The following is a 56,745-nucleotide window of genomic DNA, read 5'->3' as shown; positions in this document are numbered from 1 at the left end:
CGCGATCAATATCTCCAACGTGGGCAGGGCCGTTCCGGTCTTCGCCGTCCTCGCGCTGTTCATGGTCTCGCCCCTGCGGAACTCGGGCTCGGTGCCGACCGTCATCGCGCTGGTGCTCTTCGCCGTACCGCCCCTGCTGACCAACGCGTACGTCGGGATGCGGGGAGTGGACAGCGCGGTCGTGGAGGCCGCCAGGGGAATGGGCATGTCGGGCCGGCAGGTCTTCGTGCGGGTCGAACTGCCCCTCGCCTACTCGATGATCATGACCGGCCTCAGGTCCGCGGCGGTGCAGGTGGTGGCCACCGCCACCATCGCGGCCATGGTGGGCCAGGGCGGTCTCGGCCGGATCATCACCGCCGGGTTCAACACGTACAACACCCCGCAGGTGGTCGCCGGCGCGCTCCTCGTCGCGCTGCTCGCGCTGCTCGTCGAGGGCGCACTGGTGGCGCTGAACCGGCTGATCGACCCGGCTGCCGCCCCGGCGGCGGCCTCCGGTGGGACCGGCCCTCGCAGGACCGGCGGCGGCCTGGTGAAGACGGAGACCGTCACGACCGCGCTCACCGGGCCCGCGCTCACCAAGACCGCTTCCGGTACCGCCCCCACAGACACCACCCCCCGCAAAACCGTGTGAACGACCTCAGATCTTTGGCCTCTTTGGATGGTGAACGTTATGAGCAGGACCTCGCGCATCGCGGGTGTGGTACTCGGCGTGGTGGCTCTGGGCGGCTCGCTCGCCGCGTGCGGCGGAGACAGCCTGGAGAAGGACAAGGGCGGCTCCGACGCGGCCGCCGGCTCGTCCGCGGGCTCCGGCAAGAAGGGCGCGCTCGTCGTGGGCGCCGCGGCCTTCACCGAGTCCAAGGTGCTCGCCGAGCTGTATTCCCAGGTTCTGAGCGAAGCCGGATACATCACGTCGGTGACCACGGTGGAGAACCGCGAACTGTACGAACCCTCCCTGGAAAAGGGCGAGATCGACGTCGTTCCCGAATACGCGGCCACGATCACGGAATTCCTCAACGCCAAGGTGAACGGCGCCGACGCGGCGCTCAAGAAGCCGCTCGCGAGCAGTGACGTCGACGCCACGGTCACCGAGCTGAAGAAGCTCGCGGAGCCGCGCGGACTCAAGGTGCTTCCGGCCGGCAAGGCGGTCGACCAGAATGCCTTCGCGGTCACCAAGGCATTCGCCCGGAAGAACGGCCTCAAGTCCCTTTCCGACCTGGGCAAGTCGAAGCTCAAGGTGAAGCTCGCCGCGGGCGACGAATGCACCGTACGGCCGTTCTGCGCGCCCGGTCTGAAGAAGACGTACGGCATCGACGTGACGGGCATCGACCCCAAGGGCGTCGGTACCCCGCAGGCCAAGCAGGCGGTGAAGGACGGCGTGGATCAGCTGGTTCTGTCGACCACCACCGACGGCACGCTCGACAGCTTCGGCCTCGTCGTTCTCGATGACGACAAGAAGCTGCAGAACGCGGACAACCTGCTGCCGGTCGTCAATGCCAAGGACGCCGGTTCGCAGGACATAGCCGATGCCCTCGGCAAGCTCGGCGAGACACTGACGACGGACGATCTCGCGGCGCTCAACCTCAAGGTGGACGCCGAGCGCGCCAAGCCGGCCGACGCGGCGAAGGAGTACCTGAAGTCCAAGGGCCTGATCAAGTAGGCAAGCGGGAGTGGCCGGGCGGGTGGCGGTGGCGTAAGCGCCGGTGGTCGGCACGGAGTTATGTCGCGGAATGGCAGGGGAATCGGCAACGGGCCGGGAAAGATTGTTGTTCCGGCCCCCCATTCCGACTCTTCGCGCGGTAAATTTCGCGCTATGCCCCGTGGACGCCACCGTCATTCCCCGCCCCTCCACAAACTGCTGCCCCCGATGGCGGTCGCCGGAGGCGCGGTTGTCTGCGCCGCGGGAGCCTGGCTCTTCGCCGATCCTGCGCCGCTGCGCTCGCTGGTGCTCGCCACCGCGGCCGTGGCGGTCACCGGCGCCTTCTTCATGCGCCGCTGGGACCGGGACGCGGGCCACCGCGTCGCCGATCTGACACGCGGTCGGGAAAGCGACCAGTGGCGGACCGAGGAGCGGGTGGCGGAGCTGGAGGCCGAGGCCGAGGAATCCCGCGAATTGCGCGCCAAGCTGGAGGCCAAACTGCGCGCCAAGCGCGTCGAATTGGCCGGACTGCGCGGTGAGCACGCGGCGCTGCTGCGCCGTTACGCCACCGCGGAGACCGAGCGGGCGAGCGCGCTGGAAGGCCGCCGCCGGCTCGCCATCGAAGCGTCCTCCGGCACGGCGGGGCGCCGTACGCCGACGGACTCCGCGTACCTGCTCGCGGCGCGCGCCCTGGACGACCTGATGCGCAACTTCGCGATCCAGCAGGTGCGCAGGACCGTGGAGGCGGCGCGCGAACGCGACCTCAACGAGCGTTCCGTGGAGGCCGAGGAGCCGAAGGGCAGGCACGCGGTGTCCGCCGGGGGAGCCCAGCACAACCGCCCGTCGTCCTCGCTCCCTGCCACCCGGGTTCAGGCCGCGTCCGCGATCGTGCCGTACGCCGCGCAGGGCCGCCAGACGCGCCGGCCCGGCACCGGCTTCGACTTCTTCGGTACCCAGTCGGGTCCGCAGGCCGGACGGTCCGGCCAGCAGACGGGCCAGCAGGCGGGCCAGCAGGCGCCGAGGGCCGCCGACCGTCCGGCCGCCGACCAGGACGACGAACCCGCGCCGGCCGCCGAACTGGCCCGCGCCGAGCGCGAAGACCTCGCGGACGTCGTCGGCGAGGAAGCGCTCGCGGCGCAGCGCGCGACCGAGGGCCGCGAGGCCGGTCAGGTCATCGACCTGACCGCGCACGACGAGACGGAGCCGGCGGGAACGCCCGGCCTGCGCAGCGCGATCGGGTCGTAGCGCTGCTCCGCGGGAGGGACGCGGACGCATGTTCCCTGTACCCCGGCGGTGGACTCCGCCGGGGCCCGACCGCGTTCGACGACCCGGATCCGTGAAGACGCCCGGCGGAGAGAGCGGGCGGGTGCCGTGCCGGGTGCCGAGGTCGCGTGGTGGGCGGCAGGGGCGCGGGGGCTGACCACGGATGACGGCCGTCCGGCGGGACGGCCCCTCTCACTCCTGCCGTGCGAGCAGCGCCGTGTAGGCGCCTTCCGCCACCCGGCCGGCGGCTGTGCCTTCCGGCGCATGGGCGAGGAAGGTGTCCGTGGTCCCCGAGTGCAGTATGCGGCCTTCGGTGAGAACGGTGACGTGATCGGCTTCCTCGGCCAAGTCGGCGACGTCATGGGTCGACATGAGTACGCTCACCTCCCCCATGAGCTGGTGGATGAGGTCCCGGAACACGCGGCGCTGGTGGGGGTCCATCCCGGCGGTCGGCTCGTCGAGCAGCAGGACCCGGGCGTCGTGCACCAGGGCGGCGGCCACTCCGACACGGCGTAACTGGCCGCCCGACAGGTTGGTCGTATTGCTGTCGCTCTTGTCGGTCAATTCCACCTGGGCCAGTGCGCGACGTGCCTTGCGCCAGGCGTCGGCGCGGCTCATACCCTTCAGCCAGCCGACGTAGGCGACGTACTCGCGTGCGGTCAGCCCCGGCATCGGGACGATGTCCTGCGGCATCCAGGCGACGGCCCTGCGGAAGGACTTCGACGTGCTGGGGACGTCGCCGAAGGAGATCCTTCCGCTGTCGGGGCGCACGACCGACGCCGCGAGTTTGAGGAGGGTCGACTTGCCGGCGCCGTTCGGGCCCAGCAGGATCGTGAGGCCGGGCGGGAGCCGGTAGCTGAAGTCGCCCAATACGGCCTTCTTGCGCCGCCCGTAGGAGTAGGAGCAGGAGAACAGTTCGAGAGTCATCGGGAGTTCCTTGCGATGCGGATCTGAACTGCGAGTCCGGCGCCGAACATCAGCGCGGCGGCGGCCGCGGCGTGCGGCGCGCCGAGCGGTTCAGGGATGATGGTCCAGGGATAGGCATCGTTGCCGGGGCGGAAGCCGCAGAGACAGACCACCAGTACCCATGCCATCGGCAGGAGCGTGCCGGGCTGCCCGAGCAAGACGCGTGCGATCAGCATCAGGCCGGTCAGAAAAACGACGTTGCGCCCTGCCGCCATGATGGCCGGGTCACCGAGGATCGCGCCGATGAGCGCGCTCGTCAGTACCGCCGATCCGGCGACACCCACCACGAGTCCGCCATCCAGGTATGTGACGGCACGTACGCCCGTACTCTCGGCGGAGAACAATCGGGAGTCCAGGCACATCGCCAGAGCGGCCACCAGCGGAATCGGGATGAAGAGCGTGAGGACCACCTGGGTAGCCCCTCCGGTCAACGAGGGAAGAACCACGGAATTGTCCTGAAACACCATCAGGAGCAGGACGAATGCCCCGAAGGCGGCCGTCAGGACCGGATGAGCCCTACGCGCCTTGAACCACCACATCATGAGCTCTGCCGGCATCCGGCGGCGATGTTCCGGCGGTACCAGTCCCCTTGCTCGGCAGGCCCGGCGGCCAGAATCCGACGCACCGCGCCGCGCACCTCGGCCTCTCTCCGGAACGGTTCGTCCCTCATCTTCATGTGCGCGTTGTAGGTGGCCTCTTCGCCCGTCACCGTCGCCGCCCACAGCATCACCGAGTTTCCGCGAAACGGATCCACCCGCAGGCAAGGGAACTGAACCGAGGCCCTGGTGAGCTCATATCGCAGATCTCCTCTGCGTACCGCGTCGGTGAGACCGACCCGCCAGGTGTCCTGCGACGAGGGCGGGGGGTAACGGCCATCGCCCAAACGATCGATGATCACCCTGGGGCTGCCCGGGAATCCGGCGGACCGCAGATCGTCCAGGACTGAGGCCGCTTCCTTCCGGACAGCCGTGGCACGGGCCGGGCTGGCTTGCGGCAGACACACCTTCGGCGACTCGCCGGCGCAATTCATGGGCGCCTGCCCGAGCAGGACAGGCGGGTTCGGTCCCCAGGACTTCACCTCCTGGTAAGCCAGGGCGGGACAGCCGACCATCACCGCGAGGGCCAGCGCGGCGCGGACCACCTTGGGCCGCAGCGGTACCCACAGCAGAGCGATCCCGGCCGCGATCCCCCCGGCGAACAGCAGATGAGGAACGAAGGAGCCGTAGGTGGCCAGTTCGCCGAACATGAGAGACGTGGGGTACTGACCGGAGACGTGCCGGACCCAGAAGGCGTCAGTGGACCAGGAGAAGGCGACGAGGACCCAGATCACAGCCGCCACGACGGGGGCGGCGACCGTACGTGGCACAAGGAGCCCGACGGCGAAGCCGACCACCGCGTGCGCCACGCAGAGAATCATGGCCATGGCCAGGGGCGCCGTACTCGCCGGTGTCGGGACGGCGCGCGCACTGCCGAGCGCGATGGCGACGGGCAGAAGCAGCAGGATCCATCCGCAGAACACCACGGGGGCGACGCCGTTCCACGCCACCCGGTAACGGGAACGGACGGGAGCCATGGCCCAGACGCCCGCGGCCTTGAGCCGACCGCTTTCCCATACGGCCAGGGCGGCTGTGAGTGCGTACGCGGCCGCATACAGGGTGCCCAGAGCGGATGAAACGATGCTCGGCGAGTAGCCGAACGATTGACTCCCGACTCCGCTGCCGTAGTAGTAGAGAAGTGACAGGGCTACAGCGACAGGAGCCGCCCATTTCGCGCTGCTGACACGCAGGCCCGTTCTTACACGCACAAGCATCTCTCCAGGCGGTGACATCGAAAAGGGGTGCGATCGAATAGGAACGCACCCCTCCGCTTCACTCGATCGGGTGCTGTCAATCGGCCTGTGTGGTGTCCTGTGCCACCACACGGACGTTCAGCAGACCGCCGTCAGTGTCCTGCAAGCGGAAGTAGTAATTGTCGCTGGGGAGCCCGGTCCATTCACCGGCGCTTACGGAGTCCTTCCCCTTGAAGCAGGCGGTGAAGGTCTTGGTTCCGTGATTGTTGTCGGGGGAGGCGAAGTTGTCCTCCCAGACCGCGACCTTTGTCCACTTGCCGGAGGCGTACTCCTGCGTGCAGCCCTTGAAGCGGACCTCCGTGTAGCTTTCGTCGTCCCAGCGACGCGACTCGAAGCCGGTCGCGGCGCTGTTGATGCTGCTCTGCCAGTTCGCATAGGCGGTGGGCGCCAGGATGATGATCAGCGCAGAAGAAATTCCTGCGGCGGCCGCGAGATGACGCTTTGCATACATTCGAGTCTCCCCCTGGGACTGCTGTGTGCATCGGCATGATCACTGAGCGCAACAAGTCTATTTGCCCAACGCTTGCCCGTCAATGGGTTTATCCGGAGGGTGAATGTTCGGTCGAATGTCGAACTTTCATTCACGCCTGAAATGGCGCGAGAGGTGAGCGTCGGCTTTTATTGCTGACGTCGAATTGCAAGAATGATTTCGGACAATGAATTGCCCTGGGCGATGCTTCTCGGCCATTGAGGTTGTGTCAGGCTGATGTGGAGTCCGGTTCGCCGACCACGGCGCTCTCGGGCAGCAGGGGTGAGCAGCCGGGCTTCAGCGCCCCTCTGGCCCGCTCGACCCTGCGGACCACCGAAGCGACCACCGCGTCGGTACCCGCCGGATTCGCGCCGAGGAGCCGTTCCCCTGCCGGAGCCGTCTCAACGGCCTCCGCCTCGACACCCCGGCGCTCTCACGCCGCCGCGCGGCGACTCCGCCGCGCGGCTACTTGTCGATGTCACCGACGACGAAGAACAGCGAGCCCAGGATCGCGACCATGTCAGCGACCTGAGTCCCCGGCAGCAGTTCGGTCAGCGCCTGGATGTTGTTGAAGGACGCCGAGCGCAGCTTCAGCCGGTACGGCGTCTTCTCGCCCTTCGACACCAGGTAGTAACCGTTGACGCCGAGAGGGTTCTCGGTCCAGGCGTACGTGTGACCCTCGGGCGCCTTCAGTACCTTCGGCAGCCGCTGGTTGATCGGCCCGGGCGCCAGCTCCGCGATCCGGTCCAGGCACGCGTCCGCCAGCGCCAGTGCGTTGTGGGTCTGCTCCAGCAGGCATTCGAACCGTGCCAGACAGTCGCCGTCCTCACGCGTGACGACGTTCAGGGTGTCCTGGAGTTCGCCGTACGCGAGGTACGGCTCGTCGCGGCGCAGGTCGAAGTCCACGCCGGACGCGCGGGCGATCGGCCCCGAGACCCCGTACGCGTGGACCGCCTCCCGCGACAGCACGCCGACCCCGCGCGTGCGGGCGCGGAAGATCTCGTTGCCGAGGACGAGACCGTCGTACACGTCCATCCGCGAACGGACCTCGGAGACCGCGTGCCTGACCCGGCCGAGCCACCCGGCGGGCAGGTCCTCCTTCAGACCGCCGACCCGGTTGAACATGAAGTGCATCCGGCCGCCGGAGATCTCCTCCATCACGTTCTGGATCTGCTCGCGCTCCCGGAAGGCGTGGAACACCGGGGTGATCCCGCCGAGTTCGAGCGGATAGGAGCCGAGGAACATGAGGTGGTTGAGCACCCGGTTCAGCTCGGCGAGCAGCGTCCTCGTCCAGACGGCGCGGGCCGGCACCTCCATGCCGAGCATCCGCTCGACGGCCATCACGACACCCAGCTCGTTGGAGAACGCCGACAGCCAGTCGTGGCGGTTGGCGAGCATCACGATCTGCCGGTAGTCGCGCGCTTCGAACAGCTTCTCCGCGCCCCGGTGCATATAACCGATGACCGGCTCGGCGTGCTGGATCACCTCGCCGTCCAGGACGAGGCGGAGCCGGAGCACACCATGCGTGGAGGGGTGCTGGGGCCCGATGTTGAGCACCATGTCGGTGCTCTCCGCCGCGCCGCCGATGCCGACCGTCGTACGGGTGGTCCCGGTGCTCTCGGTGGTCTCCGTCATGGGCGACAGTCTCTCAGAGGGCCGCGGGGCCGCTCGGCGCGGTGTCACGGCCTTCCGTGTCACGGCTTTCCCCGTGATGGCCTTCCCCGCCATGGCCGGCGGCGTTCGGCGCGATGCCGATGCCGTCCGGCGCGATACCCACGGGCTGCGCCAGCCAGCCGAAGTCCCCGAGTCCGCCCCGTGCCGTCAGCTCCGCCGCCTCACCGGCGCCCGACAGCGCCCGTACGTACCCGGCGGGATCGGTCGCGGCGAGCGACAGCGGCGGGCGGTCCCCGTTCACGCCCAGCCGGTGCAGCGCCTCGCGCTGGGTGGTCAGTTCCGCCCCGGGCAGGGCGCAGGCGTCCAGCGCCACATGGGCCGTGAGGTCGCAGCTGCCGTCCGGCACCGGACGCACCTCCCGGCCTTCCCGGAAGCCGGTCAGCGTGCCGAACGGCGGCCTGGCGTCCCGTACATGCGCGTAGTCGGCGGCGACCGCGAGCCCCCGGTCCAGCGTGGCGACCGCCGCGGCCCACGCTTCGTCGCGCGGCCTGCCGATCTCCGCGCGGGTGCCGGGGCCCGCCGAGGGCCACCAGCGTTCGAGCCATGCGGCGTCCTCGCCCGCGACGGGCGGGCCCTGCTCCTCCGTACCGTCGGCCCGGACGAGCACGTACCGTACGACGCCGTCCTGACCGGTCTCCGCCACGTCAACGGGAACGTTGTCCAGCCACTCGTTCGCGAAGAGGAGTCCGCGGACTCCGGACGGCGGCTCGGCGAGCCATGCGACGCGCGGATCGAGACCCGGAGGGCGCGGAGCGCGCTCGACGGCGTACGGGAGCACCCGCAGCCCGGCGGGGACCGCCGCCAGCACGCCGGTCACCAGCTCACCACGTCCCGCGCCCATGTCGACGAAGGCCACCTCGTCCGTGTCCAGCGCCCGCGCCGTCGAGGCGAGCAGCCGGGCGACAGCGGCCGCGAAGAGCGGCGAGGCGTGCACGGAGGTACGGAAGTGCCCGGCGGGACCGGCGCCTCCGGGCCGCACATAGAAGCCCCCGGGCCCGTACAGCGCGGCTTCCGCAGCCGTACGCCAGCGCGGCGCGGCAGCGCCGGAGCCCCCTGCCCGCAGCATGTCCGCCTTACACGTCTCATCCGTCACGGAGCCAAGTCTCCACCTTGGGGAGTACGTTCCCGCCGACCGGATCGACCCTCGGGTTGACCCTTCGGCCTTTTTCGCCTCCCTACGCTGGGCTACGTGCAACGCCTCTACGAGTTCCTCCGCAGACACCCCATGGGCGTCGACAGCTTCTGGGCCGTCGTCCTCTTCGGGGCTTCGTCGCCGTGGGCGGCAGAGGCGTACACGGGCACGGCTCCGCGCCTGGCAACGGTGCTGATCGCGCTGCTGTTCGGCCTGGCCGTCGCGTTGCGCCGGCGCGCGCCGGACAGGATGCTGCTGCTGGTCATCGCGCTGGGCGTCGCCCAGCTCGTGCTGAACATCGACGTCAATCCGTCGGACTTCGCGATGCTGGTGGTCATCTACACCGTCGCCGCCCAGGGCACCCCGCGCTGGGCCTCCATGCTCGCGCTGATCGGCGGCCTGTTCTCGGCCCCGATCGCGCAGCTGCGCTGGCCGGCCGAGAACGGGAGCGTCGCCGCCCGGATCTTCTTCACCGCTGTGCTGAGCGTGCCGTTCGTCCTCGCCTGGGTGCTCGGCGATTCCATGCGGACCAGGCGCGCCTACTTCGACCAGTTGGAGGAGCGCGCCACCCGGCTGGAGAAGGAGCGCGAGGCCCAGGCCAAGGTCGCGGTCGCGGCGGAGCGCGCCAGGATCGCCCGCGAGCTGCATGACGTCGTCGCGCACAACGTCTCGGTGATGGTCGTGCAGGCCGACGGCGCCGCTTACGTCCTGGACGCGGCGCCCGAACAGGCGAAACAGGCCCTGGAGACCATTTCTGGCACAGGCCGCCAGGCACTCGCCGAGATGCGGCGACTGCTCGGCGTGCTGCGGACGGGCGACGTGCGGGAGAGCGGCGAGTACGTACCGCAGCCCGACGTCCGGCAGATCGAGGACCTGGTCGAACAGGTACGGCTCACGGGCACCGCCGTGGACTTCAAGATCGAGGGCACTCCCCGGCCCCTGCCCAGCGGCCTGGAGCTGACCGCGTACCGGATCGTGCAGGAAGCGCTCACCAACAGCCGCAAGCACGGCGGCCCCGACGTCGTCGCCAGCGTGCGCCTGGTCTATTTCGACGACGGGCTCGGGCTGCTCGTCGAGGACGACGGCAGGGGCGCCACCCGCGAGATGTACGAGGACGGCGGCGCGGACGGGCACGGCCACGGCCTGATCGGCATGCGGGAGCGGGTCGGGATGGTCGGCGGCACACTGGACGCCGGCCCGCGCTCGGGCGGCGGCTTCCGCATCAGCGCGCTGCTCCCGCTCAAGGCGACGCCCTAGCGTCACCACCTCAACAGGAGGAACTACCAGATGCCGATCCGGGTCATGCTCGTGGACGACCAGGTGCTGCTCAGAACCGGCTTCCGCATGGTGCTCGCCGCACAGCCCGACATGGAGGTCGTCGCGGAGGCGGGAGACGGCGCCGAGGCGATCGCGGTGCTGCGTTCCACCGCGGCGGACGTCGTCCTGATGGACGTACGCATGCCCCGCCTCGACGGTGTCGAGGCGACGCGCCGCATCTGCGCGGAGCCCGGCGCCCCGAAGGTCCTCATCCTCACCACCTTCGACCTGGACGAGTACGCCTTCACCGGGCTGAAGGCCGGGGCCAGCGGCTTCATGCTGAAGGACGTACCGCCGAGCGAACTGCTGAGTGCGATCCGCTCCGTGCACAGCGGCGACGCGGTCGTGGCGCCGTCCACCACCCGGCGCCTCCTGGACCGCTTCGGCCCCCTGCTGCCGAGCGCGGCACAGCCGGAGCACAAGGAGGTGGAGCTGCTGACGGGCCGCGAGCGCGAGGTGATGCTGCTCGTGGCGCAGGGCCTGTCGAACGGCGAGATCGCCGCGCTGCTCGTGCTCTCGGAGGCCACGGTGAAGACGCACGTGGGCCGCATCCTCACCAAACTGGGCCTGCGGGACCGCGTACAGGTGGTGGTCCTCGCGTACGAGACGGGCCTGGTACGAGCGGGCGGCGGCGGGACGCGCTGACGGCGGCGGTCCGACACCGGCGGCGGCACGCGCCGGTGTCGGACGACACGGCCCGCCCGGCGCGCGCGGACCGCAGGCCGGCCGCCGCCCGGCCCCTCGGCCGCAGCCGGACACGGCTCAGCCGGAGGTGGCCCGCCCCTCCTCCTCGACCACCCTGCGCACGAACTCGCCGACCGCCTCCCGCACGTCCTCGGCCGTCCAGTCCAACCCCTCGTCCGCGACGGTCACTTCCGTCAGTGAGACGCCCGGCGGTCCCGAGGCGGACGGGCGCCAGCGGCGGAACAGGGTCACCTTCGTCTCCTCCGCCTGCCGGACCGACGCCTCGTTCAGCACCTCGGGGGAGTACGGAAGCCACACCTGGAACTGGTGCGTGTGCGGTGGCTGCGGATGGACGCGGAACCACGGCAGCGCTGAGGCCGCGAACCCCTTGGCGAGCGCTTCGGCCACCACGCGCGCGTGCGTCACGTACGACGGCAGCCGCGGCAGCTCACGATCCAGGCCGACGAGCGCGGACAGCGCGGCCGGGTACTGCTGGAACAGCTGTCCTCCGTACCGATGGCGCCACGTCACCGCCTCCCCGATCAGCTCCTCCGAGCCCACGAGCAGCGCGCCGGAATGCCCGCCGAGCGACTTGTAGAACGACACGTACACGCTGTCGGCGAGCCCCGCGATCTCCGGCAGGGGGCGTCCGAAGCGCTCGGTGCACTCCCACAGGCGCGCGCCGTCGAAATGCACCACCGCGTCCCGCTCGCGCGCCGCGCGCACCACCGCGACCAGTTCGTCCCACGTGGGCAGTACGAACCCGGCGTCCCGCAGCGGCAGTTCCAGCATCAGCGTGCCGAAGGGCTCGGCGAAGTCCTGGATCTCCCCGGCGGTCGGCAGCCGGGGCTCACTGGTCGGATGGACGGTACGCAGCCCGCTGAGCGCCGACAGCGCGCCGCGCTCATGGACCTCGGGATGGGCGAGCGGGTGCAGCGCCACCGTGGGATTACCGGTACGGCCGGCCCAGCAGCGCAGCGCGACCTGCTGCGCCATCGTGCCCGTCGGGAAGTACGCGGCCGCCGGGAAGCCGAGCAGCGCGGCCACCCGCCGCTCCAGCCCGGCGACGACCCCGTCACCGTACGTGTCGGGCGCCTCGTCCAGGTCGCAGACCGAGGCCGCGTCCGCCGCGAGGGCGGCGAGCCGCTCACTCATCGGCGCCTCCCTGCCCCGTGCCAGTGACCGCAGGGAGCCGCGCCAGGCGGCCCGCGTGCGCCGCTGCTCGTCCGCTTCCCGCGTGGTCCCGTCCGGCGCGCTCGCCTCGCCGGACACGTCGCCGGATGCCTCGCCAGGTCCGTCGCCCGGCCGCTCACTCGTCTCTCGCATGCAGCGATCATCGCTCAGGCCCCGCCCGGCCACCCACAGGGTTCGCGTAGCTGTGGACAACCCCGGGGATGTGGACAACCAGGAGCCCGGCAGCACCCCTGGCGTAGCATGGCCAGAAATCGTCCGGTACCCCTCGCGGACTGGAACGGAAGGTCTCACCGCGTGAATTCAGCAGCACGAAACGAACCTCTCGATCCCCGCGATCGCCCCGCCAGGCTCACGGTCGGCGTCGTCGGCGCGGGGCGGGTGGGACCGGCGCTGGCGGCGTGCCTTCAGCTCGCCGGGCATCAACCCGTCGCCGTGTCCGGCGTTTCCGACGCCTCCGTACGGAGGGCGGGCGTCCTGCTGCCCGACGTTCCGCTGGTCACCCCCGCCGAGGTTCTGGCCCGTGCCGAGCTGGTGCTGCTGACGGTCCCCGACGACGCGCTGCCCGCGCTGGTCGAAGGGCTCGCGGAGACCGGAGCCGTCCGGCCGGGACAGCTCATCGTCCACACCTCGGGGCGCTACGGCACGAAGGTCCTCGACCCCGCGCTGCGGGCCGGAGCCCTGCCGCTCGCCCTGCACCCCGCCATGACCTTCACCGGCACCTCCGTGGACATCCAGCGGCTGGCCGGCTGCTCCTTCGGGGTCACGGCGCCCGAGGAACTGCGGCTGGCGGCCGAAGCGCTGGTCATCGAGATGGGCGGTGAGCCCGAGTGGATCGCCGAGGAGGCCCGTCCGCTCTACCACGCGGCCCTGGCGCTGGGCGCGAACCACCTGGTGACCCTGGTGGCCCAGTCGCTCGACCTGCTGCGTACGGCCGGCGTCGAGGCGCCCGACCGGATGCTCGGCCCGCTGCTGGGCGCCGCCCTCGACAACGCCCTGCGCTCGGGCGACGCCGCGCTCACCGGACCCGTGGCGCGTGGTGACGCGGGCACGGTCGCCGCGCACGTCGCCGAGCTGCGCGCGCACGCGCCGGGCGCCGTCGCCGGATACCTCGCGATGGCCCGTACGACCGCGGACCGCGCGCTGGCCCACGGCCTGCTCAAGCCGGAGCTGGCGGAAGACCTGCTCGATGTCCTGGCGGACGGCGGCCGGCTCGGTGACGCCCGTGGTGACGCGCAGGACGGAGGTGCCCGATGAGCGCTCCCGCGAGTTCCCCCGCGAGCCCGTCGGCAACCGTGCGCGGCCTCTTCGAACTCGCGCCCACCCGCGCCGATCTCGACCGCCTCCTGGCCGCACACACGGCCCGCGCCCCGCACCCGGACGGCGCCCGGTCCCCGGACGGCGCCCCGCGCGCGGCTCGCGGCGACGCCCCCACGGAGCGCGGCCGCATCGCCGTCGTCATGACCATGGGCGCCCTCCACGACGGCCACGCCGGCCTGGTGCGGGCCGCCCGCGCGCAGGTGGGACCGGCCGGTTTCGTCGTGGTCACCGTCTTCGTGAACCCGCTTCAGTTCGGCGCGGGCGAAGACCTGGACCGCTACCCCCGCACCCTCGACGCCGACCTCGTGACCGCGCGCGAGGCGGGCGCGGACGCCGTCTTCGCACCGTCCGCCGACGAGGTCTACCCCGGCGGCGCGCCCCAGGTCAGGATCACCGCAGGGCCCATGGGCGAGCGGCTGGAAGGCGCCTCGCGGCCTGGACATTTCGACGGAATGCTCACCGTCGTCGCCAAGCTGCTGCACCTCACCCGGCCCGATGTGGCCTTCTTCGGCCGCAAGGACGCGCAGCAACTGGCGCTGATACGCCGGATGGTCCGTGATCTGAACTTCCCGGTCGAGATCGTCGGGGTACCCACCGTCCGCGAGGACGACGGCCTCGCGCTGTCCAGCCGCAACCGCTACCTCTCCGCCGCCGACCGCCGTACCGCGCTCCTGATCTCCCGCGCGCTGTTCGCGGCCCGCGACCGCCTCGGCGCCCAGCACGCGCTGCGCGCCCGCGCCGACGAGTCGGGCCGCGCGCCCGCCGAGCGGGCCGCCGGGCTCACCGCCCTCGGCGAGTCGCGGCTCGCGGCCGACGCGCATGCCGTGGCCCAGGCGGCCGGGCAGGCGCGGCCCTGTGGAGCCGACGCCGTACGCGCCGCCGCGCGCGCGGTCCTCGACCAGGCCGGCCGGTCCGTGCCGCCGCTGGTCCTCGACTACCTCGCGCTCGTCGACCCCGCCGACTTCACGGAGGTCCCTGACGGCCACACCGGTGAGGCGATCCTCGCCGTGGCGGGCAAAGTCGGCACGACCCGGCTGATCGACAACATCTCCCTGACCTTCGGAGCCCCCAAGTGACCGCTGCGTCCTCCGCGTCCTCGCGGGGATCCACACCCGACCCGCGGGGATCCACACCCGACCCGCAGGGGTCCGCTCCCGGGTCGCGAGGGTTCGCCCCCGACTCGCCGGGAGCCACTCCCGAACCCTTCACCGGCACAAGGCTGAGCCCTCCCGCCGGCACCCGGCTGAGGGCCCCCGCGCCCGGCTGGTCGGTGGAGGCCGACGTCGTCGTGATCGGCTCGGGCGTCGCCGGTCTCACCGCGGCCCTGCGCTGCACCGCCGCCGGTCTCCGTACGGTGGTCGTCACCAAGGCGCGCCTGGACGACGGCTCCACCCGCTGGGCGCAGGGCGGTATCGCCGCCGCGCTCGGCGAGGGCGACACCCCCGAGCAGCACCTCGACGACACGCTGGTCGCGGGGGCCGGACTGTGCGACGGGGAGGCGGTACGCACGCTCGTCACCGAGGGCCCCGCCGCCGTACGCCGGCTGATCGCCACGGGCGCGCACTTCGACACCACACCGGCCGGTGACCTGCAGCTCACCCGCGAGGGCGGCCACCACCGCCGCCGTATCGCACACGCGGGCGGGGACGCGACCGGCGCCGAGGTCTCCCGCGCGCTGGTGACGGCCGTACGCGCCGCCGCTCTCGACACGGTCGAGAACGCCCTGGCGCTCGACCTGCTGCTGGACGAGCACGGCCGTACGTCGGGCGTCACGCTCCACGTCATGGGCGAGGGCCAGCACGACGGCGTCGGCGCGGTCCTCGCGCCCGCCGTGATCCTCGCGACCGGCGGCATGGGCCAGGTCTTCTCCGCGACGACCAACCCGGCGGTCTCCACGGGCGACGGCGTGGCCCTCGCGCTGCGGGCGGGCGCCGAGGTCTCCGACCTGGAGTTCGTCCAGTTCCATCCGACCGTGCTGTTCCTCGGCGCGGGCTCGGAGGGCCAGCAGCCGCTGGTCTCCGAGGCCGTACGGGGCGAGGGCGCGCATCTGGTCGACGCGGACGGCGTCCGCTTCATGCTCGACCAGCACGAACTGGCTGAGCTGGCGCCGCGTGACATCGTCGCCAAGGCGATCATGCGCCGGATGCGCGAACAGGGCGCGGAGAACATGTTCCTGGACGCCAGGCACTTCGGCGCCCGGATGTGGGAGACCCGCTTCCCCACCATCCTGGCGGCCTGCCGCGCCCACGGCATCGACCCCGTGACGGAACCGATCCCGGTGGCCCCTGCCGCCCACTACGCCTCGGGCGGCGTGCGCACGGACCTGCGCGGCCGTACGACGGTACCCGGCCTGTACGCGTGCGGTGAGGTGGCCTGCACGGGCGTCCACGGCGCGAACCGGCTGGCGTCGAACTCCCTGCTGGAGGGCCTGGTCTTCGCTGAACGGATCGCGGAGGACGTGGCCGCCCGGCCGCGCACCGCCCCGGAAGCGCCGCGCCACCACGACGCCGGGGAGCACGCGGCGGCCACGGCCACCGACGCCGCCCCTCTCCCGCTGACAGCGCACGACGCCCGCGTCCGTATCCAGCGCATCATGTCCGAGGGCGCCGGCGTGCTCCGCTCCGCCCGCAGCCTCCATACCGCCGCCGAAGCGCTGGAGGCCGTCCATCTCGACGCCGTCCGGGCCGAGTCCGACGGGCACGGCAAGGCCGGCGCACCCGGCGTCGACGCCTGGGAGACGTCGAACCTGCTGTGCGTCGCGCGTGTGCTCGTCGCCGCCGCCCTGGAGCGCGAGGAGACCCGGGGCTCCCACTGGCGCGAGGACCACCCCGACCGCGACGACACCGACTGGCGCCGGCACCTGGTCGTGCGCCTCCTGCCCGACCGCAGCCTCGCCCTCCGGCGCACCGGAACGGCTGCCTTCCCGCCCGTAGACCCCGACGCCCCCTGGGAGCCGTAACCGTGAGTACGCCCGAAGACAGTCAGCGTCCCGTACCCGTGGACGTACCGCTGATACAGATCGGTGTCCCCACGGCGGCCGCCGGGGGCTGCGGTGACGGCTGTGGCTGCGGCGGTGAGGACGAGTACGACCTCGACGGGATCGAGTGCGGGCTCGACCCCGCGCTCGCGCAGCTCCTCGCCGACGCCGGGCTCGACCCCGTCCAGGTCGAGGACATCGCGCACGTCGCCATCGAGGAGGACCTCGACCACGGCGTGGACGTGACGACAGCCGCGACCGTCCCCGAAGACGCCGTCGCCACCGGTGACTTCACCGCGCGCGAGGGCGGCACGGTCGCCGGACTGCGCGTCGTGGAGGCCGTCCTGTCCGTCGTCTGCACCGACGAGTTCGCCGTGGAGCGGCACGTCGAGGACGGCGACCGCGTCGAGGCCGGGCAGAAGCTGCTCAGCGTCACCGCCCTCACCCGTGACCTGCTCACGGCCGAGCGCAGCGCGCTCAATCTGCTGTGCCGTCTCTCCGGCATCGCGACGGCCACCCGCGCCTGGGCCGACCTGCTCGAAGGCACCAAGGCCAAGGTCCGCGACACCCGCAAGACCACGCCGGGGCTGCGCGCGCTGGAGAAGTACGCGGTGCGCTGCGGCGGCGGTGTCAACCACCGGATGTCGCTCTCGGACGCCGCGCTCGTCAAGGACAACCACGTCGTGGCGGCCGGCGGTGTCGCCGAGGCGTTCAAGGCCGTACGCGCGCGGTTCCCCGACGTACCGATCGAGGTGGAGGCCGACACCCTGGACCAGGTGCGTGAAGTCCTCGACGCCGGCGCCGACTTGATCCTGCTGGACAACTTCACCCCGGCCGCGACCGCGGAGGCCGTCGCCCTCGTCGCGGGCCGCGCGGTCCTGGAGTCCTCGGGCCGCCTCACGCTCTCCAACGCCCGCGCCTACGCCGAGACGGGCGTCGACTACCTCGCGGTCGGCGCGCTCACGCACTCCTCACCGATCCTGGACGTCGGCCTCGACCTCCGCGAGGCCGACGACGTCTCCGAGGCCGGCGAAGCGCTTGAGGACGGCGAAGAGGCGGCGGAGGGCTGATGCTGCTCACGATCGACGTCGGCAACACCCATACCGTCCTTGGCCTGTTCGACGGCGAGGAGATCGTCGAGCACTGGCGCATCTCCACCGACGCCCGGCGCACGGCGGACGAACTCGCCGTACTCCTCCAGGGTTTGATGGGCATGCACCCGCTGCTCGGCGAGGAACTGGGCGACGGCATCTCGGGTATCGCGATCTGCTCGACCGTCCCCTCCGTCCTGCACGAGCTGCGCGAGGTGACCCGCCGCTACTACGGCGACGTGCCCGCCGTCCTCGTGGAGCCCGGCATCAAGACGGGCGTGCCGATCCTGATGGACAACCCCAAGGAGGTCGGCGCCGACCGCATCATCAACGCGGTGGCGGCCGTCGACCTCTACGGCGGTCCCGCGATCGTCGTGGACTTCGGTACGGCGACGACGTTCGACGCGGTCAGCGCGCGCGGCGAGTACGCGGGCGGTGTCATCGCGCCGGGCATCGAGATCTCCGTGGAGGCGCTGGGCATCAAGGGCGCCCAGCTCCGCAAGATCGAACTGGCCAGGCCGCGCAGCGTGATCGGCAAGAACACCGTCGAGGCCATGCAGTCGGGCATCGTGTACGGCTTCGCCGGCCAGGTCGACGGTGTGGTGCGGCGCATGGCGCGCGAGCTGGTCGACGATCCGGAAGAGGTGACGGTGATCGCGACCGGCGGCCTCGCCCCGATGGTCCTCGGCGAGGCCTCCGTGATCGATGAGCACGAGCCCTGGCTGACCCTGATCGGCCTGCGCCTGGTGTACGAGCGGAACGTCGCCCGGATGTGACGCACCGCGGCGCCCTCGCCGGCGCCGCGGTACGCGGTGCCCGCGTGCGGTTGCCCGTACGGACTGAGGCCGCACACGGACCGCGTACGGGTTCCGCACGGACGACAAGGTCCCGGACCGTACTCGGAAGGCGCACAAGGAGCCACGTCACAAGGGACCCGCGTACGGAACACGGTGCCGGGCCGCGCCCAAGAGTGACCGTTAAGCGGGTTTTGTCCACTTGGCACGTAAAGTCACCGCATGCCCACGCCATACGGATCCCGCGGCGGCATGGCGTTCGGTGCTGACGAGCTGCGTGTGCTCCGACGCGCCCTCGCTGTCGCCCTCCAGCCCGCCCCGCTGCCCGACGAGGACATCCAGGACTGCCTGCGCCTCGCCGAGTCCGTCGACGAGGCGATCGAGGAAGCGGGGCGGCTGCGCGCGTTCCTCGTCGCCGACCTCGCCAGATACCGCGCCGCGCTCCCCGGCTCCCTCACCGGCTATCTGGAACTGCTCCAGGACGCCCTGGCCGCCGGATACCAGCCGCAGCCCGACGATCTCGCGGCGCTGCGGGCCCTGCGCGGCAACCCGCTCGCCGCTGTGCTCCTCGACCGCTGCCTGTGCCTGGCCGAGCAGGCCGTACGCGCCCGCCTCGCCAAACGGGCGACGGCCGTCGCGTACGCGGACGCGATCGCGGCTCCCGGGCCCCGTACGCGGCTGCACGCCCTCCCTGGCGGGCGCGTCGCCGACGAGCCGAAGACGCCCAGGGAGCCCCGCGAGCCCGCGGCCCCGCCGCGTCCGGCCCCCGGCGGCCCGAAGGAGCGTCCGATGCCCAAGCCGTCCGAGGTCTTTCCGCCGCGCCGCCGCCCCGCGGCCCCGCCGGAGAAGCTGGCGGCCGGGTAGTTAGGCTGGGCGGTATGGACTATGTATCCGCGCTTGTGCCTCCTGTGGTGATGGCCGCCTTCTTCATCTTCCTGGTCCGGACGATCGTCAAAAGCCAGGGTGGCCCGAACAAGGCCAAGGAGGACGCGGCCGTGGACGCCGCGATCGCCCGCGCGGAAGCCGCCGCCCAGCAGCAGGGCCGCGCGCCGGACACGTCCAGCGCCTGAACCGGGTCCCCCCGACTCGTGCGGGGGATCGATAAAACGGACGTACGACGACACGGACGTACGACTGGAATCCAGTCGTACGTCCTTTTTGTTCCGTAAATAACCGGCTATTCAGACATCTCCTACTAAGGTGGCGCTGTGCCCCGTCAATTGGGAGACCTTGAAGACGCCGTCATGACAAGGGTCTGGGAATGGAACCGGCCGGTCACCGTGAGGGAAGTACTCGAAGACCTTCAGCGGGAACGCTCCATCGCCTACACCACCGTCATGACCGTAATGGACAATCTCCATCAGAAGGGCTGGGTGCGCAGGGAAGTCGAGGGCCGCGCGTATAGATATACGGCGGTCTCCACCCGTGCCGCCTACGCGGCCGCGCTGATGAACGAGGCGTGGTCGAAGAGTGACAACGCGGCAGCGGCGCTTGTCGCCTTCTTCGGCATGATGTCGCCCGAGCAGCGCCAGTCACTGGAGGATGCCTTCAGTATGGTGCGCGGCGATCGGCCGGAAGTCGCACCGGAAGAGGCGGGTTCTTCGCCGGTCGAAGACATGAGCGAAGAGGCGGTCGAAGAGGCGTCCGAAGTGACTCGCGAAGAGCCGGCGCAAGAGAGGGCCGAGGGCGCCGACAGCGGCCCGGACGCCGGGCGATAGCGTCCAGTCATGCCGTCAGCGCTTCCGCTTCCCAATGCCGCAGCTAATGCCCTCACCGTCCGGCGGGCCAGGACCAGGGATGTACCGGCTGTCCGCCGACTCGTCGGCCCTTACGTGAGTGAAGGCATCCTGCTCGACAAAGCGCCGGTGACTCTTTACGAGGACATCCAGGAGTTCTGGGTGGCAGAACGCGACGAGGACGCTAGTGTCATCGGTTGCGGCGCCCTCCATGTCATGTGGGAAGACCTCGCCGAAGTGCGCACTCTCGCCGTGGACCCCGCGGTCAGGGGGATGGGCGTGGGGCATCAACTCCTGGACAAGCTGTTGGAGACGGCGCGCTGGCTCGGAGTGCGGCGGGTATTCTGCCTGACCTTCGAAGTCGACTTCTTCTCCAAGCGCGGCTTCCGGGAGATCGGTGAGACACCGGTCGGCCGAGATGTCTACAGGGAGCTGCTGCGTTCCTATGACGAGGGTGTCGCCGAGTTCCTTGGTCTCGAACGAGTGAAGCCGAACACCTTGGGCAACAGTCGGATGCTTCTGCACCTGTGATCGCCGGAAGTCACCAGAACTTCGTCAAGGCGTAGGAACCCTATGTCCGAATCGCGCACGTTTCCCGTGTTCTTGAGCGTCTGAACCTCTGCCGGGGGTTTGTGTTTTCCTGAGAAAAGCGGTTTCCTTTCCGCGTACTGCATTTTTCGATGAAAGGAAATCCGGTGGCACAGAAGGTTCAGGTCCTTCTTGTCGATGACCTCGACGGCGGCGAGGCGGACGAGACCGTGACGTTCGCACTTGATGGCAAGACCTACGAGATCGACCTCACGACGGCCAATGCGGACAAGCTCCGGGGTCTGCTCGATCCGTACACCAAGAGTGGCCGGCGTACCGGTGGCCGCGCGGCGGGTGGCCGCGGCAAGGGCCGTGTCGCTGCCGGCGGTAACAAGGACACCGCGGAAATCCGCAAGTGGGCGAAGGAGAACGGCTACAGCGTCAACGACCGCGGCCGTGTTCCCGCCGACATCCGCGAAGCCTACGAGAAGGCCAACGGCTGAGTATTCGTACGCAGCGTATTTCCACGCAGCAACCGGATCCGGCGGCGGCAGGCCGCCGCGTCCACGAGCCGTACGAGATCGGGGGCACCCCCACCGCTGCCCCCGTTGCCGACGCCGGACCCCAGGGGTGCGAGGGCCGGTGACGTCGGCTCGACCTCGTGACCCGGCTCGGGGGGCCGCAGCCGTACGGGCGGTCCCCTGCGCGGCGCGAGGCGTTCCCGGTGTCGTGGGGCCGGCGCCCGTCCGCCGGTGCCGCGCGCGATCGCGCCCCACTGAAGCCGGTCGAGCAGCCCGGCCGGGCAGCCCCGGCAGCTCGTCGGCGCTTCCCGCAGCGGCCGGTGGCCACACACGCACGCTCGCGCGCCAGTCGGCGCCCCGGCCCGTGTCTTTTCCCGCGCTCCTTCCCGCGCCCGGCCCGTGAGGCCGCCCGCCGGAAGCCCTCCCTGCCCTCTGCGCGTCCCCCCAGACGGCTCCAGCACGCTGAGGCCGAGCCCGGCCGGCGGTTGTACGGGCCGGTCCCTCCACCGAACGCCGCACGTCGCTCCCCGGGAACTCCCGAGCGACGCCGGCGGTTACACACCGTGGAAAACTCCTTGCGGAGAGTGTCGGCCTGAGTGGCGTACGGGCGCATGCGGGGACACGCGCGTGTTCGCCCGTAGCTGAGGGAATCGGGGTGCCCGGCATGGACTGTCAGTCTTTACGGGTAAGACATTCCTAGTGGGGAGGGGCGAAACGCAGTCCTGGGCGTCTCACGTTCGCCATCGGCGTACTGCCGGTGAGGGTATGTGGCTGGCCAAGGGGAACATCGTCTCGCACCATCAGGTTGGAGCAGGTGTCGGCTGTTCGGGAGGAAGTTTCCGCTTCGGAGCGGGGGTGATCCGGTCGGATGTCGGCAGTTGGAATGAGCGGTCCCCGCTTGCGGGACTAAGCTGCGGAAGGACAGGGAGGGGACCGACCCCTTTACTGCCTGACCGCTCTGAGGAGCGATTAACGATGTTCGAGAGGTTCACCGACCGCGCGCGGCGGGTTGTCGTCCTGGCTCAGGAAGAAGCCCGGATGCTCAACCACAACTACATCGGCACCGAGCACATCCTCCTGGGCCTTATCCACGAGGGTGAGGGTGTCGCCGCTAAGGCCCTGGAGAGCCTCGGGATTTCGCTCGAGGCGGTCCGCCAGCAGGTGGAGGAGATCATCGGGCAGGGCCAGCAGGCCCCGTCGGGTCACATCCCCTTCACTCCTCGTGCCAAGAAGGTCCTGGAGCTGTCGCTCCGCGAGGCCCTTCAGCTGGGCCACAACTACATCGGTACGGAGCACATCCTGCTCGGCCTGATCCGCGAGGGCGAGGGCGTCGCCGCCCAGGTCCTCGTGAAGCTGGGCGCCGATCTCAACCGGGTGCGGCAGCAGGTCATCCAGCTGCTCTCCGGCTACCAGGGCAAGGAGGCCGCCACAGCGGGCGGTCCTGCCGAGGGCACGCCCTCCACGTCCCTGGTCCTCGACCAGTTCGGCCGGAATCTCACCCAGGCCGCTCGTGAGTCCAAGCTCGACCCGGTCATCGGGCGCGAGAAGGAGATCGAGCGGGTCATGCAGGTGCTGTCCCGCCGTACGAAGAACAACCCGGTCCTCATCGGCGAGCCCGGCGTCGGCAAGACGGCGGTCGTCGAGGGCCTGGCGCAGGCCATCGTCAAGGGCGAGGTGCCCGAGACCCTCAAGGACAAGCACCTCTACACCCTGGACCTCGGCGCGCTGGTCGCCGGATCCCGCTACCGCGGTGACTTCGAGGAGCGCCTGAAGAAGGTTCTCAAGGAGATCCGCACCCGCGGCGACATCATCCTGTTCATCGACGAGCTCCACACCCTGGTGGGTGCGGGTGCCGCCGAGGGCGCGATCGACGCCGCGAGCATCCTGAAGCCGATGCTGGCCCGCGGTGAGCTCCAGACCATCGGTGCGACGACGCTGGACGAGTACCGCAAGCACCTGGAGAAGGACGCGGCCCTCGAGCGCCGCTTCCAGCCCATCCAGGTCGCGGAGCCGTCGCTGCCGCACACGATCGAGATCCTGAAGGGTCTGCGCGACCGTTACGAGGCCCACCACCGCGTGTCCATCACGGACTCCGCGCTGGTCGCCGCCGCGACGCTCGCCGACCGCTACATCTCGGACCGCTTCCTGCCGGACAAGGCGATCGACCTGATCGACGAGGCCGGTTCCCGGATGCGCATCCGCCGGATGACCGCGCCGCCGGACCTCCGCGAGTTCGACGAGAAGATCGCGGGCGTCCGTCGCGACAAGGAGTCGGCGATCGACTCCCAGGACTTCGAGAAGGCAGCGTCTCTCCGCGACAAGGAGAAGCAGCTGCTGGCCGCGAAGACCAAGCGCGAGAAGGAGTGGAAGGCCGGCGACATGGACGTCGTCGCCGAGGTGGACGAGGAGCTGATCGCCGAGGTCCTGGCGACGGCCACGGGCATCCCGGTCTTCAAGCTGACCGAGGAAGAGTCCTCGCGGCTGCTCCGTATGGAGGACGAGCTGCACAAGCGCGTCATCGGCCAGAAGGACGCCATCAAGGCGCTCTCGCAGGCCATCCGCCGTACGCGAGCCGGTCTGAAGGACCCGAAGCGCCCCGGTGGCTCGTTCATCTTCGCCGGCCCGTCCGGCGTCGGTAAGACCGAGCTGTCCAAGACGCTCGCCGAGTTCCTCTTCGGCGACGAGGACGCGCTGATCTCCCTCGACATGTCGGAGTTCAGCGAGAAGCACACGGTTTCCCGGCTCTTCGGTTCTCCCCCCGGTTACGTGGGATACGAAGAGGGCGGCCAGCTCACCGAGAAGGTCCGCAGGAAGCCGTTCTCCGTCGTCCTCTTCGACGAGGTCGAGAAGGCCCACCCCGATATCTTCAATTCCCTGCTCCAGATCCTGGAGGACGGTCGCCTGACCGACTCCCAGGGCCGGGTCGTGGACTTCAAGAACACGGTCATCATCATGACGACCAACCTCGGGACCCGGGACATCTCCAAGGGGTTCAACCTGGGCTTCGCCGCCCAGGGCGACACCAAGTCGAACTACGAGCGGATGAAGAACAAGGTCAACGAAGAGCTGAAGCAGCACTTCCGGCCCGAGTTCCTCAACCGTGTCGACGACACGGTGGTCTTCCACCAGCTCACCGAGGAAGACATCATCCAGATCGTCGACCTCATGGTCGGCAAGGTGGACGAGCGGCTGAAGGACCGGGACATGGGCCTCGAGCTCAGCCCGAACGCCAAGTCGCTCCTCGCCAAGAAGGGTTACGACCCGGTCCTGGGCGCCCGGCCGCTGCGCCGGACGATCCAGCGCGAGATCGAGGACGTGCTCTCCGAGAAGATCCTCTTCGGTGAGCTGCGCGCCGGTCACATCGTGGTCGTGGACACGGACGGCGAGGGTGAAGCGAAGAAGTTCACCTTCCGAGGCGAGGAGAAGTCCGCACTGCCGGACGCCCCGCCGATCGAGCAGGCAGCGGGCGGCGGCCCGAACCTGACAAAGGAAGCATGACGAACGCCGGGCGCTGAGCCCGAGCGAACGTTGAAGGGGCTGCCCCGGACCGGTCACGGTCTGGGGCAGCCCCTTTTGCTGCGGGTGGGTTATGCCCGGAGGGTCAGGCGGTCGCCGAAGGGAGGGAAAGCCGGGGCGACGTGCTCCCTGCCGTGATGGTCTTCTGAGGGATTCAGCGTCACCTGTTTGATTTGTGGTGCCCGATGGGCAGGATGCGAATCCGGGGCCAGTTCCTGTCGTGAGCCGATGCTCGGAGCGAGCGGGCGCGGGGAGGGACAAATCCCCGGTGTGGAAAGGCCGATGGGTTGATCGCCGTGCACGTTGAGATGGCTCGACGTCGAGCCGCCGGGCGGCAGCCGCAATGGGACGGACTGCGTGAGCAAGCAAGATCGGGGGCAGTCGGCCGAGCGGGTTTCCGACTGTCGCCGCATCCGCCTGAGTGAGGTATGCCGCGTCAATTCGGAGGTATCCGAGCGGGACTTCTGTGAATGCGGTGACTCGAAATCCGGTCGGAGTGCTGACGGCCCGTCATGCGCCTGCCCCTCCTGAGGGAAGCGAGCCCGACCGTGCGTCAACTGGTTGTGTACGCATGGATCGCTGACCGCGCGTACCGCTATGCGTAAGGAAGCGCGTCGCCGTCGACGCAGATGAGTTCGGTAATGCCCCTCGTTGCCTGTGCATCGGGTGTGCACGATTCCGGAACGCTGCGGAAGTACGTAAGGTCTCGGCGAGGCGGTTTTCCGCCTGTACCGTGCGACGAGTCGGCAGTTGTGCGTGAATTCGGCCCGTCACATGGTCACCGGCGCGGTCGTCGACCACCACGGAATCCACACGTGTCGGCAACGGCCGGCACACGCATGCAGGGTCTTGCGCCGTTAATCGCCGTCGGCCCGCGCGTCTCCCTGTGCGAGCTGCGCGGGCAATGTCTCAATGCCAACGGGGCGGTTCCGTAACGCTGTTGGCTGTGCGCGCTGTATATCCGTTCCCGGAGAGACCTGCCCACCTGTTCGCGCATCGCGGGGCTCCGGTGTGAACGTGTCCGGTCCCGCGCGCCCCGAGAGCCCGTCATTCCGCCGCCAGTTGTGGTGCAGGGCCGGTCGGCGGCAGGGCCGGGACCTTCGTCCCGAAACGGACGGCACTGCGACCCGGCGGCCGTGACAAGGCGCACAGCCGCTTTCGCGTCTACTACGCGCAATAGTCGCGGCGCGTCGAGAGCCCGTAGGGCTTCCGGCGGAGCTGGCCCGGGACCTTCGGCCCCCTCGTGACGGGTGTTCGGAGCCGTATCGGCCCACCTGCGCTCGTGCGGCCCGTATCGCTTCCGGTCGAGCCTCGGGCGGGCCGGTTAAGACGGGCGTCAAGAGGCTGATTGCCGTAGCGCCACCTACGACACGCTGTCGTAGGTGGGCGTTTTGGGTAGAGATGGGAGTTTGCGTTACCAAGGGGAGGCCAGCCCGGAGCGTGTCTGCCGGGTCCCCGAACACGCGGAGGTTCTGCCGTATGTCGCAGCCCACTCAGCCCCGTCAGTCCCGTCGCTCCGTCCTGCGTTCCCGGGCCGCCATCCTGGCCGCAGGGGTCGGAGTGTCCGTCGCGGCCGGGACCGGGGCCGCGTTCGCCGCGACCGGGTCCGACGCCAGTGCTCACCTCGGTGAAGCCGCGAGTTCGTCTACGGTCGTCGCCGTACAGAAGCAGGCCTCCGCGCAGAGCGAGGCCGCTCAGAAGCACGCCGCGGCGGTCAAGGCGCAGCACGCGAAGCTCGTTCAGCAGGAGAAGGACAGAAAGGTTCAGCTGGTCGCGGAGCAGATCAAGGCGAAGAAGACCGCTGCCAAGAAGGCCGCCTCCTGGATCCCGCCCGTCGACCACTACAAGCTGAGCGCACCCTTCGGCCGCGGCGGCACCATGTGGTCGCACAAGCACTCGGGCCAGGACTTCGCCGTGCCGATCGGTACGGCTGTCCACGCCGCCCACGGAGGCACCGTCGTGAAGGCGGGCCCCAATGGCGCCGGTGACGGCCCCGCGTACGGCAACGCCGTCGTGATCCGGCACGCGAACAACACGTACTCGCAGTACGCGCACCTCTCGAAGGTCGAGGTGCATGTGGGGCAGCACGTGAACACGGACCAGTTCATCGCTCTCTCGGGCAATACCGGGAACAGCAGTGGTCCGCACCTGCACTTCGAGATCCGCACGACCCCGAACTACGGCTCCGCCGTGAACCCGGTGCACTACATGCGCGCCGAGGGCGTCAAGCTCTGACCCGGCCGGCGTCGTGCGCGTGACTGACGCCGTGCCCGTCGCGGGCGCCGTGACTCCGGCCGGCGCCGTGCCCGTGGCCGGCGCCGTGAGCGCCGTTCACGGCGCGACCCGGTGAGCCTGGCTCATCAGATCAATGGAGACCTCCAGGATGGCTGTCCGCTTCTCCTCGGGGTCTCCTTCCACGTCCCGGAGCGCGAACATCCCCGCGTGCATGGAGAAGAGCGCCGTCATGCAGCGCACCCGGTTCGTCATGGACGCGCCCTCGACCTCCAGCAGGTCGAGCATCTCCATCATCCGCTCCTTGAAGGTCTCCCCGATGCTCAGGTCGCGGACCGTCCCCTGGTTCTCCTGCATGAACCGGAACAGCGGGCTGGCGTCCTTCAGCGCCTCGCTGTAGCGGCGCAGGATCTCCTGCTTGACCTCCAGGGTGTGCGGCTGTGTCCTGCCCCAGGTGATCAGCTCGTCCAGCGGGCGGCCCATCTCCTGGAAGAGGCTGATCAGGATGTCTTCCTTCGTCTTGAAGTGGTAGTACAAAGCGGCCTTCGTCACATCCAGCCGCTCGGCGATCTCCCGCAGCGAGGTCTTCTCGTATCCGTGTTCCGCGAAGAGTTCCATGGCCACGTCCTGAATGCGCTGGCGCGTGTCTCCACGCCGCCCGTGCTGAGTGCTGCTCATGGTCTCTCCTGAATGCGGTAACTTACTTGACGCCCGACAAGTGAAGGTTTAACTTCCCACAGTGTAGTGAACTTGCCGGGCGGCAAGTAAGTGCCAGGGGAGCGGTGGGGAAGATGAGTTCAACCGACAAACAGCCGAAGAGCGGCCGAACAGAAGACAAACAGACCGCTGGGGGGCGGGCGCCCGAGGCGCCTGAGCTGTCCACGGACAAGGCAGTGAAGGCGGCGAAGGCGGAGAAGCAGCCGCGCAGCGTCCGGGTGGTGCTGCTCGCGCTGATGATCGCGATGCTGCTCGCCATGCTGGACAACATGATCATCGGTACCGCCATGCCGACCATCGTCGGCGAACTGGGCGGACTGGAACATCTGTCCTGGGTGGTCACCGCGTACACCCTGGCCACCGCGGCCTCCACCCCGATCTGGGGCAAGCTCGGTGACCTGTACGGGCGCAAGGGCGTCTTCCTCGCCGCGATCGTGATCTTCCTGATCGGATCCGTGCTGAGCGGTATGGCCCAGGACATGGGCCAGCTCATCGGCTTCCGGGCCATTCAGGGTCTCGGCGCCGGTGGTCTGATGGTCGGCGTCATGGCGATCATCGGTGACCTCATCCCGCCCCGCGAGCGCGGTAAGTACCAGGGCATGATGGCCGGCGTCATGGCACTCGCCATGATCGGCGGACCGCTGGTCGGCGGCACCATCACCGACCACCTCGGCTGGCGCTGGAGCTTCTACATCAACCTGCCGCTCGGTGCGGTGGCGCTGATCATGATCACCACGGTGCTGCACCTGCCGCGCAAGGACCGGTCGAAGGCCAAGGTCGACTACCTCGGCGCCGCGCTGCTGACCGTCGGCATCACCTCGATCGTGCTGGTCACGACCTGGGGCGGTACGGAGTACGCGTGGTCCTCCGCGCGGATCCTGGAACTCATCGCGCTCGGTGTCGTCTCGCTCGCCGGATTCATCTTCGTGCAGACGAAGGCGGCCGAGCCGATCATGCCGCTGCACATATTCCGCAACCGCAACTTCACCCTGATGTCGGTGATCGGTTTCGTCACCGGCTTCGTGATGTTCGGCGCGACCCTCTTCCTGCCGCTGTTCCAGCAGGCCGTGCAGGGCGCCTCCGCCACCAACTCCGGTCTGCTGCTCCTGCCGATGCTGCTGGCGATGATGGCCATCTCGCTCGTCGCGGGCCGTGTCACCACGAGCACCGGCAAGTACAAGATCTTCCCGATCATGGGCAGCGTGCTGATGGTCGTCGGTCTGTACCTGCTGTCCACGATGGACACCGGCACCTCGCGCTTCACTTCCGGTCTCTACATGGCGGTGCTCGGCGCCGGCATGGGCTTCCTGATGCAGATCACCATGCTCGTCGCGCAGAACAGCGTCGAGATGAAGGACATGGGCGTCGCGTCCTCGTCCACGACCCTGTTCCGTACGCTCGGCAGCTCGTTCGGTGTCGCCATCATGGGCGCGCTGTTCAACAACCGGGTGCAGGACGAGATGGCCGCGAGCGCGGCGCGCAACGGCGGCGGCAGTGCCTCGCTGGCGTCGGCGCAGCTCGACGCCAAGAGCCTGGCGAAGCTGCCCGAGATGGTGCGCGAGGCGTACCAGCACGCGGTGGCGGCGGGTACGCACGTCTCCTTCCTGCTGGGTGCCGCGATCGCCGTAGTGGCCCTGGCCGGTGCCCTGTTCGTCAAGGAGATCCCGCTGCGCGGCGGTGCGCCGAAGCCTTCGGACGATGCCGCTCCGACGGCCGACCAGAAGGTTGCGCAGTCCGCCTGATTTTCTCGTACAGCCTTCGACGGCCCTCGGTGCGTATGCGCACCGAGGGCCGTCGTGCGTACGGTGATGAGGGCGCCGCGCTCAAGGCGGACACCGCGCTCGGGGAAGAGCCGGCGCCTGGGAAAGAGCCCATGCACGGGGGAGAGTCCACGCTCGGGGGAGAGTTCACGCTCGGGGGAGAGTCCACGCTCGGGAGAGACCGCGAGGAGCACTCCATGATCACGGGACTTGCCATCTCCACCGTCTGGGTCCTTGACCAGGACCGGGCCAAGGCCTTCTACACCGAGAAGCTGGGCCTTGAGGTCCGGGCGGACATGACCCTGGGCGAGGCGGGGATGCGCTGGGTGACGGTCGGCGCCGCGAGCCAGCCCGATGTGATGCTGACCCTCATGGTGCCCGGCGCCCCCACGATGGACGAGGAATCCGCCGCGGCCGTCAGGATGCTCCTCGCCAAGGGAGTCGTCGGCGCCGGAGCCCTGACCACCGACGACATCCACCGGGACTACGAGACGTTCACGGCGCGCGGGGTCGAGTTCATCCAGGCGCCCGTGGAGCACCCGTACGGCACGGAATCGATTCTGCGGGACGACTCGGGCAACTGGTTCTCCTTCACCCAGGTGAGCGGCGGCGGGCGGGCCTCCTGACCCGCGCGCCGCGCGGGCCTCAGCCCATGCCGCTGATGCTGTCCGGCTCGATGACGAAGAGCACGCGCACCTGCTCCCGGCCGCCGTACCAGGGATACGGCGTCCCCAGGTACCGCTGGGCGAGCTTCTCGATGTGGTCGACCGCGCCCTCGGTGGTGACCTCGACGACCCGTCCGCGCACCTGGAAGTAGCGCGAGGGATTGGCCGGGGACGAGACGGTGAGCGCGACACGCGGGTCCCGCCCGATGTTCCGGGTCTTCACATGGCTCTGCACGCTGTTGATCAGAACGTGCTCGCCGTCGGTGTCGACCCACGTCTGCGTGAGCTGGGGCGAACCGTCGGGCATGGACGTGGCGAGGTAGCAGGTGCTCGGCTCGCGCAGCAGGGTCAGCAGGTCTTCGGTGAGTTTCACGGGCGCAGCTTAGGGCCTGCTCGCTCGGTCGCCCCCGGACGCGCCTCCGAACTGCCTCTGCTGCTCGGGGAACTGCGGCATCGGGAAGCTGCCCGTGGTCGTCGGGGCGTGTTCCGGGAGCCACAGGACCGCGACCGCGCCGCCCGAGCCGCTTCCCGGTTCGCCCGCGCCGGCCCCCGTGCCTCCGTCGGGCCGCGCGTTGCGGAACGTCAGCCGCGCGCCGAGGACGCGCGCCTGGCCCGCCGCGATGGTCAGGCCGAGGCCGTGACCGTGGCCCGCGCGGTCGCTCGCACCCGTACGGAAGCGGCTCGGGCCCTCGCGCAGCAGCACCTCGGGGAAGCCGGGGCCATGGTCGCGCACCCGTACCACCCGGCCCTCGACGGTGACCTCGACCGGCGTCCCGCCGTGCTTGGCGGCGTTGGTGAGCAGGTTGCCCAGTATGCGTTCGAGCCGCCGCGGGTCGGTGCTCACCCAGGACTCCTCCACCACCTGGATCGACGCGTACGGATACAGCGCCCGCACCCGCCGCTCCACGAACTCGCCGAGCGCGACCTCCTGGAGCTCCGCGCGCTCCGACGCGCTGTCGAGACGCGCCACTTCGAGTACGTCCTCGACCAGGGTCCGCATGGCCTGCGCCCGGTCCCGTACCAGCTCGGTGGGGCGGCCGGGCGGCAACAGCTCGGCCGCCGTGAGCAGGCCGGTCACCGGGGTGCGCAGCTCGTGTGCGATGTCCGCGGTGACCCGGCGCTCCGCCTCGATCCGTTCGTTCAGCGCGTCCGTCAAGGCGTCGACGGCACGCGCCAGCTCGTCCGTCTCGTCGCGTACGACCCCGCCGACCGCGTCGCCGACCCGTACGTCCGTGTTGCCCTGCGCGACCCGTCCCGCGGCGGCTGCCGCCTTGCGCAGCCGGCGCGACAGCTGACCGCCGATCAGCACGCCCAGCGCGCAGCAGCCGAAGACCACCGAGACCGAGCCGATGAGCAGCGCCCGGTCCAGGTCCCTCATGATCATGGTGGAGCGGTCGGCGAATTTGCTGTGCAGGGAGAGCACCGTGCCGTTGCCCAGCGGGACGGCCGCCCACACATCGGGTACGTCGTCGTCCGACGCCTGGACGAACGTGGCCCGCCTGCCCTGCCCCGTCCTGGCGCTCAGCTCCGGCGGCAGCCCGGGGTCGTCGACCTTCGTGCCGAACTTGAGCTGCTTGGTGGTGTCGTACATCCGCTCCGCCAACAGCAGCCGCTCCAGCTGCACTTCGCGCGCGTTGTCGAGCATCGAGACCTGGGCCGCGTTGTGTACGACGAGACTCAGCGCGACGGCGACGAGTGCGCTGACCGCCGCGATCGCGATACTGATCTTCCATCTGACCCCGGTACGCAGGGCGAGCCGTTTCACCGTATGAGCCGCTTCATGCCTTGAGTTTGTAACCGAAGCCGCGGACGGTCTCGATCCGGTCCTGACCGATCTTGGTGCGCAGCCGCTGGACGTGGACGTCCACCACCCGGGTGTCGCCGCCCCAGCCGTAGTCCCAGACCCGTTCGAGCAGCTTGTCGCGGGAGAGCACCGTGCCCGGCGCGGACGAGAACTCCAGCAGCAGCCGCATCTCGGTCGGCGTCAGCGGCACGTGCGCGCCGTTCCTGCGGGCTTCCATGCCCTCCGTGTCGACCTCCAGATCACCGAAACGCAGCACCGCGCTGTCCTCGTCGGCGTCTTCCTGCCCGGCCTGCTCCCCGGCGCGCCCGCCCGGGTGGCCGCCCGCGTGGCCGAAGCGGCGCAGTACGGCCCTGATCCTGGCGACGAGCACCGCGCCGTCGAAGGGCTTGGTCACGTAGTCGTCGGCGCCGGCCTCCAGACCGAGCACCACATCGATCGAGTCGGCGCGCGCCGACAGCATGATCACGGGCACGGTCGACTCGTCGCGGATACGCCGGCACAGGCTCACCCCGTCGAGTCCGGGCACCATCACATCCAGCAGCGCGATGTCCGGGCGGTCGGCCCGGAACGCCGCCAGGCCGGACAGTCCGTCCGGCATGGCGGTAACCGCGAAGCCGTCGCGCTCCAGCGCGAGTTGGGTGGCTTCGCGAATGACGTCGTCGTCCTCGACGAACAGGACATGGGTCTCGGCCATCCGGCGGCTCTCAGCTCTCAGTTCTCGGGCGTCGCTCGCGGCTCGGCCGGCCGCGTCTCCTGCAGGTCCTCCCGGCCGACCACATGGCCGTAGTCGCTGTAGTCGTTGCGCACCCGGTAGCGCTCGGTGAATTTGCTGTCGGCCCAGATGTACGTCACGACGTCCTCGCCGGACGGGTACGACACCGGATCGCCCTTCGCGTACACCGGCTGGGTGACGACCAGTTTGCCCCGGTCGATGGTGGCGTAGGCGGCGGGCTGCTCGTCGGCGAAGACGTTCTCGTACTTCTCGGACCGCTCGCGGTACACATACGTGCCGACCCCTACCGCGTCGCCGCAGGTCATCACGTTGACGACGATGTCGGCGGAGGTGGACCCGGTCAGATCACCGTATGAGGTGTCCACCGGGTACGCGTCCTTGTCGCACGGTTTCAGATCGGCCTTGATCTGCGGGCTCACCTTCGGGTCACGCCTCAGCAGCTCCACCGCGTCGACCATCCGGACGGGCAGCACCGAGGACTCCGTGGGCTTGGGCACTGCGCGCTCCACCGGTGCGGGCATCGCCGCGCCCTCGTCCCGCGCGCCCGTACCGCCCGCCGCGCAGCCGGCCGCGAGCAGCCCGAAGGCGGCGAGCCCGGCCATGGCCGTACCGCTCGCCGCGAAGGACCGGCCGTTGGACCGGCCGAACGACCGGCCGCCCGGTCGGCTGCCGGGCCGGAGCGGAGTGCGTCCGGACGCCGTGCTCCATCTGAAGCCTCTGAAACTCACCCCATGCGCTAGGCAGCGCACCTCGTCCGCCCCCGTTCCTCACGACCGTCGTGACCGGCACCGGTACGGCCCAGCGCGTGCGCGTCCAGGTCGCGCTTCTCCAGCTCCTCGCGGAGCCGGGCCAGCGCCCTGTGCAGCGTGCTCTTGACCGTTCCGGCCGACATTCCGAGCGCGGCGGCCGTCTCTTCCGTACTCATCTGCTCCCAGTGTCTCAGCACCACCACACTGCGCTGTTTGGGAGCCAGCACGGAGAGGATGTCCATCAACAGGGCGCGGTCGGCGTGCTGCTCCGTACCGTCCTCGACGCTCGCCTCGGGCAGCTGCTCGCTGGGAACCTCTTCGAGCTTGCGCGCCCGCCACCACTCCGTACGGGTGTTGATCATGACGCGGCGCAGGTAGGCGTCGGCGAGTGACTTGTCGGCTATGCCCTCCCAGCGGCGGTACGTACGGGCCAGCGCGGTCTGGAGCAGATCCTGCGCGTCGACGTAATCGGGCACGAGCCGGCGGGCGCTGCGCAGCAGGGCGTCCTGCCGGGTCCGTACGTACTCCTCGAACCCGAGTGATTCGCCGTGCGACCCAGCGCCGTGCGTCCCGCCGCGCGCCCCGCCCTGCATCTCCACGTACGCCATGCCAACCGCCTCCGACCCCGTGACCAACCCTGCCGTTGCCCTGCGACAGCGAAATTACGGAGGAGTTGTCACGGCCCTGTCGGGGTCAGCCGTCGATGGGCGCACAGCTGGCCATCGGTTGTGTAACAGGCCCTGGTTCTCAGGCCATTGGCAGCCGGTACATACCGTTTTCCATCGGTTCGACCAGCCCGTCGGCGACGAGCCCGTCCAGCGCGCGGTTGCGCTGCACCGGCTCGTCCCACACCGCGTCCAGAACCTGCTGCGGTACGGGCTCGACCGCCTCGCGCAACACGGCGAGCAGTTTGCCGCGCACCTGGCGGTCGGTGCCCGCGTACGTCTGGCCGCGCCGCGCGGGGCCGTCGTGCGCCGGCTTGCCCGCCAGCCGCCAGACACACCGGGTGGCGATCGGGCAGCGCTCGCACGCCTCGTTCTTCGCCGTGCAGACCAGCGCGCCCAGCTCCATGGAGGCGGCGGCCCAGCGCGCGGCGGTCGCCTCCTCGGCGGGCAGCAGCGAGCGCGCCAGCTTGCGTTCGGCCGCGGTCGTCGCGTTGGGCGGGTACTGGACTCCGGCGACGGCACGTGCGAAGACCCGGCGCACATTGGTGTCGAGCACGGCGTGCCGCTGTCCGTACGCGAACGACGCGACGGCGGCGGCCGTGTACTCGCCGATACCGGGCAGCGCGAGCAGCTGGGCGTGCTCGCGGGGTACGTCACCGCCGTACCGTTCCGTTATCGCCTGCGCGGCCCCGTGCAGGCGCAGCGCGCGGCGCGGGTAGCCGAGCCTGCCCCAGGCGCGGACCGCCTCGCCGGACGGCTCGGCCGCCAGGTCGGCGGGGCGCGGCCAGCGGGCGAGCCACTGCTCGTACACCGGGAGCACCCGGTTCACCGGGGTCTGCTGGAGCATGAACTCGCTCACCATCACGCCCCAGGCGCCCGCCTCGGGGCGGCGCCAGGGCAGATCGCGGGCGTGCGTGTCGAACCACGCGATGAGGGGCGTGTGCAGGGCGGTCGGGCCGTCGGGCGTCGAAGGGGCGGCGGAGGCCGGCGTGGTCGCATGCGTGGTCGGAGACGCTGCCGGGGGTGTGGCCGGCGGCGTCATGGGCGTCGTGGAAGCAGCGGAAGTAGCAGTCATGGCACCACCGATCCTGGCATGTCCGGGCCGCAGGACGGTGCAGGCGGCCGGTCGCCGCAGGTCGCCGGTCGTCGGGGGAGGTCTTCGGGGGCCTGTCCGGAGGTGGCACCGGAGGGGGATCGGCAGCCGATCCCGAAGTGCACGGAGCGCTTTCAGGTCGCGACATTCCGTGAACGCCGGGGTGTGGGTGGTGGTCCCAGGATGATGATCCGCAAAACTCGCGGCGATCTGGGGCATGTGGGGCGGGAGTTGGGGCACGATCTCTCGTAGAGTTTGCGCGTGGGATCTATGCGCAATCCGGTCGGGCCGCTCCCCTCCTCCATCTATTGGCGACGGAGGTCGGTCGCTGCGGCGCTGATCGTGCTGCTCGCTTTGCTCGTCGTATGGCTCGTGGGCTTCGGCGGGGGCGGCGGCAAGAAGCACGACGACTCGCGTGGCGCGGGTCCCGCGCCCTCCATCACGCCGGGTCCTTCGGAATCGGGCCCCGCCATCAGTGAACAGCCGGGCGGCCGCGACGAGTCGGGCGGCACGGACGGCGGCGACGGCGGCAAGAACGGCGACCCCGAGCCCACCGGCGGCGCGGGTTCCGGCGGCGGTACGGGCGGCGGCGACGGTGATACCGGCGCGACGGGCGGCGACAGCGGGTCGACCGGTGGCGGCGCGGCGACAGGCGGCGGTGCGAGCACGGGCCGTGAGGTGCCGGTGAGTTCGTCCCTGCCGACCTGCGACCCGAAGTCCCTCACGCTGCGGCTGGACACCCAGAACAGGAAGAGCGCGTGGGCACCGGGCGAGAAGCCCGTGCTCCTGCTGGTCGCGAAGAACACCTCGGACACCACCTGCAAGGCGGACTTCGGGCCCAAGGCCATGGTGGTGTCGATCCTCGACATCAGCGCCGACGAGGTCTGGTCCACGAAGGACTGCCCGAAGGCCGACCGTCAGCTGTTCGAGGTCCCGGCGGGCGGCACGGTCACCCGGGCCCTCACCTGGGACCGCAAGCAGACCGAGCCGAAGTGCGCCGAGCCGCCGAAGGGCGAAGTCCCCACCGGGGCCACGTATCTGGCGGGGCTCAAGACCTCGGTGGCCACGGTGAAGTCGGACGAGCGCGAGAAGTCCATCACCCTGAACAAGGACTGATTCGCCGGGAGCCGGGAGCCGGGAGCCCGGTGGTGCATCAGGTGGAGCATCAGGTACGCCCCGACGGACCGGGCGTACCTGAACGGACCGTCCTGCAGAGGCCGTCCCGCTGAAGCGGTGCTACACGTACCGTTCGAGGATCGACGATTCCGCCAGCCGCGACAGCCCCTCGCGCACGCTGCGCGCCCGCGCCTCGCCGACGCCGTCCACCGCCTGGAGGTCGTCGACACTCGCCGCGAGCAGCTTCTGCAGTCCGCCGAAGTGCTCGACCAGCCGCTCGATGATCGTGCCGGGCAGGCGCGGCACCTTGGCCAGCAGCCGGTAACCACGCGGCGAGACCGCGGAGTCGAGCGTTTCGGGCGAACCGCTGTACCCCAGCGCCCTTGCCACGACGGGCAGTTCGAGCAGCTCCGCATGGCTCGGCGCGTGCAGCTCGGCCAGCGCCTCCTCGACGGTACGGGCGCGCTTCGCGGTCGGCTCCGGTACATAGTCCTGCACGACCAGTTCGCGTTCCGGCTCGACGCCCGCGATCAACTCGTCCAGCTGGAGCGAGAGAAGCCGCCCGTCGGTGCCCAGCTCCACGACGTACTCGGCGATCTCCGTGGCGATCCTGCGCACCATCTCCAGCCGCTGCGCGACGGCCGTCACGTCCCGGACCGTCACCAGGTCCTCGATCTCCAGGGCGGAGAGCGTGCCCGCGACCTCGTCCAGCCGGAGCTTGTACCGCTCCAGCGTGGCGAGCGCCTGATTCGCCCGGGAGAGGATCGCCGCCGACTCCTCCAGGACCCGGCGCTCGCCGTTCACGTACAGCGCGATCAGGCGCATCGACTGCGACACGGACACGACCGGGAAGCCGCACTGCTTGGAGACCCGGTCCGCGGTCCTGTGCCGGGTGCCTGTCTCCTCGGTGGGGATGGACGACTCCGGGACCAGCTGCACGCCGGCCCGCAGGATCTTCGTGATGTCCTTGTCGAGGATGAGCGCGCCGTCCAGCTTGCACAGCTCGCGCAGGCGCGTCGCGGTGAACTCGACGTCCAGCACGAAGCCGCCGGTGCACATCGACTCGACTGTCTTGTCCATGCCGAGGACGATCAGACCGCCGGTGTTGCCGCGCAGGATCCGCTCGAGGCCGTCGCGCAGCGCCATCCCGGGCGCCACGGCGCTCAGGGAGGCGCGCATCAGCGCTTCATTGCCGAAGCCCGTGCCGGACTTTCCGGGTGATGATGCCCGGTCGTTGGCTGCCACTGCACTCCTCCGGCTCGTACGGATGGGCGAGACCAGGGCAAAGTCTACCGGCGTGCGTCGGCCTCCCGTGGGGCCTCCGTACGACGTCGGCGCGGCAGTGCCCTCAGCGCCTCGCCCACGTCGGCGACTTCCGTCACCTTCATACCCGCCGGGATCTTCCCGGGATCGCGCGGTACGAGGGCGTGGGTGAAGCCCAGACGGTGTGCCTCCGAGAGCCTGCGCTGTACGCCCGTGACCCGCCTGACCTCGCCCGCGAGGCCGACTTCACCTATCGCGACGAGGTTCTTCGGCAGCGGGGTGTCGCCGGCCGCGGAGGCCAGCGCGAGCGCCACCGCGAGGTCGGCGGCGGGCTCGGAGAGCTTCACACCGCCCACCGTCGCGCAGTAGATGTCGCGCCTGCCGAGCGCGGCGATCCGGCCGCGCTGCTCCAGCACGGCCAGCATCATCGAGACCCGGGAGGTCTCAAGGCCCGAGGTGGTGCGCCGGGGTGACGGGATCTGCGTGTCGACGGTCAGCGCCTGCACCTCGGCGACCAGCGGCCTGCGGCCTTCGAGGGTGACGGTCAGACAGGTGCCGGGGACGGGCTCGTCGCGCCGGGTGAGGAAGAGGCCCGAGGGGTCGGTGAGGCCGGTGATGCCTTCGTCGTGCAGCTCGAAACAGCCGACCTCGTCGGTCGCGCCGTAGCGGTTCTTGATGCCGCGCACGAGCCGCAGCCGGGCGTGCCGGTCGCCCTCGAAGGACAGCACGACGTCCACGAGGTGTTCGAGCAGGCGGGGCCCGGCGATCGCGCCGTCCTTCGTGACGTGGCCCACCAGGATCGTGGACATCCCGCGCTCCTTGGAGGCCCGGATGAGCGCGCCCGCGACCTCGCGGACCTGCGCCATACCGCCGGGCGCGCCGTCGATCTCGGGGGAGGCCACGGTCTGCACGGAGTCCACGACGAGCAGGGACGGCTTGACGGCGTCGAGATGGCCGAGCACCGCGGAGAGGTCGGTCTCCGCGGCGAGATAGAGGTAGTCGTCCAGCGCCTTGATGCGGTCGGCGCGCAGCCGCACCTGGCTGGCGGACTCCTCGCCCGTCACATACAGCGTCCGGTGCTCGTCACTCGCCGCCTTCGCCGCCACGTCCAGCAGCAGCGTGGACTTGCCGACCCCGGGCTCGCCCGCGAGCAGCACGACGGCACCCGGCACCAGCCCGCCACCGAGCACCCGGTCCAGCTCCGCCACGCCGGTCGAGCGCGCGGTGGCCGTACGCCCGTCGACCTGCCCGATGGGCAGCGCGGCCGTGGTGACCCGGCCGGCCGCGGTCGTCCGCACAGCGGGCGCGCCGTACTCCTCGACGGTGCCCCACGCCTGACACTCGGGGCAACGGCCGAGCCACTTCGCGGTCGTCCAACCGCACTCGGTGCAGCGGTAGGACGGCCTGTCCTTGGCGGATTTCGTACGGGCAGCCATGGCGTCACCGTATAGGGACCCACTGACAGCGCCGACCACGGCCGCCGGCGTCCCGCCCTGTTGCGTGCCGGGGACGGGGCCGTCGAGTGGCGGAACCGTACGGTGGCGCGCGTGCGTCCGGTGGGTGTGACGACTTCCCGGCTGATGCTGCGCACGGCGGACCTCGACGACCTGGACCCGATCACCGACCTGCATACGCAGGCCCGTACCGCCTATTACCGGGCCGGTGGATGGTCGGAGGCGGCGGACCTGACCTCTCCCGAAGCGCGCGCTCGTCGGAGGGAGATGTGGAGGCCGGCCATCCAGGACGGGACCCGGTCGGTGCTGTGCGCCGTGCGGGAAGGCGGGTTGGTGGGTGTCCTGGCCATGGGGCCTCCGCTGGACGCCGACGTGGACGCCGTGACGACCGGCCAGCTCCACCAGATCCACGTCCGCCCCGGGTGCTGGGGGCAGGGGATCGGCAGCCGGCTGCACGCGGCGTTCGAGCGATTCCTTCGCGAGGGGGCCCTGACAGCCGGCGTGCTCGAAGCATGGGACCGCAACAGCCGGGCACAGGCCTTCTACTCCCGGTACGGATGGCGGCCGGACGGGCACCGCAGGCCCGGGCCGGGTGGCGCGGACTACGTCCGTATGCGGCTCGACCTCGGCCCGTCGGCCTGACGCGGCACGCCGGGGCGGCTGTCCCCTTTTGAGGGATACGTTCACCCGTAAGGATTAAATGTGTGCAAGGGGTACGAAGGGCTCGTGCCGCTCTGACTACCGTCGCCGAGTGACAAGCCGCAGTCCCGAGACCTCCCCGCACGCCACCGGCGCACGCCGTGCGTCCCGTCGCGCGCCCGGTGCCGGTGCGCAGCGCCCGCCCGCGCGCTACGAGCCGTTTCTCGACGGCCTGTTCACCTACTGCCTCTCCGTGCTGTGCGACCACGACGCGGCGACCGAGGTACTGGGTGACGTCCTCGCCATCTCCGAGCGCCAGTACGGGCGTTGCCCCTCCGGCGCCGGGGAGCGCAAGGCCTGGCTGTACGCGCTCGCCCGCTGGGCGTGCCGGCGCAGGCTCACCGAGCGGCGGCGGGACGGTCAGGGGGCGCACGCGAGCCGGCGCGAACCGGAGCGGGCGGGAGCGGAGGCGCGGGCTGCCGCCGTCGCACCGGAGACCACGGAGCGCCGCCACCGCGAACTCGCCCTGCTCGCCTGGCCGGAGGCCGCAGGCACCACCCCCGAGCAGCGCGAGATCCTGGAGCTGGCCGTACGGCATCAGCTCGGCCCGCACGACGTCGCCGCCGTCCTGTCCCTGCAACTCGCCGCGGCACGCGAGCTGCTGGCCTCCGCCGCCTGCGAGGTGGAGCGCACCCGCGCCGCGCTCGCCGTGGTCGACACCGGCAGCTGTCCGTCCGTGGCCCGGCTCACCGGTGACCATCAGGTGCTGCTCTCCGCCACGCTCCGCCGCGAGCTGGTCCGGCACGTCGACGACTGCCCGCGCTGCCGCCGTGCCGCCGAGAGCGTCGAGGCGGCCGGACCCTGGCCGGGCGCGCCCGCCGCCTCGGGGACCGCCTCAGAAAACGCCGCAGCCCCGGGAAACGCGGACCGCGCCGTCCCGGCCGCGCGCAGGCCGGGCCTCGTCCTGCCGCTCGTGGAGGCGCCGAGGGAGGCCGCGTACACCGCCATGACCCGCGTCCCGCGCGCCCGCGCGTCGGCTCCGCGCTTCGGGCCCGGCGGCTTCCCGCTGGACCCCAAGGACCGCGCGGCCCGCCGCGAGCGGCTGCGGGCGCGCGCCGTGACCACCACTGTCGTGGCCACCGTCGTCGCCGCGCCCGTGCTCGCGCTGTGGGCCGCGTACCGCGGTGCCCCCGCGCCCGGCGATGTCCACGGCGGCTCCTCGATCAGTGCCGGAGAGGACAACGGCGACCCCGGCGCGCACGGCACCCCGTACGACAGCGCCGACCGCTACGAGAACGCGGGCTCCGCCCAGAGCCGGCCCGGCTCCCACCCCAGCCCGCGCGGCCGCGGCGCCTCCGGCCTCTCCGTCTCGGTCGAGACCCTCACCGACCACACGTCCCCACCGCCGTCCGGCCCGGGCAGCCGCGCACCCGGCCGGATCGCGGTCGTCGCACGGACCTCGGGCGGTACGACGTCGATCACGCTCACCGCGTCCGGCGACGCGCCCGTCTCCTGGTCCGCGAGCACTGGCGCCGGCTGGCTGCGCCTGAGCCGTACGTCCGGCACGCTCGCGCCCGGCGAGTCGTTCACGATCCGCGTCCTGGTGGACGAGCGCGCGGAACCGGCCGGCCCCTGGAGCGCGCGGATCGCGCTGCGTCCCGCCGGAACGGTGGTCAGGATCGACGGCTCCGGGCGGCGATCGCTGCCCTCGCACCACCCGGGCACGTCCCACCCGCCCGGAAAGCCGGGCCGTCCGGGTCATACGGGCCGCCCTGGTCGTCCCGTCCACCACCCGGGCAACCCGGGGCACCCCGGCCGCCCAGGCCCCGGCAGACCCACGGGCCCCGGCCCGTGGAACCCCGGTCAGGGACCGGGCGACCCGGATCCCGGCCCGCCGGATCCCGGCACACCGCCCTCAGGTCCCGCGGACCCGGGACCGGCGGACCCGAACCCGTCGGACCCGCCGCCCGCCGACCCGCCGCCCGAGCAGGAGCCGCCGCCCGCCTCGGCCTGACCCAGCAAAGAGCGCACCGACCACGTCGGACCCGCCGCCCGAGCCGAACCCGCCGCCCGCCTCGGCTCAACTGCGCGAGGGACCCGAGGGGCCCGATCAACCGCGCGAGGGACCCGAAGGATCCGCCGGATGCGGCGCCACCATCGGCAGCTCGCTCGCCACCCGCTGCTCGCAGAGCTCCGACAGCCGCTCGTACCCCTGCGCGCCCATCAGCTCGGTCAGCTCGGGCCGGTACGTCTTGTACACCGGCTCGCCCGCGCCGTGCGCCGACGTCGCCGACGTGCACCACCAGTGCAGGTCGTGGCCGCCGGGACCCCACCCGCGCCGGTCGTACTCACCGATCGACACCCGCAGCACGCGGGTGTCGTCGGGCCGGTCGATCCAGTCGTACGTACGCCGCACCGGCAGCTGCCAGCACACGTCCGGCTTCGTCTCCAGCGGCTCGCGCCCCTCGCTCAGCGCGAGGATGTGCAGCGAGCAGCCCGCGCCACCCGCGAACCCGGGACGGTTCTGGAAGATGCAGGAACCCTCCCAGCGCCGCGTCTGCCGGTCGCCGTCGTCATCGGTCTGGGTCCAGCCCGTCGACGTCCCCTCGCCGTGGAACTGCCACATCTCCGGAGTGAGGCGCGCCACATGGCCCGCGACCCGCTTCTCGTCCTCCTTGTCGGAGAAATGCGCTCCCAGCGTGCAGCACCCGTCGTCCGCGCGGCCCGCCTCGATGCCCTGGCAGCCGCTGCCGAAGATGCAGGTCCACCGTGAGGTGAGCCACGTCAGATCGCAGCGGAAAACCTGGTCTTCGTCGGCGGGGTCGGGGAATTCGACCCAGGCACGGGCGAAGTCGAGCCCCTTCTCGTCCTGCGGATTACGGGCCGCGGGGCGGTCCTCCCGCCGCTGGTCCTGGATGTTCGGGCGCTTGGCTTTGCCCGGCTTCGCCTTTTTCGTCTTTGGCACAGCCCCAGCGTATGCGTGTGAGCGCGGTCGTGACCGCAGTAGCGTTCCGCCCATGAGACTCGGAGTCCTCGACGTCGGTTCGAACACGGTTCATCTGCTGGCCGTGGACGCCCATCGCGGCGCCCGCCCGCTGCCCGCGCATTCGCACAAGGCGGAGCTGCGCCTCGCCGAACTGCTCGACGAGCACGGCGCGATCGGCGCCGAAGGCATAGACCGACTGGTGGCGACCATCGCCGACGCACTCCAGGCGGCCGAGGACAAGGGCTGTGAGGACGTCCTCGCCTTCGCGACCTCCGCCGTACGGGAAGCCACCAACGCCGATCTGGTGCTCACCCGGGTCAGGGCGGAGACCGGCGTGGATCTCCAGGTGCTCACCGGCGCGGACGAGGCGAGGCTCACGTTCCTCGCCGCGCGCCGCTGGTTCGGCTGGTCGGCCGGGAAACTGCTGCTCCTCGACATCGGCGGCGGTTCGCTGGAGATCGCGTACGGCATGGACGAGGAGCCCGACGCGGCCGTGTCCCTGCCCCTCGGCGCGGGCCGGCTCACGGCCGGCCGGCTGCCCGGTGATCCGCCGGACCCGGCCGACGTACGGGCCCTGCGCCGCCATGTGCGGGCCGAGATCGCCCGTACGGTCGGCGAGTTCGCGCGGTTCGGCAGCCCGGACCACGTGGTGGCGACGTCCAAGACCTTCAAACAGCTGGCGCGGCTCGGCGGGGCGGCCCGCTCAGCGGAAGGGCTCTACATACAGCGTGAGCTGAGCCGGTCGTCACTGGAGGAGTGGGTGCCGCGGCTGGCCGGGATGACCCGCGAACAGCGCGCCGGCCTGCCCGGGGTCTCCGAGGGCAGGGCCTCCCAGCTGCTGGCGGGAGCGCTGGTCGCGGAGGGCGCGATGGATCTCTTCGGGGTCGAGACGCTGGACATCTGCCCCTGGGCACTGCGCGAGGGCGTCATCCTCCGCAGGCTGGACCACCTCCCGCCGGTCTGAGGCACGCCGCGCGGATCCCGGCCGTCCGGTGCGCCGGGCCGGGGTCCGGTGGGGTGTTCCGCGCGTACGGCGTGGCGGCCCGCGTGTACGGACGTGACGGTCCACGTGGGGACTTGGCGGTCCGCGTGCACGGACCCTGGCGGCCCGCGTCGGGCGCGACGATCCGGCGTGGCGGTCGCGGGATCCGGGCAGAGGGCCTGGACACGGCCCGCGCACGGCCCCGTAGGCTGTCTCCGTGGCAGATCCAGTGGTGCGCGTTCCGGATGCGAAGGTCGCCCTGTCGACGGCGTCGGTCTATCCGGAGTCGACGGCGACGGCTTTCGAGATCGCCGCGCGCCTCGGTTACGACGGCGTCGAGGTCATGGTCTGGACCGACCCCGTCAGCCAGGACGTCGAGGCCCTGCGCCGGCTCTCCGACCATCACGGCGTGCCCGTACTCGCCGTCCACGCGCCCTGTCTGCTGATCACACAGCGCGTGTGGTCGACGGATCCGTGGACGAAGCTGAAGCGGGCGCGCGCCGCCGCGGAGAGACTCGGCGCGTCGACCGTGGTCGTGCACCCGCCGTTCCGCTGGCAGCGCCAGTACGCGCGCGACTTCGTCACCGGCATCTGGCGGATGGCGGAGGAGACCGACGTACGGTTCGGCGTCGAGAACATGTACCCGTGGCGCTACCGGGACCGCGAGATGCTGGCGTACGCGCCCGAGTGGGACGTCACGAAGGACGACTACCGGCACTTCACCGTCGACCTCTCCCACACCGCGACCGCGCGCACCGACGCCATGGCCATGATCGACCGGATGGGCGACCGGCTCGGACACGTCCATCTCGCGGACGGCAACGGCTCCGCCAAGGACGAACACCTGGTGCCAGGACGTGGCACCCAGCCGTGCGCCGCGCTGCTGGAGCGGCTGGCGCGCACCGGCTTCGACGGACACGTGGTGATCGAGGTCAACACCCGGCGGGCGATGTCGGCTGCCGAGCGCGAGGCGGACCTCGCGGAGGCGCTGGCGTTCGCGCGGCTGCACCTGGCGTCGTCGCCCGCCAAGGGACACTCGTCCCAGGGGTTCCCGGGAGCACGGCCGTCATGAGCGGCCGGCGGGACCGGCGCGGCGCGGTGAGCGGGTGACCGGAGGAAGCGGTTCGGACGCCGGCGGTACGAGCAGTACGGGCGGAACGCCGCCGCGCCGTCGCGGCCGCCCGGCCCGTACCGCCTCGGACACCGGCCCCGGCGCCCGGGAACGGATCCTGGCGGCGGCCCGTACGGAATTCGCCGAGCGCGGCTACGACAAGACATCCGTACGGGGCATCGCCAAGGCCGCCGGGGTCGACTCCGCGCTCGTGCATCACTACTTCGGCACGAAGGACGAGGTCTTCGCGGCCGCCATCGAGGTCTCCTTCGAACCTGCCCTCGTGGTGCCCGCCGTCCTGGCCGGCCCCACGGACGACGTCGGCGAGCGGCTGGCCCGCTACTTCATCGGCATCTGGGAGAACCCCGCCACCCGTGCCCCGCTCCTCGCGATCATGCGCTCCGCGCTGACGCACGAGGCGGCGGCGAAGGTGCTGCGCACGTTCGTGCTGCGCCGGCTGCTGGAGCGGATCGCGGAGGATCTCGACGTACCGGACCCGACGTTCCGCGCCGAGCTGGCCGCCTCGCACCTGATCGGGATCGCGCTCCTGCGCTATGTGATCAAGGCGGAGCCGCTGGCGTCCGTGGACATCGAGGAGATCATCGCGACGGTGGCCCCGACACTCCAGCGGTACCTGACCGAAGCCGACCCGGGCGGCTGAGCCGGAACGCCCGATCGGGGCAGGTGAGCCCCGGCGGCTGAATCCGGCTGCTGAAAACCCGTCCCGCATTCCGGACAACCTGTCCAGATCTTGGAGCCGGGGCGTAGGCTCGAAGGCAATCATTTCTGCTGACGGTTCAACCGACAGGTCCGTCAGAGGTATCAGCAGTACCTGCCGAAGGAGCGAGCGACGATGCCCCAGCTGAGGTCCCGCACTGTCACCCACGGCCGCAACATGGCGGGCGCGCGCGCCCTTATGCGGGCGTCGGGCGTAGCCAGCGAGGACATCGGCAAGCCGATCGTCGCCGTGGCCAACTCCTTCACGGAGTTCGTTCCCGGGCACACCCACCTCGCCCCGGTCGGCCGGATCGTCTCCGACGCGATCAAGGCGGCGGGCGCCGTGCCCCGCGAGTTCAACACGATCGCCGTGGACGACGGCATCGCGATGGGCCACGCCGGGATGCTCTACTCGCTGCCGTCGCGCGACCTGATCGCCGACTCCGTCGAGTACATGGTCGAGGCGCACTGCGCGGACGCGCTGATCTGCATCTCCAACTGCGACAAGATCACCCCGGGCATGCTGATGGCCGCGATGCGCCTCAACATCCCCACGGTCTTCGTCTCCGGCGGCCCGATGGAGGCAGGCAAGGCGACACTGGTCGACGGCACGGTCCGCAAGCTCGACCTTGTCAACGCGATCTCGGACGCGGTGGACGAGTCGGTCTCGGACGCGGACATGCTCCGCATCGAGGAGAACGCCTGTCCGACCTGCGGCTCCTGTTCCGGCATGTTCACCGCCAACTCGATGAACTGCCTGACCGAGGCCATCGGCCTCTCGCTGCCGGGCAACGGATCGATCCTCGCCACGCACACCGCGCGCAAGGCGCTGTACGAGCGGGCCGGCCGTACGGTCGTCGAGATCGCCAAGCGCCACTACGAGCAGGACGACGAGTCCGTCCTGCCGCGCAACATCGCCACCCGCGCCGCCTTCGAGAACGCCATGGCGCTGGACATCTCCATGGGTGGTTCGACCAACACGATCCTGCACCTGCTGGCGGCGGCGCAGGAGGCCGAACTCGACTACGGCCTCGACGACATCAACGACGTCTCGCGCCGTGTCCCGTGCCTGTCGAAGGTCGCGCCGAACGTCGCGCCCGGCGGCACGTACTACATGGAGGACATCCACCGCGCCGGCGGCATCCCCGCGATCCTGGGCGAGCTGTACCGCGGCGGCCTGCTCAACGAGGACGTCCACACCGTCCACTCCACCGGCATCAAGGACTGGCTGGAGACGTGGGACGTGCGCGGCGGCACCGCCTCGGAGGAGGCCGTCGAACTGTGGCACGCGGCGCCGGGCTGCGTGCGCTCGGCCGAGGCCTTCTCGCAGTCGGAGCGCTGGGACACGCTGGACACGGACGCGGCGGGCGGCTGCATCCGCGACGTGGCCCACGCGTACTCCGAGGACGGCGGTCTCGCGGTCCTCAAGGGCAACCTCGCGGTCGACGGCTGCGTCGTGAAGACGGCCGGCGTCGACGAGTCGATCTGGAACTTCGAAGGCCCCGCGGTCGTCTGCGAGTCGCAGGAAGAGGCCGTCGAGAAGATCCTCCGCAAGGAGATCACCCACGGCGATGTCGTCGTCATCCGCTACGAGGGCCCGCGTGGCGGCCCCGGTATGCAGGAGATGCTGTACCCGACCTCGTACCTGAAGGGCCGGGGCCTGGGCAAGACCTGCGCGCTGGTCACGGACGGCCGTTTCTCGGGCGGTACGTCGGGCCTGTCGATCGGCCACGCGTCGCCCGAGGCGGCGTCCGGTGGCACGATCGCGCTCGTGCACGACGGCGACAGGATCCGCATCGACATCCCGAACCGCTCGATCGAACTGCTCGTGGACGACGAGGAGCTGGCGGCCAGGCGGGCGGCGCTGAACGGCGTGTACGTCCCGAAGGACCGCGACCGCAAGATCTCGGTGGCGCTGCGCGCGTACGCGGCGATGGCGACGAGCGCGGACAAGGGCGCGGTGCGCGACGTCACGCGCCTGGGCTGACTTTCCCGCGCGCACGAGCCCCGTGTCCCGCTGAGGGGCGCGGGGCTCGTTCCGTACGTGGCACCGACTCGCGCGCGGCGGCTACCAGCCGGACGGGTCGCCGCTGTCGACCGCGAAGACCGAGCCGTCCGGGGCGGAGGCGACGACCGTGCCGGGCGCGGTGCCGGGCGCGGGCAGGGAGGCGACGAGCGTGTGCGGGCCGTCGCTCATCCGGGCCTTCGTCTCGCCGAGCAGCACCCCGCGCTCGCGGTCCACGGCGAGCAGTCGGCCGTCGCCCGCGCTCAGGTAGAGCCGGTTCCCCGCCACGACGGGCTGCGACGACCTGGTGACGGACGTCTCCAGACGCCAGCGCTGAACCGGTTCCGCAGTGTCGACGGCGAGGAGCGACCCGGTGTACGCGACGAGATAGACCATGTCCCCGGACACCGCGGCCTGCGTCTGCTCGACCGGCTCCGCCAGCGGGACGCGTCGCACCGTACGCCGCGTGGAGTCGAGCCGTACGACCGCGTCCGTGGCGTCGTCGGTGTTCTGCGACAGCAGGAACAGCGCGTCGCCGGAGAAAGCCACCGGATTCAGAGTGCCGGCCAGCCCCTTCTCCCACAGCACGGTGCCGTCTCCGGGGCCGATCGCGCGCACCTGAGTGGTGGAACCGTCGTCCGACATCGTGGTGACGAACAGCGGCGCGCCGTCGCCCTGCGGAGCCGTCCAGAGCACGCCCGCCGCGTCGAGCTGCCGGGTCCAGCGCTCTTTCCCGGTCGCGCTGTCCAGGGACCGCACCCGCCGCCCGTCCGCCGCCATGAGCAGCACGGAGTCGGGTGTGTAACGGACCGTGGGGTAAAGGGAGATGCCGGTGTCCCAGCGGGTGCGGCCGGTGCCGGGGTCGAGCGCTTCCAGGCGCCCGGCCCCCGGTGAGACGACCTGGAGCAGCCCGCCAGAGAGGACGGGCGCGACCTCGCCGCCGACGAGGTCGCCTGCCTCGGCGTTCGTGGTCTTCGCTTTCCGCACGGACCAGTCGACGTGCCCGTCGACCGGATCCAGCCGGGCCGCAGCGATGCCGGGGGCCGCGCAGTAGACGGCAGCGCCGGTGCCGGAACCGCTCCCGCTGTCACCGACCGTGCAGACGGGTGTCCGTTTCTCGCCCGTGCCGCCGCCCAGTGTGGTGAGCCAGGGCCGGAACTCCCGCACCGCGTGGGCCTTCGCGGGCGTGTCCGCGGGGGCACCGCGTCCGCGGCCGCCGTCCCCGCCCCCGTCCCCGGTGAGACCTAATCCCGCGAGTGCGGCCGCGGTCGCGAGCACCACCCCGGCCGCCGCCCAACCGACCCGCCGTTTCAGCCCTGTTCGGGACCGTCCCGCTCTCGGCGGCGCGGTGGAGGGCCGGACGGTGTCCTCGGGCCCCTCCGTACGGCTCGGGTCCCGTACCACCGGGGCGGCGGCGGCCCGGGTGGCGCGCGACGAGGGTCCCAGCATGGTCATCAGCTCGTCCGGCGTCGGCCGGTCGGCGGGGTCCTTCGCGAGACAGCGCTCGATCAGCGGGAGCAGGTCCACCGGTACGTCGGTCAAGTCCGGCTCGTTGTGCACCACTTGATACGCGACGATGTACGGGCTGTCGGAGTCGAAGGGGCCGCGCCCGGTCGCCGCGTGCACCAGCACCGCGCCCATGGCGAACACATCGGCCGCGAAACCGACTTCGCGCGGACGCTGGAACTGCTCGGGCGCCATGAACGGTGGTGTGCCGATCAACTGCCCTGTCTCGGTGCGCAGATCGCTGTCCGACGGACGCGAGATGCCGAAGTCGATGACCTTCGGGCCGTCGGCCGCGAGAAGAACGTTGCTCGGCTTGAGATCGCGATGCACCACCCCGGCGCGGTGGATGTCCCGCAGCCCCTCGGCCAGTCCGGCCCCGAGCCTGATCAACTCCTCGGAGTCCAGCGGGCCGTTCCGCTTGACCTGTTCGGACAGGGTGGGGCCCTCGATGAACAGGGTGGCCATCCACGGCCGTTCGGCCTCCGGGTCCGCGTCCACGACGGGCGCGGTGAACGCCCCGCTCACCTTGCGGGCGGCCGCGACCTCCTGCCGGAACCGGGCTCTGAACTCGGGGTCCGACGCGTGCGTCCCGTGGATGACCTTGACGGCGAGCCGCAGGCCCGAGGCGGAGGCGGCCAGATGGACCACGCCCATCCCGCCGGAGCCCAGGCGTGTTTCGAGCACATAGCGCCCGGTGTATTCCGGACGTTCCGCTTCCGGGACCGGCCCGGTGTGGCCTCGTGGTGGCATCCCCCGCCCCCCGCTGTTTTCGTGCGCAAGCGCGACGCGCCGACTTTAGTCGATGGCGCGTGCGATCCGACTGTGGCTTGCTAGCGTGCGCGGCGCACCGGAAACACGGTCAAACGGGGGAGAAATCATGGCAGTTGATGAAGTAGGCGGAATAGCGGGCGCTGTCGCCGAGCGGACCGGCGAAGGATTCAGCGATGAACCGCTGACCACCGAAGTCCTGACCGCCGAACCGCTGACAACCGAACCGCTGACAACCGAACCGCTGATCACCGAGGAGCCGGCCACCGAAGCGTTCACCGGCCGAACCCTGACCACCGCGGCGCTCGCCGCCGAAGGGCTGACCACCGAAGCCCCGACCATCAGAACTCTGACCACCCAAGCCCCGGCCGATGCCGGCCTGGCGTCCACGAGCTACGCGCTCGCCCCGGGCTACACGGTGAACGTCCGCAGCGGCCCCGGCACCCAGTACGGAGTCGTCCGGACGCTTCCGGCCGGCGCCAGCGTCCAGATCAACTGCCAGACGCCCGGGACGAACGTGACCGGCCCGTACGGGACCTCGAACCTCTGGGACAACATCGCCAACGGCCAGTACATCTCCGACACCTACGTCCACACAGGCAGTGACGGTTACGTCGCCGTGCGCTGCGGCTGAGTGACTTCGGGCGCCACCGGGGATAATCGACCCTGTGAGCGAGCGATCTGAGCATCAGGAACAGCCCGGCCAGTCCGGCGCCACCGGCGCCACCGGCTCCGGCGCCACCGTCCGCGGTGGCCCGGAGCCCGAGGACATCCGGTTCTTCGGTACGACGTGGGTCGGCCACGACGGCGGTTACGCGCTGCGGCGCGCGGCCGTCGCCGTGGGCTCGCTCGTCACCGCGTTCGCCGCCGCCTACGTCCTGCGCTTCGCCTACCAGGGCCTGGAGCTGGCGGACGTCGGGTCCTTCGTCGGCATCCTCGTCGTCGTGGTCTTCGCGGTGTGCAGCGCCATCGCGTTCCGCAAGACCTGGGACGGCTTCTCGCGCCGCCCCGCCGATCCCGCCCGCGAGGAATCCCTGCGGACCGTGAAGGCGATCGGTGTCATCGGCTCGCTGATCGCGTACTTCCTGCGCTCCCTCGGCGAGGCCCCGGGCGAGAAGCTGCGCAGGCGCGAGTACGAGACCGCTCTCGCCGCGTACGAACGCCGCCGTACCACCCGCGCGGGCAACCCGGCGGCACGCGCCGGAGGCAAGGGCAGGAAGGCCAAGCGCGGGACATCGTAGACGCGACGAGGACGAGGACGAGGCGCATGCCCACGACGAACCGCGCGCTCTCCTTCGACGCCGTCGCCGACCAGTACGACAGCGCCCGCCCCGGCTACCCTCCCGCCCTCCTCGACGCGGTCGAGGAGCTGACGGCCCGCCCCCTCCAGGGATCCCGCGTCTTCGACATCGGCGCGGGCACCGGCATCGCCACCCGCCTCCTGCGCGAACGCGGCGCGCGCGTCACCGCCGTGGAGCCGGGCCCCGGCATGGCGGCCAGGCTGCGCCGCTCGCTGCCCGGCGTCCCGCTCGTACGCGGCCTCGGCGACGCGCTCCCGCTCGCCGGCGGATGCGCCGACCTCCTCACGTACGCCCAGTCCTGGCACTGGACCGACCCCGCCCGCTCCGTCCCCGAGGCCCTGCGCGTCCTGCGGCCCGGCGGCGCGCTCGCCCTCTGGTGGAACGTCTCCGACCGTGACGTGCCGTGGGTCGCCGCCCAGGACGCACGGCTGCGTGCCCGCGCGGGCGACGGCGCCCATGGCGCCCACAGCCGCGACCGGGGCCTGACGGGCGCTCTCGCCCCGGCCGACCGCCAGGTGCGCTGGACCCGCCGGGTCCCGCTCGGCACCCACCTCGCCAACCTCGGAAGTCACTCCGTCTTCCGGGTCCTCGGCGAAGAGCGGACCGCCGCCTTCCTCGCGAGTGAACGGGCCGCGCTGCGCGAGGTCTTCCCGGACGGAACGGTCGAGGAGGCCTACGTCGTCGATCTGTCTGTCACACTCACGCCCTCCTGACCGTCCGCTGTGTCGGAAGACCTGTGGATCGTCAGTCCCGTGATCGTCAGGGGCGAGTGATCGTCAGTCCCTTGGATCTTCCGACCTGTAGACCTTCGGACCGGACCGCGGGCCCGTACCGCGGGGAGGAGCGCGCCATGGCCGACTCGGCGGTTTTCGAGCAGCACCGCACCCGGCTGTGGGGTGTCGCCTACCGCATCACGGGTTCGGTGGCCGACGCCGACGACGCCGTACAGGACGCCTGGCTGCGCTGGCAGCGGCTGCCCGACGGGACGGCAGAGGAGCCGCGCGCGTATCTGACGACCGTGATCAGCCGTCTCTGCTACGACCAGCTCGGCTCCGCCCGCGCGCGCCGCGAGTCGTACATCGGCCCCTGGCTGCCCGAGCCGCTGGTCACCGAGGGAGGCCCCGAGGACCGGGTCACGCTGGACGAGTCCGTGGGCATCGCCCTGCTCGCGGTGCTCGAACTGCTCACCCCGGCCGAGCGCACGGCGTTCGTCCTGCACGACGTGTTCGCCGTGCCCTTCCCGGAGATCGCCGGGGTGGTGGGCCGTACGCCGGAGGCCGTACGGCAGCTGGCGTCCCGCGCCAGGCGCCGGGTGCGCGCAGGGGCGCCGCGCAGGACCGTCGACAGGGCCGAGCACCGAAGGGCGGTCGACGCCTTCCTCGCGGCCGTCATGGGCGGGGACTTCGACGGGCTGCTCGGCGTCCTCGACCCCGGAGTGGTGTGGCGCTCGGACGGAGGCGGCAAGGTGACCGCCGCGCGGGTGCCGATCGTCGGCGCCGAAAGGGTCGCCCGTTTCGCGCAGGGGATCGCGCGCCGCTTCGACCCGGAAACGATGCGGATGCTCCCGCGGGAGGTGAACGACGCCCCGGGTCTCGTCTTCGCCGACCTCGCCGGGCACCAAGTCGGGGTCTACGGATTCACGGTGTACGGCGGACGGATCACCGAGGTCGACGCCGTCCTCAACCCCGACAAGCTGCGCCATCTGGACCTGGGGAACCTCTGAGAGACAGGCCGCGCTGTCACACTCGTACGCGCCGCGTCGTCTCCCTCGCATGACGACACAGCAGAGACACCACGACAGCGACGTACTCGTCCTCGGCGCCGGATACGCGGGCCTGATGGCCGCGCTCAGCCTGGCCCCGCACGCCCGGGTCACGCTGGTCGACCCGGCGGGCCACTTCACCGAACGCGTCCGGCTCCACGAGCGTGCCGCGGGCCACCCCGCCCCGGTCCACCCGCTGAGCACGCTGCTGCGCGGCACGGGCGTCCGGCATCTCGCCGCCCGCGCGACCCGGATCGACCCGGCCGCCCGCGAGGTCCACACCGACGACGGCCGGATCCTGTCGTACGACCGGCTGGTCCACGCGCTGGGCAGCCGTACGGCAGCCGTCTCCGGAGACCGGACGTACACCACGGAAACCGCCGCCGAACTGCACAAACGCCTGGGGGAAGCACCGGGCTCCCTCGCCGTGGTCGGCGGCGGCCTCACCGGCATCGAGCTGGCCGCCGAGCTGGCCGAATCCCACCCGTTCCAGCGGGTCAGCCTGCTCACCGGCGGGACTGTCGGGCCCGGACTCTCCGCCCGGGGCCGCGCCCACGTCCGTACGGTGCTCACCGCGCGCGGCGTCCGGATCGAGGAGGGCCACCGGGTGACGGACCCCGGTGCCGTGGACGCGGACACGGTGGTCTGGGCCGCCGCGATGGTCCCCACCACCGGACTCGCCACCGCCGCCGGTCTCGCCGTCGACGCCACCGGCCGTATCGAGGTCGACGCGGCGCTGCGCTCGGTGTCGCACCCGGAGATCTACGCGGCCGGCGACTCGGCCGCCGCGCACACCCCGGCCGCCGGTCACCTGCGCATGGCCTGCGCCACCGCCCTGCCCACGGGTACGCATGCCGCCGCCTCGATCGCGGCCGAACTGCGCGGTGAGGAGCCGGAGCCGCTGCGTTTCGGCTACCGGATGCAGTGCGTGAGCCTGGGCCGCCACGACGGGCTGATCCAGCCGGTACGCGCCGACGACTCGCCCCGCGACCTGGTGTTCACGGGCCGCGCGGCAGCCCGGGCGAAGGAAGAGGTACTCCGCTCCACCCTCCGCCTCCTGCGCGTCGCGGCCCACCACCCGACGGCCGCGCGCCTCGTCCTGTGACACGGGCGGGCACGGAATCAGTCCCGTACGGAGCCTCGCCGCCCCTTGACGACCTGGACACCCCGCCGCCATTATTCATCACATGATGAATTCTTCTGAGGCCGCGATCCGTGCGCGCGGCCTCACCGTCATACGCGGCGACCGCACCGTCCTGCGCGGCCTCGACTTCACCGTCCCGCCCGGCCGGATCACCGGCCTGCTCGGCCCCTCCGGCTGCGGCAAATCGACCCTCATGCGCTCTGTCGTCGGCACCCAGGCCCACGCCACCGGCACGCTCGACGTCCTCGGCAGACCCGCCGGCGACACCGCGCTCCGCGCCCGAATCGGCTACGTCACCCAGGCCCCCTCCGTCTACGACGATCTGACCGTGCGGCAGAACCTCGACTACTTCGCCGCCGTCCTCGACCCCGGACGCGCCCGCCGCGCCGCCCGCCGTGACACCGTCACCGACGCCCTCGCCGACGTCGGCCTCGTCTCACACGCCGACTCCCTGGCCGGGCGGCTCTCCGGCGGCCAGCGCAACCGCGTCTCCCTCGCCGTCGCCCTGCTCGGCGCCCCGGAACTGCTCGTACTCGACGAACCGACCGTCGGCCTCGACCCCGTCCTGCGCCGCGACCTGTGGGAACTCTTCCACCGCATCGCCGCTGAACGCGCCGCGACGATCCTCGTCTCCTCGCACGTCATGGACGAGGCGGAACGCTGCCACCGGCTGCTCCTCATGCGCGACGGCGAGATCCTGGCCGACGACACACCGGACGCCCTCCGCGCCCGGACGGGCGCGGAAACCGTCGAAGAAGCCTTCCTGCACCTGGTCGACACGGCCCCCGCGACCGACCCGGCCGGCACCACACCCCAGGAGAGCGCCCGATGACCGCCGCCCGTACGCTCGCCACCGCCGCCCGGGTGCTCCGCCAACTGCGCCACGACCCGCGGTCCATCGCGCTGATGGTCCTCGTCCCGTGCGTGCTGCTCCTGCTGCTCCGGTACGTCTTCGACGGCAGCCCCCGCACCTTCGACTCCGTCGGCGCCTCGCTGCTCGGCATCTTCCCGCTGGTCACCATGTTCCTGGTGACGTCGATCGCCACCCTGCGCGAACGCACCTCGGGAACGCTGGAACGCCTGCTCGCCATGCCGCTCGGCAAGGGCGATCTCATCGCCGGCTACGCCTTGGCGTTCGGGCTGCTCGCCGTCGTCCAGTCGGCGCTCGCCACCGGCCTCGCGGTCGGGGTCCTCGGCCTGGACGTGACGGGCTCCGTCTGGCCGCTGCTGCTGATCGCCCTGCTCGACGCACTCCTCGGCACCGCGCTCGGTCTCTTCGTCTCGGCCTTCGCGGCATCCGAGTTCCAGGCGGTGCAGTTCATGCCCGCGGTGATCTTTCCGCAGCTGCTGCTGTGCGGCCTGCTGACGCCACGCCCGGCCATGCAACCCGTACTGGAAGCCCTCTCGAACGTGCTGCCCATGTCGTACGCGGTCGACGGCATGAACGAGGTGCTGCGCCACCCGGACATCACCGGCACCCTCGTCCGCGACGCGCTGATCGTCGGAGGCTGCGCCGTGCTCGTACTCGCCCTGGGAGCGGCCACGCTCCGCCGCCGCACCGCGTAGGCCCGACGAGCGGTACGGAGAGCCCGTACCGCTCCTCGGACGGCGCGAACCCACGGCACCGCGCCGGTGCAAGGATGTTCAGGACGAGACAGCACCACCCACCGGCGAGGTGACCCCGAATGACCCAGACAGTCGCAGTCCTCGGAACCGGCAAGATCGGCGAGGCCCTGCTCAGCGGCATGATCCGGGCCGGCTGGCGCCCCGCCGACCTGCTGGTCACCACTCGCCGCGCCGACCGCGAGGCGGAGCTGCGCGACCGCTACGGCGTCGAGCCGGTCACCAACGCCGAGGCCGCCAAGCGGGCCGACATCCTCATCCTGGCCGTCAAGCCACAGGACATGGGCACTCTCCTGAGTGAACTCGGCCCCCATCTCGGCGCCGACCGTCTGGTCATCAGCGCGGCCGCCGGAATCACCGCCGCCTTCATCGAGGAACGGCTCGCCGCGGGCACCCCCGTCGTGCGCGTCATGCCCAACACGCCAGTCGTCGTGGACGAAGGAATGTCGGTCATCTCCGCGGGCCGCCACGCCACCGCCGAACACCTCGGGCACGCCGAGGAGATCTTCGGCGGAGTGGGCAAGACCCTCCGGGTCCCGGAATCCCAGCAGGACGCGGCCACCGCGCTCTCCGGTTCCGGCCCGGCGTACTTCTACTTCCTGGTCGAGGCGATGACCGACGCGGGCATCCTCCTCGGCATGCCCCGGGCCCAGGCCCATGAACTGATCGTCCAGGCCGCGATCGGCGCGGCCGTCATGCTCCGTGACAGCGGCGAACACCCGGTGAAACTCCGCGAGGCCGTGACCTCCCCGGCCGGCACCACCATCAGCGCCATCCGCGAGCTGGAGAACCACGGGGTACGAGCGGCCCTCATCGCCGCCCTGGAAGCGGCCAGGGACCGCAGCCGCGAACTCGCCTCCGGCAACGGCTGAGGGCCGCGGCGCCAGGGCGACAGGCCTGCGATACCCCCGAGTTGACATGGCAAACACAGAACCGTAATGTTCTCCGAGCTGTCCGACGTGAGCACCGGCCCAGGCCGGCCCCGGACAGCCATCCCGCAGGACCTCATACAAGCAGCGCGATCAGTGGTCGCATTGCTTCGGATGTGTTTTACGGAATGAAGAATCCGCGTTCGAAGGAACGCAGCGCCGATTAGCTTCGGAGCCGGTGATTCGCTAAAGTCTCACTCGTCGGAACGGCCGAACGGCCGGGAAGACAAGCCCCCTCTGACTGGGAATCAGGCCCGAAAGGATCTGATAGAGTCGGAACCGCCGGAAAGGGAAACGCGAAAGCGAGAACCTGGAAAGCAAGCCCCGCTGACTGGGGATCGGATACGGAAAGCATCT

The 56,745-nt window shown here is 70.9% G+C and carries 52 protein-coding genes (1 of these 52 only partly in view); 34 read left to right on the top strand and 18 right to left on the bottom strand.

What is annotated here, in order from left to right:
- The 3 genes from ACIP6N_RS20935 to ACIP6N_RS20925 all read left to right on the top strand — a co-directional run.
- Nucleotides 1-631, top strand: the 3' portion of a protein-coding gene (locus tag ACIP6N_RS20935; protein WP_401817876.1) for an ABC transporter permease. 182 nt of this gene lie to the left of the window's left edge; only the last 631 of its 813 coding nucleotides appear in the window; the start codon falls outside the window, past its left edge; the stop codon is at nt 629-631.
- A 39-nt stretch (nt 632-670) separates the two neighbouring features.
- Nucleotides 671-1,657, top strand: coding sequence for an ABC transporter substrate-binding protein (locus ACIP6N_RS20930; RefSeq protein ID WP_401817478.1), 987 nt, complete (start codon nt 671-673; stop codon nt 1,655-1,657).
- Nucleotides 1,658-1,810: 153 nt separating this feature from the next.
- A complete protein-coding gene (locus ACIP6N_RS20925) occupies nt 1,811-2,881 on the top strand; it encodes a hypothetical protein (RefSeq protein ID WP_401817476.1) in 1,071 nt (356 codons plus the stop codon).
- 210 nt (nt 2,882-3,091) lie between these two features.
- Here ACIP6N_RS20925 and ACIP6N_RS20920 read toward each other — a convergent pair whose 3' ends face one another.
- The 6 genes from ACIP6N_RS20920 to ACIP6N_RS20895 all read right to left on the bottom strand — a co-directional run bounded on the left by ACIP6N_RS20920 (nt 3,092) and on the right by ACIP6N_RS20895 (nt 8,923).
- A complete protein-coding gene (locus tag ACIP6N_RS20920) occupies nt 3,092-3,826 on the bottom strand; it encodes an ABC transporter ATP-binding protein (protein ID WP_401817474.1) in 735 nt (244 codons plus the stop codon).
- Nucleotides 3,823-4,422, bottom strand: a complete 600-nt coding sequence (locus ACIP6N_RS20915; RefSeq protein ID WP_401817472.1) for a hypothetical protein — start codon at nt 4,420-4,422, stop codon at nt 3,823-3,825. Before ACIP6N_RS20915 ends, ACIP6N_RS20920 begins: the two co-directional genes overlap by 4 nt.
- Nucleotides 4,404-5,669 carry a hypothetical protein gene (locus ACIP6N_RS20910; RefSeq protein WP_401817470.1) on the bottom strand — a complete coding sequence of 422 codons (1,266 nt, stop codon included), beginning with the start codon at nt 5,667-5,669 and terminating at the stop codon, nt 4,404-4,406. Before ACIP6N_RS20910 ends, ACIP6N_RS20915 begins: the two co-directional genes overlap by 19 nt.
- A gap of 82 nt (nt 5,670-5,751) precedes the next feature.
- Nucleotides 5,752-6,165, bottom strand: coding sequence for a hypothetical protein (locus ACIP6N_RS20905; protein ID WP_401817469.1), 414 nt, complete (start codon nt 6,163-6,165; stop codon nt 5,752-5,754).
- A gap of 483 nt (nt 6,166-6,648) precedes the next feature.
- Nucleotides 6,649-7,818 (bottom strand): NADH-quinone oxidoreductase subunit D, encoded by a 1,170-nt coding sequence (locus ACIP6N_RS20900; RefSeq protein ID WP_401817467.1) that lies wholly within the window; start codon nt 7,816-7,818, stop codon nt 6,649-6,651.
- A 13-nt stretch (nt 7,819-7,831) separates the two neighbouring features.
- A complete protein-coding gene (locus ACIP6N_RS20895; protein WP_401817875.1) occupies nt 7,832-8,923 on the bottom strand; it encodes an SAM-dependent methyltransferase in 1,092 nt (363 codons plus the stop codon).
- Between the two features lie 123 nt (nt 8,924-9,046).
- Here ACIP6N_RS20895 and ACIP6N_RS20890 point away from each other — a divergent pair, with 123 nt between their 5' ends.
- Together ACIP6N_RS20890 and ACIP6N_RS20885 are read left to right on the top strand one after the other, a co-directional pair.
- Complete coding sequence (locus ACIP6N_RS20890; protein WP_401817465.1) at nt 9,047-10,246, top strand: histidine kinase; 1,200 nt, start codon at nt 9,047-9,049, stop codon at nt 10,244-10,246.
- Nucleotides 10,247-10,276: 30 nt separating this feature from the next.
- Nucleotides 10,277-10,951: a response regulator gene (locus tag ACIP6N_RS20885; protein WP_401817464.1), complete on the top strand. Its 675-nt coding sequence runs from the start codon at nt 10,277-10,279 to the stop codon at nt 10,949-10,951.
- A gap of 117 nt (nt 10,952-11,068) precedes the next feature.
- Here the strand turns inward: ACIP6N_RS20885 and ACIP6N_RS20880 are convergent, their stop codons facing one another.
- Entirely contained in the window at nt 11,069-12,316 is a 1,248-nt protein-coding gene (locus tag ACIP6N_RS20880) for a threonine aldolase family protein (RefSeq protein WP_401817463.1), read from the bottom strand.
- A 108-nt stretch (nt 12,317-12,424) separates the two neighbouring features.
- Between ACIP6N_RS20880 and ACIP6N_RS20875 the strand changes: the two genes are divergently transcribed.
- The 12 genes from ACIP6N_RS20875 to ACIP6N_RS20820 all read left to right on the top strand — a co-directional run bounded on the left by ACIP6N_RS20875 (nt 12,425) and on the right by ACIP6N_RS20820 (nt 26,899).
- Nucleotides 12,425-13,438 carry a Rossmann-like and DUF2520 domain-containing protein gene (locus ACIP6N_RS20875; RefSeq protein ID WP_401817462.1) on the top strand — a complete coding sequence of 338 codons (1,014 nt, stop codon included), beginning with the start codon at nt 12,425-12,427 and terminating at the stop codon, nt 13,436-13,438.
- Entirely contained in the window at nt 13,435-14,577 is a 1,143-nt protein-coding gene (panC, locus tag ACIP6N_RS20870; RefSeq protein ID WP_401817460.1) for a pantoate--beta-alanine ligase, read from the top strand. The genes ACIP6N_RS20875 and panC overlap by 4 nt, the downstream gene beginning before the upstream one ends.
- Before the next feature lie 167 nt (nt 14,578-14,744).
- Nucleotides 14,745-16,460 carry an L-aspartate oxidase gene (locus tag ACIP6N_RS20865; protein WP_401817872.1) on the top strand — a complete coding sequence of 572 codons (1,716 nt, stop codon included), beginning with the start codon at nt 14,745-14,747 and terminating at the stop codon, nt 16,458-16,460.
- 2 nt (nt 16,461-16,462) lie between these two features.
- On the top strand, nt 16,463-17,548 hold the full coding sequence (gene nadC / locus ACIP6N_RS20860) for a carboxylating nicotinate-nucleotide diphosphorylase (RefSeq protein WP_401817458.1): 1,086 nt from the start codon (nt 16,463-16,465) through the stop codon (nt 17,546-17,548).
- A complete protein-coding gene (locus ACIP6N_RS20855; RefSeq protein ID WP_401817457.1) occupies nt 17,548-18,345 on the top strand; it encodes a type III pantothenate kinase in 798 nt (265 codons plus the stop codon). Before nadC ends, ACIP6N_RS20855 begins: the two co-directional genes overlap by 1 nt.
- Nucleotides 18,346-18,615: 270 nt before the next feature.
- Nucleotides 18,616-19,227 carry a hypothetical protein gene (locus ACIP6N_RS20850; RefSeq protein WP_401817869.1) on the top strand — a complete coding sequence of 204 codons (612 nt, stop codon included), beginning with the start codon at nt 18,616-18,618 and terminating at the stop codon, nt 19,225-19,227.
- Nucleotides 19,228-19,241: 14 nt separating this feature from the next.
- Nucleotides 19,242-19,433: a hypothetical protein gene (locus ACIP6N_RS20845; RefSeq protein WP_401817455.1), complete on the top strand. Its 192-nt coding sequence runs from the start codon at nt 19,242-19,244 to the stop codon at nt 19,431-19,433.
- Between the two features lie 138 nt (nt 19,434-19,571).
- The gene (locus ACIP6N_RS20840) at nt 19,572-20,081 is read left to right on the top strand and encodes a BlaI/MecI/CopY family transcriptional regulator (RefSeq protein WP_401817454.1); all 510 of its coding nucleotides are present in this window, start codon (nt 19,572-19,574) and stop codon (nt 20,079-20,081) included.
- 9 nt (nt 20,082-20,090) lie between these two features.
- Nucleotides 20,091-20,630, top strand: a complete 540-nt coding sequence (locus tag ACIP6N_RS20835; RefSeq protein WP_401817453.1) for an amino-acid N-acetyltransferase — start codon at nt 20,091-20,093, stop codon at nt 20,628-20,630.
- A 164-nt stretch (nt 20,631-20,794) separates the two neighbouring features.
- Complete coding sequence (locus ACIP6N_RS20830; protein WP_401817452.1) at nt 20,795-21,130, top strand: Lsr2 family protein; 336 nt, start codon at nt 20,795-20,797, stop codon at nt 21,128-21,130.
- Between the two features lie 993 nt (nt 21,131-22,123).
- Nucleotides 22,124-24,646, top strand: coding sequence for an ATP-dependent Clp protease ATP-binding subunit (locus ACIP6N_RS20825; protein WP_401817450.1), 2,523 nt, complete (start codon nt 22,124-22,126; stop codon nt 24,644-24,646).
- A gap of 1,497 nt (nt 24,647-26,143) precedes the next feature.
- Nucleotides 26,144-26,899, top strand: coding sequence for a M23 family metallopeptidase (locus ACIP6N_RS20820; protein ID WP_401817449.1), 756 nt, complete (start codon nt 26,144-26,146; stop codon nt 26,897-26,899).
- Between the two features lie 96 nt (nt 26,900-26,995).
- Here ACIP6N_RS20820 and ACIP6N_RS20815 read toward each other — a convergent pair whose 3' ends face one another.
- A complete protein-coding gene (locus ACIP6N_RS20815; protein WP_401817448.1) occupies nt 26,996-27,574 on the bottom strand; it encodes a TetR/AcrR family transcriptional regulator in 579 nt (192 codons plus the stop codon).
- A gap of 113 nt (nt 27,575-27,687) precedes the next feature.
- Between ACIP6N_RS20815 and ACIP6N_RS20810 the strand changes: the two genes are divergently transcribed.
- Nucleotides 27,688-29,355 carry an MDR family MFS transporter gene (locus tag ACIP6N_RS20810; protein WP_401817446.1) on the top strand — a complete coding sequence of 556 codons (1,668 nt, stop codon included), beginning with the start codon at nt 27,688-27,690 and terminating at the stop codon, nt 29,353-29,355.
- Between the two features lie 215 nt (nt 29,356-29,570).
- The gene (locus tag ACIP6N_RS20805; RefSeq protein ID WP_401817445.1) at nt 29,571-29,999 is read left to right on the top strand and encodes a VOC family protein; all 429 of its coding nucleotides are present in this window, start codon (nt 29,571-29,573) and stop codon (nt 29,997-29,999) included.
- Between the two features lie 19 nt (nt 30,000-30,018).
- On the opposite strand, the gene ACIP6N_RS20800 is transcribed toward ACIP6N_RS20805, so the two are convergent.
- The 6 genes from ACIP6N_RS20800 to ACIP6N_RS20775 all read right to left on the bottom strand — a co-directional run bounded on the left by ACIP6N_RS20800 (nt 30,019) and on the right by ACIP6N_RS20775 (nt 35,031).
- On the bottom strand, nt 30,019-30,411 hold the full coding sequence (locus ACIP6N_RS20800) for a PPOX class F420-dependent oxidoreductase (RefSeq protein ID WP_401817443.1): 393 nt from the start codon (nt 30,409-30,411) through the stop codon (nt 30,019-30,021).
- Nucleotides 30,412-30,420: 9 nt separating this feature from the next.
- Nucleotides 30,421-31,803, bottom strand: coding sequence for a two-component system sensor histidine kinase CseC (gene cseC, locus ACIP6N_RS20795; protein ID WP_401817441.1), 1,383 nt, complete (start codon nt 31,801-31,803; stop codon nt 30,421-30,423).
- 13 nt (nt 31,804-31,816) lie between these two features.
- The gene (gene cseB, locus ACIP6N_RS20790; protein ID WP_401817440.1) at nt 31,817-32,536 is read right to left on the bottom strand and encodes a two-component system response regulator CseB; all 720 of its coding nucleotides are present in this window, start codon (nt 32,534-32,536) and stop codon (nt 31,817-31,819) included.
- 17 nt (nt 32,537-32,553) lie between these two features.
- A complete protein-coding gene (locus ACIP6N_RS20785) occupies nt 32,554-33,177 on the bottom strand; it encodes a hypothetical protein (RefSeq protein WP_401817438.1) in 624 nt (207 codons plus the stop codon).
- A gap of 134 nt (nt 33,178-33,311) precedes the next feature.
- On the bottom strand, nt 33,312-33,932 hold the full coding sequence (locus ACIP6N_RS20780; protein ID WP_401817437.1) for a SigE family RNA polymerase sigma factor: 621 nt from the start codon (nt 33,930-33,932) through the stop codon (nt 33,312-33,314).
- 139 nt (nt 33,933-34,071) lie between these two features.
- Nucleotides 34,072-35,031, bottom strand: a complete 960-nt coding sequence (locus tag ACIP6N_RS20775; protein WP_401817866.1) for an A/G-specific adenine glycosylase — start codon at nt 35,029-35,031, stop codon at nt 34,072-34,074.
- Nucleotides 35,032-35,352: 321 nt separating this feature from the next.
- On the opposite strand from ACIP6N_RS20775, the gene ACIP6N_RS20770 reads away from it, so the two are divergent.
- On the top strand, nt 35,353-36,198 hold the full coding sequence (locus ACIP6N_RS20770; RefSeq protein WP_401817864.1) for a hypothetical protein: 846 nt from the start codon (nt 35,353-35,355) through the stop codon (nt 36,196-36,198).
- Nucleotides 36,199-36,318: 120 nt separating this feature from the next.
- Here ACIP6N_RS20770 and disA read toward each other — a convergent pair whose 3' ends face one another.
- Together disA and radA are read right to left on the bottom strand one after the other, a co-directional pair.
- Nucleotides 36,319-37,443, bottom strand: coding sequence for a DNA integrity scanning diadenylate cyclase DisA (disA, locus tag ACIP6N_RS20765; protein ID WP_401817436.1), 1,125 nt, complete (start codon nt 37,441-37,443; stop codon nt 36,319-36,321).
- Nucleotides 37,444-37,487: 44 nt separating this feature from the next.
- Complete coding sequence (gene radA, locus ACIP6N_RS20760) at nt 37,488-38,897, bottom strand: DNA repair protein RadA (protein ID WP_401817434.1); 1,410 nt, start codon at nt 38,895-38,897, stop codon at nt 37,488-37,490.
- Between the two features lie 111 nt (nt 38,898-39,008).
- Between radA and ACIP6N_RS20755 the strand changes: the two genes are divergently transcribed.
- Nucleotides 39,009-39,557 carry a GNAT family N-acetyltransferase gene (locus tag ACIP6N_RS20755; protein ID WP_401817433.1) on the top strand — a complete coding sequence of 183 codons (549 nt, stop codon included), beginning with the start codon at nt 39,009-39,011 and terminating at the stop codon, nt 39,555-39,557.
- 109 nt (nt 39,558-39,666) lie between these two features.
- Complete coding sequence (locus ACIP6N_RS20750) at nt 39,667-41,568, top strand: hypothetical protein (RefSeq protein WP_401817431.1); 1,902 nt, start codon at nt 39,667-39,669, stop codon at nt 41,566-41,568.
- Between the two features lie 96 nt (nt 41,569-41,664).
- Here the strand turns inward: ACIP6N_RS20750 and ACIP6N_RS20745 are convergent, their stop codons facing one another.
- Nucleotides 41,665-42,519 carry a hypothetical protein gene (locus ACIP6N_RS20745; RefSeq protein WP_401817430.1) on the bottom strand — a complete coding sequence of 285 codons (855 nt, stop codon included), beginning with the start codon at nt 42,517-42,519 and terminating at the stop codon, nt 41,665-41,667.
- A gap of 52 nt (nt 42,520-42,571) precedes the next feature.
- Between ACIP6N_RS20745 and ACIP6N_RS20740 the strand changes: the two genes are divergently transcribed.
- From ACIP6N_RS20740 to ilvD, 4 genes are all read left to right on the top strand, one after another.
- Nucleotides 42,572-43,504, top strand: a complete 933-nt coding sequence (locus tag ACIP6N_RS20740) for a Ppx/GppA family phosphatase (protein ID WP_401817428.1) — start codon at nt 42,572-42,574, stop codon at nt 43,502-43,504.
- Between the two features lie 235 nt (nt 43,505-43,739).
- Nucleotides 43,740-44,594: a sugar phosphate isomerase/epimerase family protein gene (locus tag ACIP6N_RS20735; RefSeq protein ID WP_401817427.1), complete on the top strand. Its 855-nt coding sequence runs from the start codon at nt 43,740-43,742 to the stop codon at nt 44,592-44,594.
- Nucleotides 44,595-44,628: 34 nt separating this feature from the next.
- Nucleotides 44,629-45,294 (top strand): TetR family transcriptional regulator, encoded by a 666-nt coding sequence (locus tag ACIP6N_RS20730; protein ID WP_401817425.1) that lies wholly within the window; start codon nt 44,629-44,631, stop codon nt 45,292-45,294.
- 192 nt (nt 45,295-45,486) lie between these two features.
- Entirely contained in the window at nt 45,487-47,337 is a 1,851-nt protein-coding gene (gene ilvD / locus ACIP6N_RS20725; protein WP_401817424.1) for a dihydroxy-acid dehydratase, read from the top strand.
- Nucleotides 47,338-47,418: 81 nt separating this feature from the next.
- On the opposite strand, the gene ACIP6N_RS20720 is transcribed toward ilvD, so the two are convergent.
- Nucleotides 47,419-49,611, bottom strand: a complete 2,193-nt coding sequence (locus tag ACIP6N_RS20720) for a PQQ-binding-like beta-propeller repeat protein (protein ID WP_401817423.1) — start codon at nt 49,609-49,611, stop codon at nt 47,419-47,421.
- A 358-nt stretch (nt 49,612-49,969) separates the two neighbouring features.
- On the opposite strand from ACIP6N_RS20720, the gene ACIP6N_RS20715 reads away from it, so the two are divergent.
- From ACIP6N_RS20715 to proC, 8 genes are all read left to right on the top strand, one after another.
- Nucleotides 49,970-50,263 carry an SH3 domain-containing protein gene (locus tag ACIP6N_RS20715; protein ID WP_401817862.1) on the top strand — a complete coding sequence of 98 codons (294 nt, stop codon included), beginning with the start codon at nt 49,970-49,972 and terminating at the stop codon, nt 50,261-50,263.
- A 34-nt stretch (nt 50,264-50,297) separates the two neighbouring features.
- Entirely contained in the window at nt 50,298-50,870 is a 573-nt protein-coding gene (locus tag ACIP6N_RS20710) for a hypothetical protein (RefSeq protein WP_401817421.1), read from the top strand.
- Between the two features lie 26 nt (nt 50,871-50,896).
- The gene (locus ACIP6N_RS20705) at nt 50,897-51,643 is read left to right on the top strand and encodes a class I SAM-dependent methyltransferase (RefSeq protein ID WP_401817420.1); all 747 of its coding nucleotides are present in this window, start codon (nt 50,897-50,899) and stop codon (nt 51,641-51,643) included.
- Between the two features lie 137 nt (nt 51,644-51,780).
- A complete protein-coding gene (gene sigJ, locus ACIP6N_RS20700; RefSeq protein ID WP_401817418.1) occupies nt 51,781-52,653 on the top strand; it encodes an RNA polymerase sigma factor SigJ in 873 nt (290 codons plus the stop codon).
- A gap of 49 nt (nt 52,654-52,702) precedes the next feature.
- Nucleotides 52,703-53,797, top strand: a complete 1,095-nt coding sequence (locus ACIP6N_RS20695) for an NAD(P)/FAD-dependent oxidoreductase (RefSeq protein ID WP_401817417.1) — start codon at nt 52,703-52,705, stop codon at nt 53,795-53,797.
- A gap of 82 nt (nt 53,798-53,879) precedes the next feature.
- Entirely contained in the window at nt 53,880-54,668 is a 789-nt protein-coding gene (locus tag ACIP6N_RS20690) for an ABC transporter ATP-binding protein (protein WP_401817415.1), read from the top strand.
- Nucleotides 54,665-55,402 (top strand): ABC transporter permease, encoded by a 738-nt coding sequence (locus tag ACIP6N_RS20685; RefSeq protein ID WP_401817414.1) that lies wholly within the window; start codon nt 54,665-54,667, stop codon nt 55,400-55,402. The genes ACIP6N_RS20690 and ACIP6N_RS20685 overlap by 4 nt, the downstream gene beginning before the upstream one ends.
- A gap of 119 nt (nt 55,403-55,521) precedes the next feature.
- Nucleotides 55,522-56,331, top strand: a complete 810-nt coding sequence (proC, locus tag ACIP6N_RS20680) for a pyrroline-5-carboxylate reductase (protein WP_401817413.1) — start codon at nt 55,522-55,524, stop codon at nt 56,329-56,331.
- Nucleotides 56,332-56,745: the final 414 nt, after the last annotated feature.

Origin of the sequence: Streptomyces sp. NPDC088725 (assembly GCF_044751305.1) — a bacterium.
Lineage (GTDB): Bacteria > Actinomycetota > Actinomycetes > Streptomycetales > Streptomycetaceae > Streptomyces.
The sequence above is the reverse complement of the archived record's forward strand: the minus strand, read 5'-3'. Positions and strand labels throughout refer to the sequence as shown.

What these genes read in the sequence shown, in the direction of transcription:
- ACIP6N_RS20930 (WP_401817478.1), top strand. Translation starts at nt 671, where the DNA reads ATGAGCAGGACCTCGCGCATCGCGGGTGTGGTACTCGGCGTGGTGGCT.
- ACIP6N_RS20925 (WP_401817476.1), top strand. Translation starts at nt 1,811, where the DNA reads ATGCCCCGTGGACGCCACCGTCATTCCCCGCCCCTCCACAAACTGCTG.
- ACIP6N_RS20920 (WP_401817474.1), bottom strand. Translation starts at nt 3,826, where the DNA reads ATGACTCTCGAACTGTTCTCCTGCTCCTACTCCTACGGGCGGCGCAAG.
- ACIP6N_RS20915 (WP_401817472.1), bottom strand. Translation starts at nt 4,422, where the DNA reads ATGCCGGCAGAGCTCATGATGTGGTGGTTCAAGGCGCGTAGGGCTCAT.
- ACIP6N_RS20905 (WP_401817469.1), bottom strand. Translation starts at nt 6,165, where the DNA reads ATGTATGCAAAGCGTCATCTCGCGGCCGCCGCAGGAATTTCTTCTGCG.
- ACIP6N_RS20900 (WP_401817467.1), bottom strand. Translation starts at nt 7,818, where the DNA reads ATGACGGAGACCACCGAGAGCACCGGGACCACCCGTACGACGGTCGGC.
- ACIP6N_RS20895 (WP_401817875.1), bottom strand. Translation starts at nt 8,923, where the DNA reads ATGCTGCGGGCAGGGGGCTCCGGCGCTGCCGCGCCGCGCTGGCGTACG.
- ACIP6N_RS20885 (WP_401817464.1), top strand. Translation starts at nt 10,277, where the DNA reads ATGCCGATCCGGGTCATGCTCGTGGACGACCAGGTGCTGCTCAGAACC.
- ACIP6N_RS20880 (WP_401817463.1), bottom strand. Translation starts at nt 12,316, where the DNA reads ATGCGAGAGACGAGTGAGCGGCCGGGCGACGGACCTGGCGAGGCATCC.
- ACIP6N_RS20875 (WP_401817462.1), top strand. Translation starts at nt 12,425, where the DNA reads ATGGCCAGAAATCGTCCGGTACCCCTCGCGGACTGGAACGGAAGGTCT.
- panC (WP_401817460.1), top strand. Translation starts at nt 13,435, where the DNA reads ATGAGCGCTCCCGCGAGTTCCCCCGCGAGCCCGTCGGCAACCGTGCGC.
- ACIP6N_RS20855 (WP_401817457.1), top strand. Translation starts at nt 17,548, where the DNA reads ATGCTGCTCACGATCGACGTCGGCAACACCCATACCGTCCTTGGCCTG.
- ACIP6N_RS20850 (WP_401817869.1), top strand. Translation starts at nt 18,616, where the DNA reads ATGGCGTTCGGTGCTGACGAGCTGCGTGTGCTCCGACGCGCCCTCGCT.
- ACIP6N_RS20845 (WP_401817455.1), top strand. Translation starts at nt 19,242, where the DNA reads ATGGACTATGTATCCGCGCTTGTGCCTCCTGTGGTGATGGCCGCCTTC.
- ACIP6N_RS20835 (WP_401817453.1), top strand. Translation starts at nt 20,091, where the DNA reads ATGCCGTCAGCGCTTCCGCTTCCCAATGCCGCAGCTAATGCCCTCACC.
- ACIP6N_RS20825 (WP_401817450.1), top strand. Translation starts at nt 22,124, where the DNA reads ATGTTCGAGAGGTTCACCGACCGCGCGCGGCGGGTTGTCGTCCTGGCT.
- ACIP6N_RS20820 (WP_401817449.1), top strand. Translation starts at nt 26,144, where the DNA reads ATGTCGCAGCCCACTCAGCCCCGTCAGTCCCGTCGCTCCGTCCTGCGT.
- ACIP6N_RS20815 (WP_401817448.1), bottom strand. Translation starts at nt 27,574, where the DNA reads ATGAGCAGCACTCAGCACGGGCGGCGTGGAGACACGCGCCAGCGCATT.
- ACIP6N_RS20810 (WP_401817446.1), top strand. Translation starts at nt 27,688, where the DNA reads ATGAGTTCAACCGACAAACAGCCGAAGAGCGGCCGAACAGAAGACAAA.
- ACIP6N_RS20805 (WP_401817445.1), top strand. Translation starts at nt 29,571, where the DNA reads ATGATCACGGGACTTGCCATCTCCACCGTCTGGGTCCTTGACCAGGAC.
- cseB (WP_401817440.1), bottom strand. Translation starts at nt 32,536, where the DNA reads ATGGCCGAGACCCATGTCCTGTTCGTCGAGGACGACGACGTCATTCGC.
- ACIP6N_RS20785 (WP_401817438.1), bottom strand. Translation starts at nt 33,177, where the DNA reads ATGGCCGGGCTCGCCGCCTTCGGGCTGCTCGCGGCCGGCTGCGCGGCG.
- ACIP6N_RS20780 (WP_401817437.1), bottom strand. Translation starts at nt 33,932, where the DNA reads ATGGCGTACGTGGAGATGCAGGGCGGGGCGCGCGGCGGGACGCACGGC.
- ACIP6N_RS20775 (WP_401817866.1), bottom strand. Translation starts at nt 35,031, where the DNA reads ATGACGCCGCCGGCCACACCCCCGGCAGCGTCTCCGACCACGCATGCG.
- ACIP6N_RS20770 (WP_401817864.1), top strand. Translation starts at nt 35,353, where the DNA reads ATGCGCAATCCGGTCGGGCCGCTCCCCTCCTCCATCTATTGGCGACGG.
- radA (WP_401817434.1), bottom strand. Translation starts at nt 38,897, where the DNA reads ATGGCTGCCCGTACGAAATCCGCCAAGGACAGGCCGTCCTACCGCTGC.
- ACIP6N_RS20740 (WP_401817428.1), top strand. Translation starts at nt 42,572, where the DNA reads ATGAGACTCGGAGTCCTCGACGTCGGTTCGAACACGGTTCATCTGCTG.
- ilvD (WP_401817424.1), top strand. Translation starts at nt 45,487, where the DNA reads ATGCCCCAGCTGAGGTCCCGCACTGTCACCCACGGCCGCAACATGGCG.
- ACIP6N_RS20720 (WP_401817423.1), bottom strand. Translation starts at nt 49,611, where the DNA reads ATGCCACCACGAGGCCACACCGGGCCGGTCCCGGAAGCGGAACGTCCG.
- ACIP6N_RS20705 (WP_401817420.1), top strand. Translation starts at nt 50,897, where the DNA reads ATGCCCACGACGAACCGCGCGCTCTCCTTCGACGCCGTCGCCGACCAG.
- sigJ (WP_401817418.1), top strand. Translation starts at nt 51,781, where the DNA reads ATGGCCGACTCGGCGGTTTTCGAGCAGCACCGCACCCGGCTGTGGGGT.
- ACIP6N_RS20695 (WP_401817417.1), top strand. Translation starts at nt 52,703, where the DNA reads ATGACGACACAGCAGAGACACCACGACAGCGACGTACTCGTCCTCGGC.
- ACIP6N_RS20690 (WP_401817415.1), top strand. Translation starts at nt 53,880, where the DNA reads ATGATGAATTCTTCTGAGGCCGCGATCCGTGCGCGCGGCCTCACCGTC.
- ACIP6N_RS20685 (WP_401817414.1), top strand. Translation starts at nt 54,665, where the DNA reads ATGACCGCCGCCCGTACGCTCGCCACCGCCGCCCGGGTGCTCCGCCAA.
- proC (WP_401817413.1), top strand. Translation starts at nt 55,522, where the DNA reads ATGACCCAGACAGTCGCAGTCCTCGGAACCGGCAAGATCGGCGAGGCC.